This is a genomic window from Streptomyces sp. NPDC053755, from assembly GCF_040677675.1.
Lineage (GTDB): Bacteria > Actinomycetota > Actinomycetes > Streptomycetales > Streptomycetaceae > Streptomyces.
In genome coordinates this window covers 1-57,671 of sequence record NZ_JBFASK010000037.1, presented here as the reverse complement: position 1 = coordinate 57,671, position 57,671 = coordinate 1, and the positions used below count along the sequence as shown (strand labels likewise).

The window sequence follows — 57,671 nt, the reverse complement described above, 5'->3', positions numbered from 1 at the left end:
CGGGGCGCAAGGCCCGGGGCCGGGCGCCCGGCGGACAGGCGACCGGCGGGGCGGACGCCGGGAGCCCGGAGGCCGGCGGCCAGGGGTCCGGCAGCCGGGCGTCCGTCCTACAGAAGTGACCGCAGCCGCAGCAGGTCGCGGAAGCCGGCCTCCAGCCTGACCCGGCCCGAGGCCCAGGCCTTGGCGAAGTTCAGCTCGCCGGCCACCATCGCCACGAGGTCGTCGCCGGTCATCGCCAGGCGGATCTGCGCCTTGCCGGGCGGCGGGCCCTCCACCGTGTCCTGCACCTCGATCCGGCCGCCCTCCAGGCGGCCGGTGAAGGTCGTGTCGAGGTCCGTGATGTGGCAGCTCAGGGTGCGGTCGAGCGCGGCGGCGCCGCGGACCTCCCCGTCCGCTCGCGCGAGGTTGTCCGAAAGTCTGTCGAGCGCGCTGCGGCACTCCATGATCGTGGCCATCGTGATCGACGTTACCCCAGGGCTTCGCGATAGCGTCGGGGGATGAACGACGCGATGCCGGAGCCGCAGCCGGCGCCCCCGCCGCGGCCGGCGCCGCCCGCGCCCCGGTCGCTCACCGATCCCCCGCCGGCGACGGCCGAGGACCGGTGGCTCACCGAGCCCTCACCGGCGCCACCCGCGCCCCGGTCGCTCACCGAGCCCCCACCGGCGACGGCCGAGGACCGGCGAGGCGGGGCGGAGGCGGGCCCGGACGGCCGCGGCCCTGACGGCACCGGCCCCCACGCCACCAGCACCGCCGACCCCGACGCCGTCGGTCGCCTCGCGGACGCCGACTACGCACCCGCCGGGCCCGCGCCCCTCGGTGTCGAGCGCGCCGAGACCGGTCACCCCGGCGTGGACGCCCTTCTCGGCCGTCTCGCAGACGCCGACCACCTCCCGGCGGACGGACACCTGGAGGTGTACGAGGATGTACACCGGGGGTTGCGCGACGAGCTGACCTCGCTCGACGCCGTACGCCCCGGACCGAACCCCCCGTCCGACCCGAACGACCACAGGAGCTGAACCGAACGTGGCAGGAGTGGCACGCCGCCGACTCGACGCCGAGCTGGTACGCCGTAAGCTCGCGCGCTCGCGCGAGCACGCCGGCCAGCTGATCGCCGCGGGGCGGGTGACCGTCGGCAAGACCGTCGCGACCAAGTCCGCCACGCAGGTCGAGACGGCCGCGGCCATCGTCGTGGCCCAGGACGACGACGATCCCGACTACGTCTCCCGCGGCGGCCACAAGCTGGCCGGAGCCTTCGCCGTCTTCGTCCCCCAGGGGCTGAAGATCGAGGGACGGCGGGCCCTCGACGCCGGGGCGTCCACCGGCGGCTTCACCGACGTCCTGCTGAGGGCCGGCGCCGGGCACGTCGTCGCGGTCGACGTCGGCTACGGTCAGCTCGCCTGGTCGCTGCAGAGCGACGAGCGGGTCACCGTCAAGGACCGCACCAACGTCCGGGAGCTGACGCTCGACGCGATCGACGGACAGCCGGTCGACCTCGTCGTCGGAGACCTCTCGTTCATCCCGCTCGGCCTCGTCCTGCCCGCCCTGGCGGCCTGCACCGCCCCCGGCGCGGACCTCGTGCTCATGGTGAAGCCGCAGTTCGAGGTGGGCAAGGAGCGGCTCGGCACCGGCGGTGTGGTCCGCAGCCCCGAACTGCGGGCCGACGCCGTACGGAACGTGGCGCGGCGGGCCGGCGAGCTGGGGCTCGGAGTCCTCGGCGTCACGGCCAGCCCCCTGCCGGGGCCCTCGGGCAACGTCGAGTACTTTCTGTGGCTGCGGGCCGGGGCGCCCGCGCTCGATCCGGCGGATGTCGACCGCGCCGTGGCGGAGGGACCTCGTTGAACACAGGTACGCGTACCGTCTTCCTGCTCGCGCACACCGGCCGTCCGGCCGCCGTGCGCAGTGCCGAACTCGTCGTCCTGGGACTGCTGCGCAGCGGGATCGGCGTGCGCGTACTCCAGGCGGAGGCGGCCGATCTGACGCTGCCGCCGTCGGTCGAGATGGTGCCGGAGGCGCGCCCCGACGCGCTCGACGGCTGTGAGCTGCTCGTCGTCCTCGGCGGCGACGGGACGCTGCTGCGCGGAGCCGAGTTCTCCCGCGCCTCCGGCGTGCCCATGCTCGGCGTGAACCTGGGCCGGGTCGGCTTCCTTGCCGAGGCCGAGCGCGACGACCTGGACAAGGTCGTGGACCGGGTGGTCACGCGGGCGTACGAGGTCGAGGAGCGGATGACCCTCGACGTCGTCGTGTACGAGAACGGCGACGTGCTGCACCGGGACTGGGCGCTGAACGAGGCGGCCGTCCAGAAGGTGTCCCCGGAACGCATGATGGAGGTCGTGGTCGCCATCGACGGGCGCCCGGTGACCGGCTTCGGCTGCGACGGAGTGATCTGCGCGACTCCCACGGGCTCCACGGCGTACGCGTTCTCGGCGGGAGGACCGGTGATCTGGCCGGAGGTCGAGGCGCTGCTGATGGTGCCGATCGGTGCGCACGCCCTGTTCGCGAAGCCCCTGGTGACCACGCCGGAGTCGGTGCTCGCGGTGGAGGTCGAGCCGCACACCCCGAACGGCGTGCTGTGGTGCGACGGTCGCCGGACCGTCGAACTCCCGGCCGGAGCGCGGGTGGAGGTGCGGCGCGGAGCCGTGCCCGTGCGGCTGGCCCGGCTGCACCACGCGTCGTTCACCGACCGTCTCGTGGCGAAGTTCGCCCTGCCGGTCTCCGGCTGGCGCGGCGCGCCGCACTGAGGGCCGGCGCCCGGCGCGCCGGCCGGCCGCCCGCTCCGGGCGGCCCACTCCCACGGGTGACAGACGCCGCGGCGACCTGCGGGTTCGGGCTGTTCCGGCAGGGGTCGTCGCACAGCGGGGGCCGGACCTCGTAAGGTCTTCCCCGTGTTGGAGGAGATGCGGATACGGTCGCTCGGGGTCATCGACGACGCGGTGGTCGAGCTGTCACCCGGTTTCACCGCGGTGACCGGCGAGACCGGCGCGGGCAAGACGATGGTCGTGACCAGCCTGGGGCTGCTGCTCGGCGGGCGCGCCGACCCGGCCCTCGTGCGGATCGGCGCGGCGTCGGCCGTCGTCGAGGGGCGGATCAGTGTGGCTCCGGGCGCCAGCGCCGCCGTACGGGCCGAGGAGGCGGGCGCCGAGCTGGACGACGGCGTGCTGCTCGTCAGCCGGACGATCTCGGCCGAGGGCCGCTCACGGGCCCACCTGGGCGGGCGCTCGGTGCCCGTCGGACTGCTCGCCGAGCTCGCCGACGAACTCGTCGCGGTGCACGGCCAGACCGACCAGCAGGGCCTGCTCAAGCCGGCCCGGCAGCGCGGGGCCCTCGACCGGTACGCGGGCGACGCCGTCGCCGTCCCCCTGGCCGCGTACGGGGAGGCGTACCGGCGCCTGCGGGCCGTCGTCACCGAACTGGACGAGATCACCACCCGCGCCCGCGAGCGGGCGCAGGAGGCCGACCTGCTGCGCTTCGGGCTCGGTGAGATCGAGGCCGTCGAGCCGCTCCCCGGGGAGGACGTCGAACTCGCCGCCGAGGCGGAACGACTCGGCCACGCCGAGGCCCTCGCCTCCGCCGCCGCGCTGGCGCACGGCGCGCTGGTCGGTGACCCGGAGGACCCGGAATCCGTCGACGCGACCACCCTGGTCGCCGGGGCCGGGCGCGCGCTCGACGCCGTACGGTCGCACGACCCGGCGCTCGCGGCGCTGGCCGACCGGATCGGGGAGATCTCCATCCTGCTCGCCGACGTCGCCGGGGAGCTCGCGGGATACGCCGACGACCTGGACGCCGATCCGCGGCGGCTCGCCGTCGTGGAGGAGCGGCGCGCGGCGCTGACCCAGCTCACCCGGAAGTACGGCGAGGACGTCTCCGCCGTCCTCGCCTGGGCGCAGGAGAGCGCGGCGCGGCTCACCGAGCTGGAGGGCGACGACGACCGGATCGGCGAGCTGGAGACCGAACGGGACGCGCTGCGGGCCGAGCTGTCGGTCCTCGCGCAGGCGCTCACCGACGCCCGTACGGAGGCGGCCGCCCGGTTCGCCGACGCCGTCACCGCCGAACTGGCCTCCCTCGCCATGCCCCACGCCCGGGTGTCCTTCGACATCCGACAGACGGAGTCCGTCGACGAGGCTTCGGGTGTCGAGGTCGGCGGCCGGAGCGTGGCGTACGGCCCCTCCGGCGCCGACGAGGTCGAGCTGCTGCTCGCCCCGCACCCGGGAGCCCCGCCCCGGCCGATCGCCAAGGGCGCGTCCGGCGGTGAGCTGTCGCGAGTGATGCTCGCCGTCGAGGTGGTCTTCGCCGGTACGGACCCGGTGCCGACCTACCTCTTCGACGAGGTCGACGCGGGCGTCGGCGGCAAGGCGGCCGTGGAGATCGGCCGGCGGCTCGCCAAGCTCGCCAAGTCGGCGCAGGTGGTGGTCGTCACGCACCTTCCCCAGGTCGCGGCCTTCGCGGACCGCCAGCTGCTGGTCGAGAAGACCAGCGACGGGTCCGTGACCCGGTCCGGCGTCACCGTCCTGGAGGGCGAGGACCGCGTCCGCGAACTGTCGCGGATGCTGGCCGGCCAGGAGGACTCCGAGACGGCCCGCGCCCACGCGGAGGAACTCCTGGCCACGGCCCGCGCGGACGGCTGATGCCGCGTCCGGGGCGCGCCGCCCGGCCGCGGACTGCGGGTGGTCCGGCCGCGGACTGCGGGTGGCCCGGCCGCGCGGTGACCCCGGTCGGCCGGTGGCCCGGCCGCGGACTGCGGGTGGCCCGGCCGCGCGGTGACCCCGGTCGGCCGCTGCCCCCCTGCCGGGCGGCCCACGGGCCGGCCGCCTTCCCGGGCGGCTCACGGCCAGGCGGCTCCCGTCGGCGCGCGCCGGAGGCGGAGGTCTCCCCGACTCCCGGCTGTCGCCCGGCGTCCGGTGTCAGCCCGATGCGGGGGCGCGCTCACCCGTGTGGGTGATCCGGTTCGGCGTGTTGCGGCGCCGGACACCGGAACGACACGACAACGAAGCGTCTTCGGTGCCGGAACGTGCGTACGGACTGGCATCCTTGGGCGCGTGACACAGCTCCGTACGGTCCAAGTGCTGGGCGGCGGCAGCGCGGGCAGCAGCGCTCACGTCAGATCACTTGCCTCGGGGCTGGTGGCGAGGGGCGTGCGGGTGACCGTCTGCGCCCCGGCCGAACTCGATCGCGTCTACGACTTCATCGGTGCCGGCGCGCGCTTCGTCCCCGTCCCGCGCCGCAACGACCCCGCGACGGTCGCGGTCCTCCGCAACGCCTGCGTCGGCGCGGACGTCGTGCACGCCCACGGACTGCACGCCTCGGTCCGGGCGGTGCTGGCCCTGGCGGGCGGCGCCGGGCGGGCGGCGCCGTCGCTCGTGACGACCTGGCACACCCGCAACCACGTGGAGGGCGCGCGGGGCGGGCTGCTGCGGCTCCTGGAGCGAAGGACCGCGCGGACGGCGGCCGTCGTGCTCGGAACGTCCTCGGACCTGGTCGACCGGGCGCGGCGGCGAGGCGCGCGGGACGCGCGGCTGGCACCGGTGACCGTGCCCGCCTCGCGGGCGCCGGTCTGCCTGCACGACGGGAAGGCGCGGGCGGAGCTGGGCGCGGTGGACCGCCCCCTTCTGATGGCGGTGGGCGCGCTGGAGCCCGAGCGGGGGTACGGGATGCTGCTCGACGCGGCCCGCCGCTGGCGCGACCTGGACCCGCAGCCGCTGCTCGTGATCGCGGGGGAGGGACGCGAACGGGCGGCGCTGCAACGGCGGATCGAGGCCGAGCGCCTCGCGGTCCGGCTGATCGGCCGCCGGGACGACGTGGCGGAGCTGCTGGCCGCCGCCGACATCGCCGTCCTGCCGTCGCGATGGGAGGCCCGTTCCCCGCTGGCGCAGGAGGCCCTGCGGCTGGGGGTGCCGCTGGTGGCGACGGCGGTCGGCGGTGTCCCGGAACTCGTCGGAGACGCCGCCGAGTTGGTGCCCTGGGGGGACGCGGCGGCGCTCGCGGAGGCGGTGCGGGGGCTGCTGGAGGACACCGACCGCCGGATGGACCTGGCGGCGGCGGGCCGGGTGCAGGCGCGGACATGGCCGACGGAGGACGAGACGATCGCGCACGTCCTGAGCGTCTACGACGAGCTGGCGGGGCGACGCTAGGGCGTGTTTCGAAAGGAGCGCCGTCCGCCCGAAGGGCGGGCGGGACTTTCGAAACACGCCCTAGCCGCCATCGCGTCGCCCCACCGGTGTGAGCAGGGGACGGGAGCGGCCCCGGCGGCACGGCCCCCTACGCGGTGTGCCGCCGTGCCCGGAGGGCCAGTGACAGGGCCAGGACCGTCTGAGGGTCGTCGAGGTCCGTGCCGAGGAGTTCGGAGATGCGTGCCAGGCGGTTGTAGAGCGTCTGGCGGTTCAGATGCAGCTCCCGTGCCGTCTCCGCCTTGCGGCCCGCGTGGGCCAGGTACGTCTCCAGCGTCGGCAGCAGGGGTGGGCGGGAGGTACGGTCGTGGTCGCGCAGCGGACCGATCGCGCGGTCCACGAAGGCCGCCAGATCCGGGTGGTCCCGCAGGCGCCACAGCAGCAGGTCGATGTCCAGGCGCCGGGCGTCGTACCACGGGCGGTCACCGAGGCCCTGCGCCGCCGTCGCCGTCTCCGCCGCGTGGCGCAGGCTCGCCGATGCCGCCGCCCAGCCGCCCGCGATGCCGACCACGATCACCGGCGCGGGCGTTCCGGCCCGGGACCAGGCTCCGCCCGGGGCCGCCCCCGCGAGCCCCGCCCGCTCGACCCCCGCCCGCAGCGCCGCCGCGACCCGGTCCGCCACCGCCGTACGCTCCGACTCCGACCGCAGGCCCAGCAGCAGCGGCACCCGGCCCTCGACGGGACGCACGCCCAGCAGCACCGGAACGCCCACCGACGCCAGCTCCTCCAGCACCGCCCGGGCGAGCAGCGCCCAGTTCCCGGACGGGGAGAGTTCGGGAGCCAGGCGCATGACCACCGGCAGCAGCGGCCCGTCCCCCGGCTTGAAGCCGAGCACCCGCGCCTGCGCCGGCGCGTCCTCCGGCGTGATCCGGCCCTCCGCCAGGTCCGTCAGGAAGTCGCCCCGGCCCCGGGCGGCCAGCTCCTCCTCCTGGCGCGCCTGCATGAGGACGACCGCCAGCAGGCCCGCCGCCCGCTCCGCCGCCATCCGGTGGACGAGGGACAGGGGGCCGGAGACGGCGAGCAGGGCGAGCCGCGCGCGGACCGCGCCGGTGCCCGGCCCGCCGCCGCCCGGCACGTCCACCAGGACCGCCCCGGCGGGCGGGCCCGACTCCCGGGCCGCCCGCTGGCCGCGCAGCCCGTCCCAGACCTGGAGCGGGTCCGCGGGCGCCGACTCCGTCCCCGCCGCGTACAGCAGCTGGCCGTCCGCCGTCTCCAGGAAGACCGGGTTGGCGGTGAAGTCGGCCAGGATCCCCAGCACCTGCGGCACACCGCCTCCGCCGAGCAGCGCCTCCGTGCACCGCCGGTGCACCTCCTCCGCCTGCCGCAGGAGGGCGTAGTGCCCGTTGACGATCTCGGTGTGGATCTCCTCCGTGACCGCCACGAACGGCACCTCGCGGTGCAGCTGCACCAGGGGCAGGCCCGCCGCCCGGGCCGCCTCCACGATCGTGGCGGGCAGCCGCGAGAAGCGCGGCCCCAGCTCCACGACGAGCGCGGCGATGCCCCGGTCCGCGAGGCGGCGCACGAAGGCGCGTTGTTCCGCCGGGCGCGTACCGAGCCCGAGGCCCGTGGTGAGCAGCAGCTCACCGCCCTTGAGGAGCGACGCGATGTTCGGCACCTCGCCGGCGTGCACCCAGCGCACCGTGCGGTGCAGCCGGTCCCCGCCGGCGACGACCTCCGGGAGTCCGCCGCGCAGCCCGGGCAGTTCCAGCGCCCGCTGCACGGTGATCCCGCCCTGACTGTCCATGGGCCCGGACGCTACCCGCGTCCCCGTTCGCCTGACATCACCCGGCGGACACGGAGGCCGACAGTTCGTCCGGCAGGGCGACAACTCGTCGCCCCCGGAAGCCATTTGCACGACCCCCTGTCGATTGTGGCGTACGTCACCCCGGAGGATGCTCTCCCGCCATGGCAGAGAACTCCCCTCCAGGTCCCCCCGCTGTCCACCGGCTCAAGGCGAACTCGGTCGGGCTCGTCGGCGTCGTCTTCATGGCCGTCGCCACCGCCGCCCCGATCACCGCGATGACCGGCAACCTCCCCATCGCCGTCGGTTTCGGCAACGGCACCGGAGCCCCCGCCGGCTACCTCTTCGCGACGCTCGTCCTGACCGTCTTCTCGGTCGGCTACGTCGCCATGGCCAAGCGGATCACCGCCGCGGGCGCCTTCTACGGCTACATCTCCCACGGCCTCGGCCGGATCGCCGGCATGGCCTCGGGCATGCTCGCCGTCCTCGCCTACATCGTCTTCGAGGCGTCGATCGTCGGCGTCTTCGCCTACTTCACCCAGACCACCGTCGCCGATCAGCTCGGCGTGGACCTGCCCTGGATCGTCTACGCGGCGGCGATGCTCGCCGTCACCGCAGTCCTCGCGCACTTCGACATCAACCTCACCGCCAAGGCGCTCGGCGTGATGCTCGTCGCCGAGATCGCGGTGCTGTTCGCCGTCGCCACCGCCGTGCTGATCTCCGGCGGCGGCCCCGACGGCATACCCGTCGAGCCCGTCAACCCCAAGAACGCCTTCACCGGCGCCTCCGCGGGACTCGGTCTCTTCTTCGCCTTCTGGTCCTGGGTCGGCTTCGAGTCCACCGCCATGTACGGGGAGGAGTCCCGAGACCCCAAGAAGGTCATCCCGCGCGCCACCCTGGTCTCCGTCATCGGAGTCGGCCTCTTCTACATCTACGTCTCCTGGATGACGATCGCCGGCAACGGCCTCGCCGGCTCGGTGGCGCTGTCCTCCTCCGCCACACCCCTGGAGCTCTTCTTCGCCCCCACCCGGTCCTTCATCGGAGCATGGGCCGTCGACGCCTTCCAGTGGCTGCTGCTCACCGGCTCCTTCGCCTGCGGCATGGCCTTCCACCAGTGCGCCTCGCGCTATCTCTACGCCATCGGCCGGGAGGGCTTCCTCCACCCCGCCCTCGGCCGTACGCACGCCCGGCACGGGTCGCCCTACATCGCCTCGTACGTCCAGAGCGCCATCGCCGTCGTCCTCGTCGGCGCCTTCTGGCTCACCGGCCAGGACCCGTACATCCACCTCTACACCCTGCTCGCGATCCTCGGCACGATGGCGATCCTCATCGTCCAGACCCTCTGCTCCTTCGCCGTCATCGGCTACTTCCGCAAGAACCACCCCGAGGACCGGCACTGGTTCAGGACCTTCACCGCGCCGCTGCTCGGCGGCGTCGGGATGATCGCCGTCGTCGTGCTGCTGATCCTGAACATGGAGACGGCCGCGGGACTGGCCGCCGACTCCCTCTTCTTCGCCGCGATCCCGTGGATCGTCGGAGCGGTCTTCCTCGGCGGCCTCGGCCTCGGCCTCCACCTCAAGGCCAGGCGGCCCGAGCGCTACGAGATCATCGGCCGGATCGTCCTGGAGGACGCCACCGAACGCGCCGAGGAGCCCGAGCGGCCGGCCCCCGCCGCCGCGTCCACCAACTGATCCCTTCACCCACCAGCCCAGGAGAGCCCCATGGCACGCACCCACCTGATGCACCTCCTGAAGAACCTGGCAGCCGAACACGCCGACGCCCGACGGCTGGGAATCCCCGTGGCCGAGCTGCGCGGCGCGCGGCGCGAGTCGGGGGACCCCTCGGCTGGCGGCCGGGGAGGCTCCGACGCCGTCGGCAGGAGATCCCTCCTGAAGTACGCCGCCGCGGCCGGCCTCGCGGCCGGTACGGGCGTTTCCACCGCCGCCCACGCCGCCACCCGGCCCGCCGCCCCCGCCCCCACGCTCGCGAGCGGCGCCCGGATCGCCGTCGTCGGCGCCGGGATCTCCGGCCTCACCGCCGCACTCACCCTCCAGGACGCCGGCCTGGCCCCCACGCTCTACGAGGCGGACCCCGCCAGGGTCGGCGGCCGCATATGGACCCAGCGCGGCCACTGGGCCTACGGACAGACCTCGGAGATCGGCGGGGAGCTGATCGACACCAGCCACAAGAAGATCCTGGCGCTCTGCCGCCGCTTCGGCCTTCCCGTCGAGGACTTCCTGGGCGGCGGGCCCACCGGCGCCGAGGAGGTCCTCTGGTTCGGCGGCGCCTACTACCCCCGTCACCAGGCGGACGAGGACTTCAAGGCCGTCTACCAGTCCCTGCGCCGCGACCTCTCCGAGGCGGGGGAGGTCACGTGGAACAGGACCACTCCCACCGGCACGGCGCTCGACAACATGTCGATATACCAGTGGATCGAGTCCCGGGTCCCGGGCGGGCACTCCTCGCCGCTCGGCCGGTTCATCGACGTCGCCTACAACGTGGAGTACGGCGCCGACACCACCGAGCAGTCCTCGCTCGCCCTGGTGCTGCTCATGGGCTACCAGACCAATCCCGGCAACTTCAACATCTGGGGGCTGTCCAACGAGCGCTACCACATCACGGGCGGAAACGACCGGCTGCCGAACGCCGTCGCCGCCGCCCTCAGCCCCGGCACCCTGCGCCACGGCTGGGCCCTCACCGCCGTACGGGCCAACGCGGACGGCACCCAGACGCTGACCTTCACCGAGGCCGGCGCCGTCCGGACCGTCACCGCCGACCACACGGTCCTCTGCCTCCCGCTGCCGATCCTCAAGGGACTCGACCTGACGCGGGCCGGCTTCGACCCCCTGATGACGAACCTGCTGCGCGACGCGCGGATGGGGCACTGCACCAAGCTCAACATGCAGTTCGCCACCCGGCCCTGGCGCGGCCAGGGAGCATGGCCGGGCGTCTCGGCCGGCGACTGCTTCACCGACACGGCCGTGCAGCAGACCTGGGACACCACCAAGATCCAGGGCGGTACGGGCGGCATCCTCATCCAGTACGGCGGCGGCGGCCTCGCCCGGGCGCTCACCCCGGCGGGACCGTTCTCCACCGAGTCCGACCCGTACGTACGCGACCTGGTGGCCCGTCACCTCGCGGGCGTCGACGCCTTCTTCCCCGGCACCTCCGCGGCCTACACGGGCCGCGCCCAGCTCTCCGCATGGCATCGCGACCCCCACACGCTGGGCGCGTACTCCTGCTGGCCGGTCGGCTACCTGCACCGCTACGCCGGCTACGAGGGCACCGCCCAGGGCAATGTCCACATCGGCGGCGAGCACTGCAGCTACGACTTCCAGGGCTTCATGGAAGGCGGCGCCACCGAGGGGGAGCGGGCCGCCCGGGAGGTGATCGACGCCCTGAGGTGAGCGTCAGGCGGCCGCGGCCGGCGTGATGTTGTGGTTGAAGCGGAAGACGTTGTCGGGGTCGTACGCGGCCTTGACGGCGGCGAGCCGGCGGTAGTTCTCGGCGCCGAAGCCGGAGACGACCCGCTGATCGCCCTCGGCGCCGATGAAGTTGAGGTAGACCGCGTCGATCGACCACGGCCTCGCGTCGGCCCGTACGTCGCGCACCCAGGCGACGACCCGGTCGTCGTCCTCCGGCTTCTCCCAGGTCGCGAAGGGATGGACCGCCCAGGGCGCGGTCCGCCAGGGCAGCGGGTAGCCGGTGGGGCCCGCCGCCACCGCGCCGCCCATCGGGAACAGCACGTGCTGGGTGGCGGTGGGCATCGGGATCCTCGCCGCGCGGGAGCAGAAGGCGTCGACCGCCTCGTCGGGGAACTCGCCGAGGTACTCCGCCGACCAGTAGTTCCGCAGCCCTGGCGGGTCGTCGATCATGCACTGGAGATCCGCGTAGGGGATGTCCGTGACGAGCTCGACCTCGGGCCGCAGCGCGAGCAGGGGCGCGGCCAGTTCGTGGACCTCGTCGACCGGACCCGCGTACGTGATCAGCGCGGCGCAGACGAGCGTGCCCACCAGGTGCTCGGGGATGAAGGGTTCGGGTGGGGCGGGGAAGTAGATCATGCCGCCGCCGGCCTCGGCGGGAGCGGTCGCGAACACGTCGCGGAAGGCGCGGCCCACCTCGGGGGCGGCCTCCGGGCGGTAGAACAGCATGGCCATGCTCATGGCCGGAAGCGCGTGCAGCCGCAGGGTGAGGGAGGTGGCGACCCCGAAGTTCCCGCCGCCGCCGTGCAGGGCCCAGAACAGCTCCGGGTTCTCCCGTTCGCTCGCCACGACGTGCTTGCCCTCCGCCGTGACCAGCTCGGCGGCCACCAGGTTGTCGCAGGCCAGACCGAACTTCCGTTCCAGCCAGCCCGATCCGCCGCCCAGAGTGAACCCGCCGACGCCGGTGGTCGACGCCCGCCCGCCGGTGGTGGCGAGACCGAACGGCTGGGCCGCCCGGTCCAGATGGCTCATGGTCGCGCCGCCGCCGACCCGTACGGTCATCTCCTCGCGGTCCACGGTCGCCGCGTGCATCCGGCGCAGGTCGACGACCAGGCCGTCGTCGGCGACGGACGCCCCGGCGACGCTGTGCCCTCCGCCGCGCACCGCGATCGGCAGCTCCGTCGCGCGGCCGAAGAGGACGGCGTGGGAGACGTCCGACGGGTTCGCGCACTGGGCGATGACCGCCGGACGGCGGTCGATCATGGCGTTGTGGACCGTCCGGGCCTCGTCGTAGCCCGGATCGCCGGGGACGAGGACCTCACCGGCCAGATCCGCGCGGAGGGCGGTGAGGGCGGCTTCGGGAACGGTGTGCGGGGGAGCCATGGGAAGCCCCCCTTTCCGCGGGGGGACAGGACCATCTCATCGTAGGGCGGCGGGCGGCGGTCCGCCGCCCGGCCGCCCCCGGCCCGCGCGGCTCAGCCGCCGTACGCCCCGCTCGCCGTCAGCCGCAGCGCCGTGTCGATGAGCGGGACGTGGCTGAACGCCTGCGGGAAGTTCCCCACCTGGCGCTGGAGCCGCGGGTCCCACTCCTCCGCCAGCAGTCCCAGGTCGTTGCGGAGCGAGAGCAGCTTCTCGAACAGCCTGCGGGCCTCGTCCACCCGGCCGATCATCGCCAGGTCGTCGGCGAGCCAGAACGAGCAGGCGAGGAACGCGCCCTCGTCGCCCTCCAGGCCGTCGACGCCCGCCTCCTCGCCGGCGGTCGGGTAGCGCAGTACGAACCCGTCCTCCGTGGACAGCTCCCGCTGGATCGCCTCGATGGTGCCGATGACCCGCTTGTCGTCGGGCGGCAGGAAGCCCATCTGCGGGATCAGCAGCAGGGAGGCGTCCAGCTCCTTGGAGCCGTACGACTGCGTGAAGGTGTTGCGGTCCTTGTCGTAGCCCTTCTCGCAGACGTCCCGGTGGATGTCGTCGCGCAGCTCCCGCCAGCGCTCCAGGGGGCCGTCCGCGTCCCCGGACTCGATCAGCTTGATGGTGCGGTCGACCGCCACCCAGGCCATCACCTTGGAGTGCACGAAGTGGCGGCGCGGGCCGCGCACCTCCCAGATGCCCTCGTCCGGCTGGTCCCAGTGGGTCTCCAGGTAGCGGATGAGCTTCAGCTGGAGCAGGGAGGCGTAGTCGTTGCGCGAGAGTCCCGTCATGTGGGCCAGGTGCAGGGCCTCGGTGACCTCGCCGTACACGTCGAGCTGGAGCTGGTTGGCCGCGCCGTTGCCCACCCGGACCGGGCCCGAGTTCTCGTACCCGGGCAGCCAGTCCAGCTCGGCCTCGCCCAGCTCGCGCTCGCCCGCGATGCCGTACATGATCTGCAGGTTCTCCGGGTCGCCGGCGACCGCGCGCAGCAGCCAGTCCCGCCAGGCACGCGCCTCCTCGCGGTAGCCGGTGCGCAGCATCGACGACAGGGTGATCGCCGCGTCGCGGAGCCAGGTGTAGCGGTAGTCCCAGTTGCGGACGCCGCCGATCTCCTCCGGCAGGGAGGTGGTCGGCGCGGCGACGATCCCGCCGGTGGGCGCGTACGTCAGCGCCTTGAGCGTGATCAGCGAGCGGACCACCGCCTCGCGGTAGGGGCCGTGGTACGTGCAGTGCGCGACCCAGTCGCGCCAGAAGTCGGCCGTCGCCTCCAGCGAACCCTCCGGGTCCGGCAGGGCGGGCGGCTCCTTGTGCGAGGGCTGCCAGCTGATGGTGAACGTGATCCGGTCACCGGGCGTGACGGTGAAGTCGGAGTAGGTGGTGAGGTCCTTGCCGTGGGTCTCGATCTCGGTGTCCAGCCACACGGAATCGGGCCCGGCGACGGCGACCGTACGGTCCCCGACCTTGTGCACCCACGGCACCACCCGGCCGTAGCTGAACCGCATCCGCAGCGCCGAGTGCATGGGCACCCGTCCGGAGACGCCCTCGACGACCCGGATCAGCTGGGGCGCGCCGTCACGCGGAGGCATGAAATCGGTCACCCGGACCGTGCCGCGCGGCGTGTCCCACTCCGATTCCAGGATCAGCGAGTCGCCGACGTAGCGGCGCCGGTCGGCCGGCGGCGGCGTGGCGCCGTCCGGTACGGCGGGTGCCACCCGCCAGAAACCGTGCTCCTCCGTACCGAGAAGCCCGGCGAAGACGGCATGCGAGTCGAAGCGTGGAAGGCAGAGCCAGTCGACGCTGCCGTCCCGGCAGACCAGTGCGGCGGTCTGCATGTCTCCGATGAGTGCGTAATCCTCGATGCGCCCGGCCACGTGCTATCTCCAGTCGAACGGCCACGTCCGCCCCGCGGGGCGCTTGCTACAGATGGTGCCAGCAGTCAAGGGATGGTTGACGAGCTCCACGCTTCCGGTTGACTGGCGGGGTACTGCCGATGGCCGGTTCGGCTCGGCAGGGAGTGTCCGAGCAGGATACGACGCACCCTAAGCAGGCGCGGCAACGCCCTTGTAACGGCGTTGCGCCGAACGGGTGAGGCTGTCGTGACCTGTGGTGTAGCCGTCCGTATGCGCCCGACTGCCCCGTGTGGCCGGAAGCGGTCTCCCTTCGTCGCTGATACCCTGGTACCCCGTGGACCGGTGGGAAACGGCGAAAGCCGAGGCCCCCGAAACCGCAGCGACGGCACCCCCCGATTCTTCCGGAGGGGAAGCCGGTACGCACCTCCAGAACGCGACCACGGGAGCCCCCTCTTGGCGATGCCGCCCAAAACCACGACGACCAAGCACATCTTCGTCACCGGGGGTGTCGCCTCCTCCCTCGGCAAGGGCCTGACCGCCTCCAGCCTGGGTGCGCTCCTCAAGGCGCGGGGCCTGCGGGTCACGATGCAGAAGCTCGACCCGTACCTGAACGTCGACCCCGGCACGATGAACCCGTTCCAGCACGGCGAGGTGTTCGTCACCAACGACGGCGCCGAGACCGACCTGGACATCGGCCACTACGAGCGCTTCCTCGACGTCGACCTCGACGGCTCCGCCAACGTCACCACGGGCCAGGTCTACTCCCAGGTCATCGCCAAGGAGCGGCGCGGCGAGTACCTCGGCGACACCGTCCAGGTCATCCCGCACATCACCAACGAGATCAAGTCCCGGATCCGCCGCATGGCGACCGACGACGTGGACGTCGTCATCACCGAGGTCGGCGGCACCGTCGGCGACATCGAGTCGCTGCCCTTTCTGGAGACCGTCCGTCAGGTCCGCCACGAGGTCGGCCGCGACAACGTCTTCGTCGTGCACATCTCGCTGCTGCCCTACATCGGCCCCTCGGGCGAGCTGAAGACCAAGCCGACCCAGCACTCGGTCGCCGCCCTGCGCAACATCGGCATCCAGCCCGACGCGATCGTGCTGCGCGCCGACCGCGACGTCCCCACCGCCATCAAGCGCAAGATCTCGCTGATGTGCGACGTGGACGAGGCCGCCGTCGTCGCCGCCATCGACGCCAAGTCGATCTACGACATCCCCAAGGTGCTGCACACCGAGGGCCTGGACGCCTACGTCGTCCGCAAGCTCGACCTGCCCTTCCGCGACGTGGACTGGTCCACCTGGGACGACCTGCTCGACCGCGTCCACAACCCCGACCACGAGGTCACCGTCGCGCTCGTCGGCAAGTACATCGACCTGCCCGACGCGTACCTCTCGGTCACCGAGGCCATGCGGGCCGGCGGCTTCGCCAACAAGGCGCGCGTCAAGGTCAAGTGGGTCACCTCCGACGACTGCAAGACGCCCGCCGACGCGCAGAAGCAGCTCGGCGACGTCGACGCCATCCTCATCCCCGGCGGCTTCGGCGACCGCGGCGTGAGCGGCAAGGTCGGCGCGATCCGCTACGCCCGCGAGAACAAGGTGCCGCTGCTCGGCATCTGCCTCGGCCTGCAGTGCATCGTGATCGAGGCCGCCCGGAACCTGGCAGACATCCCCGAGGCCAACTCGACCGAGTTCGACCCCGCGACCGCGCACCCCGTCGTCTCGACGATGGAGGAGCAGCTCGCGTACGTCGAGGGCGCGGGCGACCTGGGCGGAACGATGCGCCTGGGCCTCTACCCGGCGAAGCTGGCCGAGGGCTCCATCGTGCGCGAGGTCTACGCCGACCAGCCGTACGTCGAGGAGCGCCACCGCCACCGCTACGAGGTGAACAACGCCTACCGCGCGGAGCTGGAGAAGAAGGCCGGCCTGGTCTTCTCGGGCACCTCGCCGGACAACAAGCTGGTCGAGTACGTCGAGTACCCGCGTGAGGTCCACCCCTACCTGGTCGCCACCCAGGCCCACCCGGAGCTGCGCTCGCGCCCGACGCGTCCGCACCCGCTCTTCGCCGGCCTCGTCAAGGCCGCCGTGGAGCGCAAGACGGGCAAGTAGGCGCCAGCGGCTAACGTTGCCGGGGTACGGGGTCCTCAGGGATTCCGTACCCCGGTTTTTCGTGTGTGGGAGGACGCAGATGGAGTTGCAGGACACCCCGGAGGAGTGGCAGGTCGTCGCCACGACGACCCCCTTCCAGGGCAACAAGACGAGTGTCCGCACGGACGACGTGGTCATGCCGGGCGGCACGGTCGCGCGCCGCGACTACCAGGTCCACCCCGGCTCGGTGGCGGTCGTGGCCCTCGACGAGCGGGACCGGGTGCTGGTGCTGAAGCAGTACCGGCACCCCGTGCGGATGAAGCTGTGGGAGATCCCGGCCGGGCTCCTGGACGTGCCGGGCGAGAACCCGCTGCACGCGGCGGAGCGCGAGCTGTACGAGGAGGCGCACGTCAAGGCCGAGGACTGGCGGGTCCTGACCGACGTCTACACGACGCCGGGCGGCTGCGACGAGGCGGTACGGATCTTCCTGGCCAGGGACCTCTCGGCGGCCGAGGGCGAGCGCTTCGAGGTCGCCGAGGAGGAGGCCGACATGGAGCTGGCCCGCGTCCCCCTGGACGACCTGGTCCGCGGCGCCCTCGCGGGGGAGCTGCACAACAACTGCCTCGTGGTGGGCGTCCTCTCGCTGGCGGCCGCGCGCGCGGTGGAGGGCGGCGTCGACACCCTGCGCCCGGCGACCTCGCCGTGGCCGGCCCGTCCGTTCGAGGCGTAGGGCGCAGCCCTCGGGCCACCGGGGTGCCGGGCATCCCCGGCACCCCGGTGGCCAGGCGCGGTCGGCCTGGCGGTGCGGGCCCTTGGTCCGGCGGTCCGGCCCAGCGGTCCGGCGCCTGCGGCCGTGCGGTTCCGGTCCGAGGTCTTCGGTCCGGCGCCGTCGGCAGGGTGGTTCCTGTCCGGAGTCTCGGTCCGGTGCGGTCGGCCGTGCGGTTCCGGTCCGACGATCTGCTGATCCGATCGGGGGACGTGTCCGCCGCGCTCCGCCGGGTAGGGACCATGCCCTGAACTACGCTCGGCATCGCCCGCGCGGAGATCCCCGCGGGATCGGCTCGTGCGCAGGTGGACGGGAGCGTGGCCCGTGACGGATCAGGCGGTGACAGCGGGCGGGGTGCGGCGATTCTTCGGGCGGCAGCGGGAGTTGAAGGCCCTGGGCGCGGACATCGAACGGACCGGGCTCGACACCCTCGCCGGCCGCAAGGCCCCCCGCGCGCGCGTCCTGCTGATCGCCGGGCGGCCGGGCTCCGGACGCACCGCCCTCGCGGAGGAGCTGGTGGCCGCGCTGGGCGAGCGGTACCCCGACGGGGTGTACCGCGCCCGGCTCACCGAGCCCGGCGGCGACCCCGTCCCCACCGCCCGGGCGGCCCGGGGCCTGCTCCAGGATCTCGGTGTCGACGAACCCCCCGGCGCCGCCGAGGACGAGCTGACCGGACTGGTCCGCGACGCTCTCGCGGACCGGCGGACCGTCCTGGTCCTCGACGACGCGGTCGACGCCGAACAGGTCGACCCGCTGATCCCCGACAACCCCGAGGCCCTGGTCGTCGCCGTCGCCAGGGGCCCCCTCACCGGCATCCCGGACGTCCGCCCCTGCACGCTCGGCGGCATCGACCCCAAGTCGGCCATCGAGATGCTCACCACCTACACCGGCTCGGTGCGCGTCACCGTCGACCCGCAGGCCGCCGAGACGCTCGCCGAGGAGTGCGGAGGCCAGCCCGCCGCCCTGGTCCTCGCCGGCGGCTGGCTCGCCGCCCGGCCCAAGGCGTCCGTCGCCGATCTCGCCAAGCGGCTGCGCGCGCTCCCGGGCGACCCGCTGACCCGTGCCTTCCGCCTCGTCCACGAGTCCCTGCCGGCGCCGGCCGCGCGGACCCTGCGGCTCCTCTGCCTCGCCCCGCTCGGCCGCGCCGACGCCCACACCGCCTCCGCCCTGGCCGGCTGCTCCGTCTCCGCGGCCGCCACGACGCTCACCGACTTCGTGGCCCTCGGGCTGGTCAGGGAGGGCGACGGAGGGCAGTACGAGGTGCCCGCGCACCTCGTGCCCCTGCTCCGCGCCGAGCTGGAGGAGCGCGACAGGACCGCCGAGGTGCAGCTCGCCCGGGCCCGGATGCTGGAGCGGACCGTACGGCTCCTCCAGTCCTGCCGCGCCGTCACCGAACCCGAGGGGTCCGCCGCCCGCAGGAACCTCGCCGGCCTGCCCCGAGCCCTGCGCTTCCCCAACGTCCCCGCCGCGGCCGAGTGGCTGGAGAGCCGCAGGCCCGTCCTGCTCGCCTCCGCCCGGCTCGCGGTCGCCGACGGGGACCTCGACACCCTGGCCCGCCGTCTGGTCGCCGCCCTGGTCCGGGCGCTCGCCGCCCACCGGGGGGCCGAGGCGGCGGCCCCGGACCTCTACGGGCTGCACCGGCTGGTCCTCGACGTGGCCGAGCGCCGGGGACTGCACCGGGAGCGGGCCGCCGCCCTGCTGAACCTGGCCGATCTGGACGCCAGGACCGGCCGGACCCGGGAGGCGCTAGCCCGCTACCGGGCCGCGCTGGACGCCGGGCGGGCCGCGAACGACCCGTACGCCATCGGCCGCGCGATGGAATCCGTAGGCGGCTCCTACCAGGAGCTGGGGGACTGGCAGCGGGCCGGCGACTGGTACGGCCGCGCGCTCGCCCAGCGCCTCGCCCGGGACGAGCGGGCCGACCAGGCCCGGCTCTACGCACGGCTCGGCGCGGTGCACACCTACGCGGGCCGCTACGGCGAGGCCCTGCGGAACTGGCGCGCCGCCGCCGCGGGCTACCGCCGCCAGGCCGATCTCCCCGGCTACGCGCGGGCGTTGAGCGAGGCGGCGCGGGTCCAGGAGTACGCCGGGCGTCCGCAGGATTCGCTGCGGACGTGCGAGGAGGCCGTGGAGTGGGCCCGCCGTGCCCAGGACGTGCGGCTCCAGGCGGCCCTGCAGCTGCGGCTGGCCGACACCCTGGACCGGCTCGGGGATCCCGCCGCCGCCCGTCTGCACCGCTCGGCTGCCGAAAGACTCCTTGGAACCGACAGCTCCGCCTACGAAATCCGCAGTGCTCCTCTCGAAGATTGATGCTTTGCAAGGCTAGACAGCGGGAACTCCTTCATTAGACTGGGTGAGCCGCGTTCGATCGCGGTCTGTCCCGGTGCGCCATGGTGCAGCCGGGTATGTATCGCAGTGCCCCCAGTTATCCCCTCCCCTGATTCAAGGACCGTGATCGACGATGAAGGTCGGCATCCCCCGCGAGGTCAAGAACAACGAGTTCCGCGTGGCCATCACCCCTGCCGGTGTCCACGAGCTCGTCCGCAACGGCCACCAGGTCTTCGTCGAGCAGAACGCCGGAGTCGGCTCCTCGATCACGGACGAGGAGTACATCTCGGCCGGCGCGCAGATCCTGCCCACCGCCGACGAGGTCTGGGAGACCGCCGACCTCCTGCTGAAGGTCAAGGAGCCCATTGCGGAGGAGTACCACCGCCTCCGCAAGGACCAGACCCTCTTCACCTACCTGCACCTCGCCGCGTCCCGCGAGTGCACGGACGCCCTGCTGGAGTCCGGCACCACCGCCATCGCGTACGAGACCGTCGAGACCGCGAACCGCGCGCTGCCGCTGCTCGCCCCGATGTCCGAGGTCGCGGGCCGCCTGGCCCCGCAGGTCGGCGCCTACCACCTGATGCGCTCGGTCGGCGGCCGCGGCGTGCTCCCCGGCGGCGTCCCCGGCACCCACGCCGGCGAGGCGGTCGTCATCGGCGGCGGCGTCTCCGGCTGGAACGCCACCCAGATCGCCGTCGGCATGGGCTTCCACGTGACCCTGCTCGACCGTGACATCAACAAGCTCCGCGAGGCCGACAAGATCTTCGGCACCAAGGTGAAGACGATCGTCTCCAACGCCTTCGAGCTGGAGAAGGCCGTCGTCGAGGCCGACCTCGTCATCGGCGCCGTCCTCATCCCGGGCGCCAAGGCCCCGAAGCTGGTCACCAACGAGCTCGTCGCCAAGATGAAGCCCGGAAGTGTCCTTGTCGACATCGCGATCGACCAGGGCGGCTGCTTCGAGGACTCCCGCCCGACCACCCACGCGGAGCCGACCTTCCAGGTCCACGACTCGGTCTTCTACTGCGTCGCCAACATGCCCGGCGCGGTCCCGAACACCTCCACGTACGCGCTCACCAACGCCACGCTTCCCTACATCGTGTCGCTCGCGAACAACGGCTGGGTCGAGGCGCTGCGCCGCGACGCCGCGCTGGGTCTGGGCCTCAACACCCATGACGGCAAGGTCGTTTACAAGGAGGTCGCCGAGGCGCACGGCCTCCCGCACGTCGAGCTGAGCAGCCTCCTGGGCTGACGCTCACCGGCCGCCTGTCAAGGGTCGCCGTCAACCTCATGCATCCGGCCGGACCTTGTGCACCAAGGTCCGGCCGGATGTGTGTCCGGCCACGTCGAAGGGCCGGTTCAACTCGCCTCGAACGTAACCCTTTAACCGTTTCGCACACCCCCGAAACGTGCGGATGCGTGGCTGCGCGCCCTTGACAGAGGGGTGTTCGGTTGCCGACACATCGGGCCGGGTCCGGCGGATTGTGTTGCTGCGGAGCGGTGACACGCCATAGAGTCGCCAACCGTCGGCATGGTGCCACGCTGACCTATCGATAAATGTTCCTGGTCACTTCCAAGGAGGTAAGACGACTTGTGAATGAGTCGACATTTACTCCCGGGGGTGGGCAGCCAGGAAACCCTGTCGGCTCCGTCGCTGTGCGAACCTTCGCGACACATCAGCCCATGACGACAGCCCACACGATGAAGATGATGGACGGCCTACACGTGAACGCCACGGCCGGCAACGAGAGTGGCCGAGAGTCCACCCACTTCGCCGCCTACGACGAGGTGCCCGAGGGGCACTTCTACGACCCTGACGCCGAGTACGAGCCCGACCCGGAGTACGCGGCCACCCTCGCACCCGACGCTGCCCGGCAGCGCCGCGAGCGGATCGGCCCCACCGGACGGCCCCTGCCGTACTTCCCGATCCCGGGCCCTCTGACCGATCACGGGCCCGCGAAGATCATCGCGATGTGCAACCAGAAGGGCGGCGTCGGCAAGACCACGTCGACCATCAACCTGGGTGCCGCGCTCGCGGAGTACGGGCGACGGGTGCTGCTCGTCGACTTCGACCCGCAGGGAGCCCTGTCGGTCGGTCTCGGCGTGAACCCGATGGAGCTCGACCTCACCGTCTACAACCTGCTCATGGAGCGGGGCATGTCGGCGGACGAGGTGCTGCTCAAGACCGCCGTTCCCAACATGGACCTGCTGCCGAGCAACATCGACCTCTCGGCCGCCGAGGTGCAGTTGGTCAGCGAGGTCGCGCGCGAGTCCACGCTCCAGCGCGCCCTGAAGCCGCTGCTGAACGACTACGACTACATCGTGATCGACTGTCAGCCCTCGCTCGGTCTGCTGACCGTGAACGCGCTGACGGCGGCTCACAAGGTCATCGTGCCGCTGGAATGCGAGTTCTTCGCCCTGCGCGGCGTGGCCCTGCTGACCGAGACGATCGAGAAGGTCCAGGAGCGGCTCAACCCCGAGCTGGAGCTCGACGGCATCCTCGCCACGATGTACGACTCCCGGACCGTGCACAGCCGTGAGGTCCTCGCGCGCGTCGTCGAGGCCTTCGACGACCACGTGTACCACACGGTGATCGGCCGGACCGTGCGCTTCCCGGAGACCACGGTCGCCGGTGAGCCGATCACGACGTACGCCTCGAACTCCGTGGGCGCCGCCGCCTACCGACAGCTCGCCAGGGAGGTGCTCGCCCGGTGTCACGCCGAGTGAGTCTGCCCGGCGCCGACGAACTGTTCCGTACCACCGGGGGGATGGCGCTCCAGGCGTCGTCGCCTCGCAGGGGCGAGGCCCGCGTGCCGGCTCCGGCGGGCGAGAGCGGCCCGGAGGCGGCCGAGGGCTCGGCATCGGCGGAGCACTCGGCGGCGGGGTCGGAGACGGCCGAGCCCCGGGCCCGGACGGCCGAGCCCGCGGACTCCGGGCCACAGGCGAAGCCGGCGGCGCCGGTCGCCCCGGCGGCCCGCCGACGGGGCCGGTCCCCGAACCGGCGGCCCAGTGGGCGTGAGCGGCACGACGAGAAGATCACGGTCTACGTCTCCGCCGAGGAACTGATGGACCTGGAGCACGCCCGCCTCGTCCTGCGCGGCGAGCACGGACTCGCCGTGGACCGGGGCCGGATCGTCCGTGAGGCGGTCGCGGTGGTCCTGGCGGACCTGGAGTCCCGGGGCGACGCGAGCATCCTCGTGCGCCGCCTGCGCGGCCGCTGAGGGGTACCCTGCGGCCTGCCGCACCCCTGCTCCTCCCTGGACCCCGATGCCCCCGCCCCCCGCCGAATCGTCCCGCCCGCCCCGCCGCACCCTCGGCCGGGGGCCCGGAGCGGCCCCCAGCGGTCCGGAACCGTCCCTCCCCGCCGACCCGCCCCGCGGCGGGCACGCCCCCGGGGAGGAGGCGCCGGACCCGGGCGGGTCCGGCGGGGAGGCCCTCTCCGGCGTCGGCCGGGAGACCACGCCCGCCCACGCGGAGGCTCCGGCCCCGGAGACCGCCCCACCGGCGGACACGGGGCACGCCCAGGCCGCCGGGCCGACCGCTGACGCGCCGGGGCCCGCCCCCGCCGCCCAGACGTCCGAGGCGCCCGTGGCCGGGGTGCCCACCCCTGAAGGGCCTGTGGCCGAGGCGCCCGCCTCCGAGGGGACCTGCGCCTCCACGCCCGAGAGGTCCCGGGCGGTCTTCCCCGAGGGGACCCCCGGGGCCTTCCCCGAGGGGACCCGCGGGGTCTCGGCGCCCGAGAGGCCGGGTGTCGGCGAGTCCGAGGGGTCCGGCGCCTCCTCGCCCGAGGGGGCCTGCCCCTCCTCGCCCCAGGCGCCCGCTGGCGCCCTGCCCGAGGACGGGCGGTTCACCGTGCGGCTCGAGAACTTCGAGGGGCCGTTCGACCTTCTCCTCCAGCTCATCTCCAAGCACAAGCTCGACGTCACCGAGGTCGCGCTCTCCAAGGTCACCGACGAGTTCATGGCGCACATCCGGGCCATGGGCGCCGACTGGGACCTCGACCAGACCACCGAGTTCCTCGTCGTCGCCGCCACCCTCCTCGACCTCAAGGCCGCCCGGCTGCTGCCCGCCGCCGAGGTGGAGGACGAGGCCGACCTCGCACTCCTGGAGGCGCGGGACCTGCTCTTCGCGCGGCTCCTCCAGTACCGCGCGTACAAGCGCATCGCCGAGATCCTCGCCGAGCGGTGGGAGGCCGAGGGCCGCCGGTACCCCCGCACCGTCGGCCTGGAGCCCCACCACGCGGCCCTGCTGCCCGAGGTCGTCATCAGCCTCGGCCCCGAGGGCTTCGCCAGGCTCGCCGTCAAGGCCATGCAGCCCAAGGCCAAGCCGCAGGTCTACGTCGACCACATCCACGCCCCGCTCGTCAACGTCCGCGACCAGGCCCGGATCGTCGTCGCGCTCCTCAGGGAGCGGGGCACCGCCAGCTTCCGGGAACTCGCCGCCGGAGCCCCCGACACCCTCACCGTCGTCGCCCGCTTCCTCGCCCTCCTGGAGCTCTACCGGGACCGCTCCGTCGGCCTCGACCAGGACGACGCCCTCGGCGAGCTCACCGTGTCCTGGACCGGAGGCGACGGGGAGACCCGCGTCACCGACGAGTTCGACCAGGAATCCGATCACGAAACGGAGGCCCGCGCGTGAGCGACCTCAAGCCCTCCCTCGAAGCCGTCCTCATGGTCGTCGACGAGCCCGCCACCGAGGACCACCTCGCCAAGGTCCTCGACGTGTCCCGCCGGGAGGTCGGCGACGCCCTGCGCGAACTCGCCGGCGAGTACACCGCCCAGGGCCGCGGCTTCGAGCTGCGTCCGGTCGCCGGCGGCTGGCGTTTCTACACTCGTGCGGAGTACGCCCACGCCGTCGAGGCGTTCGTCCTGGACGGCCAGCAGGCCCGGCTCACCCAGGCGGCCCTGGAGACCCTCGCCGTCGTCGCGTACCGCCAGCCGGTCAGCCGCTCGCGGGTCTCCGCGGTCCGCGGAGTGAACTGTGACGGGGTCATGCGGACCCTGCTCCAGCGGGGTCTGGTGGAGGAGGCGGGCGCGGAACCCGAAACAGGTGCGATCCTGTACAGGACGACGAACCACTTCCTGGAGCGGATGGGCCTGCGCGGCCTGGACGAACTGCCGGAGCTCGCGCCCTTCCTCCCCGAGGCGGACGCGATCGAGGCGGAGACGCTCGAGGGGGTTGTGTCGTTCGACCCGGACGCAGACGACAAGACGACGGAAGATTGATGCGAAGCAGCAGCGGCAGGAACAGCAGCGGAAACAACGGCGGGAGCCGTGGTGGCAACAGCGGCGGCCGCGGCGGCAGCAGCAGTGGCGGCCGCGGCGGCGCGGGCGGTGGCGGCGGCTACCGAGGCTCCGGTGGCGGCAGCAGCAGTGGCGGCGGCTACCGAGGCTCCGGTGGCGGTGGCGGCGGTGGCCGCGACGACCGGCAGGGCGGCGGCGGCCGGCCGCGCAACCCGCGCCCCGAGGAGCGCCGCTACGACGTGGGCGGCACGTCCGAGGCCCCGAAGAAGGGCCGCGGTGCCGCGGCCCGCGGTGGCGCCAAGGGCGGCCCGAAGGCCCCGCAGGGCGGCACGCCGCCCCGTCGTGGCCCGCACGGACAGCGGCAGGCCCCGGCCCGCTCGCGCGAGCTCGACGCCAAGATCGAGCAGCGCAACCGCGACCGGTACGCCGACCGGCCGGAGATCAAGACGCCCAAGACCTTCCCCGGCGCCGAGCAGGAGGGCGAGCGGCTCCAGAAGGTGCTCGCCCGGGCCGGCATGGGCTCGCGCCGCGCGTGCGAGGAGCTGATCGAGCAGGCCCGCGTCGAGGTCAACGGCGAGATCGTCCTGGAGCAGGGCAAGCGCGTCGACCCGGAGAGGGACGAGATCAAGGTCGACGGGCTGACCGTCGCCACCCAGTCGTACCTCTTCTTCGCGCTGAACAAGCCCGCCGGTGTCGTCTCCACCATGGAGGACCCCGACGGCCGCCAGTGCCTCGGCGACTACGTCACCAACCGCGAGACCCGGCTCTTCCACGTCGGACGGCTCGACACCGAGACCGAGGGCATCATCCTGCTCACCAACCACGGCGAGCTGGCCCACCGCCTCACGCACCCGAAGTACGGCGTGAAGAAGACCTACCTGGCCGCCATCACCGGTCCGCTGCCCCGCGAGGTCGGCAAGCGGCTCAAGGACGGCATCCAGCTGGAGGACGGCTACGCCCGCGCCGACCACTTCCGCGTGGTCGAGCAGACCGGCAAGAACTACCTGGTCGAGGTCACCCTCCACGAGGGCCGCAAGCACATCGTGCGCCGCATGCTCGCCGAGGCCGGTTTCCCGGTCGAGAGGCTGGTCCGCACCGCCTTCGGCCCGATCGGCCTCGGAGACCAGAAGTCCGGCTGGCTGCGCCGGCTGACCAACACCGAGGTCGGCATGCTGATGAAGGAAGTCGGCATGTAGGACCCGTCGCCCCGACGACGTGAGCAGAAGCCCGTGACCGCCCGGCGGCCGCGGGCTTCTCGCATGCGCCGTTCGCACTTGTGGCCGAAGCCGCCCGCCCTTTATAGTCAGGATGACTCTTAAAGGAGGCGGGCGTGAGCCTCGCAAGCATCGTCGAACCCCTGCAGCAGCCGCTCTTCACCGTCCTGGACACCCCGGTCAGCTGGACCGAGGTCCTCGGGTTCGGCAGCGGAGCCCTCTGCGTCTGGCTGGTCGCCCGGCAGCACCTCGCCAACTGGCCCATCGGCATCGCCAACAACCTCTTCTTCGTCCTCCTCTTCACGCAGGCCGGCCTCTACGCCGACGCCGGTCTCCAGATCGTCTTCATCACCCTCGCCGTCTACGGCTGGTGGACCTGGACCCACGGGGGTGGTCCAGGCTCCGACGCCCTCCCGGTGCGCCGCACCACACGCACCGAGTGGACGTGGCTGATCACGGCGGGGGTGGTGGGGACCGTCGCCCTCACCCTGCTGCTCGACCGGGCCACCGACTCGACCGTCCCCTTCTGGGACGCCCTGACCACCGCGCTCTCCCTGACGGCGACCTACGGCCAGTGCCGCAAGCGGCTGGAGTCCTGGTGGCTCTGGATCGCCGCGGACGTGATCTACGTACCGCTGTACGCGTACAAGGAGCTGTACCTGACCTCCCTGCTCTACGCCGGCTTCATGACGCTCTGCGTCCTCGGACTGCGCCGCTGGAGCCGCGACCTCGCCGCCCGGCGCCCGCTCCCGGTGGGGGCGGCCGCATGAAGCGCTACGGCCATGGCCTGGTCCTCGGCAAGTTCTATCCGCCGCACGCCGGCCACCACCACCTGGTCCGCACCGCGCGCGACCGCTGCGAACGCCTCACCGTCCTCGTCTGCGCCTCCTCCGTGGAGACCCTGACGCTGGAGGACCGGGTCGCCTGGATGCGCGAGATCCACCCCGACGTCCTCGTCGTCGGAGCCGTCGACGACATCCCCGTCGACCTCCGTGACCCCGACGTGTGGGCCGCCCACATGGCCGTCTTCCGCGCCGCCGTGCCCGAGCCCGTCGACGCCGTCTTCACCTCCGAGCCCTACGGGGAGGAGCTGGGCCGCCGCTTCGGCGCCGACGCCGTGTGCGTCGACCCCGACCGCACGCTCTTCCCGGTGTCCGGCACCGCCGTCCGCAAGGACCCCGCCGGCTGCTGGGACTTCCTGGAGGCGCCCGTGCGGGCCGCGCTCACCCGGCGGGTCGTCGTCCTCGGCGCGGAGTCCACCGGCACCACCACCATGGCCCTCGCCCTCGCCGACCACTACCGGCGGCGCGGCGGGGTCTGGTCCCGCACCCGGTACGTACCGGAGTACGGCCGCGAGTACAGCGAACTCAAGCTCGCCGAACTGCGCGCCGAACGCCCCGACGCGCAATGGCCGGACGTCGCCTTCCGGTCCAGCGACTTCCCCGTCATCGCCCAGCGCCAGGCCGAGCTGGAGGAGGAGGCCGCGCGGGCCGGGTCCCCCGTGCTCATCTGCGACACCGACGCCTTCGCCACCACCATCTGGCACGAGCGGTACATGGGCACCACCAGCTCCGACACGGGTGAGATCGCCGCCCACGGCCGCCAGCACCTCTGGCTCCTCACCGACCACCACGGCGTCGACTTCGAGGACGACGGGCTGCGCGACGGGGAGCACCTGCGGCCCTGGATGACCGCCCGCTTCGTCACCCAGCTCGCCCACAGCGGCCGCCGCACCGCCGTCCTCACCGGCCCGCACGAGGAGCGGCTCGCCACCGCCGTCGCCGCCGTGGACGCGCTGCTCGCCGAAGGCTGGCACCTCGCCGACCCCCTCCCGGAGCGCCGATGAACCGCGCCCAGGCCCCCGACGGCTACGACCCGCACGGCTTCGAGCCGTTCGCCGTCACCGCCGACCTCGCCGTCCTCACCCTCCGCGAGGAGCGCCTCCACGTCCTGCTCGTGGAACGCGGCGAGGAGCCGTACGCCGGCGCCTGGGCCCTGCCCGGCGGCTTCGTCCTGCCCCGCGAGTCCTCCGAACAGGCCGCGCGCCGGGAACTCGCCGAGGAGACCGGTCTGCGCCCCGACGCCGTCGCCGGGCTGCACCTCGAACAGCTGCGCACCTACAGCGATCCCGACCGCGACCCCAGGATGCGGGTCGTATCGGTCGCGTACACCGCGCTCGTCCCCGATCCGCCGGAGCCGCGCGGCGGCGGTGACGCGGCGCGGGCGCGCTGGACGCCCTACGGGGCGCACGGGCCGCTCGCCTTCGACCACGACCGCATCCTCGCCGACGCCCGCGAGCGGATCGGCGCCAAGCTGGAGTACACCTGCCTCGCCACCGCCTTCTGCCCGCCCGAATTCACCCTCGGCGAGCTGCGGCAGGTGTACGAGACGGTCTGGGGCGTCGAACTCGACCGCCCCAACTTCCGGCGCAAGGTCCTCGCCACCCCCGGCTTCGTCCGGGCCGTGGAGGGACCACCGCGCCTCACCGGCGGACGGGGGAAACCGGCCGCTCTCTACCGGGCGGGGGAGGCCACGGCCCTCCACCCGCCGCTGCTGCGACCGGAAGGACGATCCACATGACGGCGTACAGGACGAAGCAGGCGGCCACCGGGGCGCTGATCGGGCTGGCGCTCGGGGACGCGCTGGGATTCCCGACGGAGTTCAGCGACGTGCCGTCGATCCTGGCGAAGTGGGGCCCCTGGCGGCGGATGGACCTGCCGGTGAGCGGCGGCACGGCCTACATCACGGACGACACGCAGATGACGCTCGCCCTCGCACGGGGCATCCGCGCGTGCCAGGCGCGGGGGGTCGTCGTCCCCGAGAGGTTCGCCGCGCTGGTGCGCCGGGAGTTCGTCGACTGGTACCACTCGCCGGAGAACAACCGCGCGCCGGGGAACACGTGCCTCAGCGCCTGTGAGCTGCTGGACGGCGACCGCGCCTGGCAGGACGCCGCCCAGATCCACTCCAAGGGCTGCGGTGCCAACATGCGCGTCGCGCCCCTCGGGCTCGTGCCCGGGCTCAGCGACGAGCAGCGCTCCGGCGCGGCCCAGCTCCAGTCGGCCCTCACCCACGGCCACCCCACGGCCCTCGCCGCCTCCGACCTGACCGCCCGTGCCGTGTACCTGCTGGCCCAGGGCGTCGACCCGACCGGCCTCGTGGGGCACCTGCGCTCGTACGCGTACGACAACCGTTCCGTGTACCGCGAGAGCTGGCTCGGTGACCTGTGGACCCGCTCCCAGGACCCCTCGGCCCGGCACTTCATCGAGCGCGGCTGGGACGAGTGCCTGGCGGTCCTGGAGAAGCTGGACGCCGTCCAGCGCACGGCGGACCCGGAGCTCGACCCCTGCGCGTACACCGGCGACGGCTGGATCGCCGAAGAGGCGCTGGCCACCGGGCTGCTGTGCTTCCTCCTCTTCCCCGGCGACCCGCTCACCGCCCTGCGACGGGCCGCCTGCACGCGGGGGGACTCCGACTCCCTCGCCTGCCTGGCGGGTGCCTTCGCGGGCGCGCACCTGGGCGCCGGGGCCTGGCCGGACGTCTGGACGGACCGGATCGAACACCGCTCCGAACTCCTGGCCCTCGGATCCCTCTGGGACGCTTGATCCATGACCGCCGCCCAGGACCCCGCCGCGCAGGACCCCGTCGTCCTCGACCCCACGGCCGCCCTCGACCCCGCCGTCGACCTCTGCGCCGTCGTGGCGGAGCAGCCCGACCCCCTGATCTTCGCCACCGTCTCCGGCGCCCATCTCTACGGCTTCCCCTCCCGCGACTCCGACGTCGACCTGCGCGGAGCGCACCTGCTGCCGGTGGCCGGGCTCATCGGGCTGCGCGAGCCGGAGGAGACCCGCAGCCGGATGTGGGACCGCGACGGGGTCGAGATGGACCTCGTCACGCACGACCTGCGGAAGTTCGTCCGGCTGATGCTGCGGCGCAACGGCTACGTCCTGGAGCAGCTCCTCTCGCCGCTGATCGCCCACACCACCGACGTTCACGCCGAACTGAGCGCGCTCGCACCGCGGGTGCTCACCTCCCACCACGCGCACCACTACCGCGGCTTCGCGGGGACGCAGTGGCGGCTGTTCGAGAAGACGGGGGAGCTGAAGCCGCTCCTCTACACCGTCCGGGCCCTGCTCACCGGCATCCACCTGATGCGGGCGGGGGAGGTGCAGGCCCACCTGCCCACGCTCCTCGCGGAGGTGCCCGAGGCCCCCGGCTACGTACCGGACCTGATCGCGGCGAAGGAGGAGGCCGAGCACGGGCCGGCCGAGGTGGACGCGGAGCGCGTGCGCGCAGACGTCGGGACGCTCCACGCCGTCCTGGACGAGGCGCAGGGCGCGTCAGGTCTCCCCGACGCCGCCGGCGGGCACGACGACCTCCACGACCTCGTGGTCCGCGTCCGGCTGGAGCACGGAGAGGGCTGAGGACCGGCGCGCGCGCCTCAGGAAGTCCTCCACGCGCGCGTGGTCCGGGGCCGCGGGGAGCGGGCTCGTGGTGGAGGCGCGGTCGGCCTCCTCCGTCAGGCGCGCCATCCAGGACTCCACCCCGGACCAGGACACCTCGCCGCGCTTCACCGCGAGCAGCCGCTCCCGCTCGTCGCCCACGTGGATCGTCAGCTCACCGGTGCGCAGCAGGTCCCGGCAGCTCATCAGCAGCCGCAGCAGGTGCATCGCGTGCTTCCAGCGCGGCGCCCCGTACCGGCGGACGTCGGCGTCGAGCTTCCTGCGCTGGCCGCCCGCGTACCGGACGAAGGTCTGGTGCGCCTGACGGGACAGGAACGCCTCCCGCAGCGACACCAGCTCGCGGCCGGTGGCGTCGATGTGCTCGACCACGGGGGAGTGCAGGCACTCCAGGACGTTGGGGTTGGCGCGCAACGCCAGCTCGCAGAAGCGTTCCAGCTCCCAGCTGAACTGCTCCTCGCCCGGCCCCTCCACGTGCGCCGGGGGCTTCTCGAAGCACCAGAAGAGCGGGGTCGGAGCGAGGAAGACGCCCCGACGGTCGGTGTCGCTCCCCTCGGTGGCCAGACCGAAGGCGCGCGACCCCATGACACAGGAGTAGATCGTGTGGTCGCGCACCAGTTCTGCCGGAGTCATGCGCGACAGGCTACGCCAGCGTGATCTCGTCCCCGGACACCGTGATCCGCTCGGCCGGGAGCGGCCGCGTCGCTGGCCCGCGGGCCACCGATCCGTCGGCGATCCGGAACTTCGAGCCGTGGCACGGACAGTCGATCGTGCCGCCCTCGACCTTGTTCACCAGGCAGCTCTGGTGGGTGCAGATCGCCGAGAAGGCCTTGAACTCGCCCGCCGCCGGCTGGGTGACGACGACCTTCCGCTCCTTGAAGACGGTGCCGCCACCGACCGGGATGTCGGAGGTGCGCGCGAGCGCGTCGCCGGCCGGCGCGGACGGCGCCGTGTCCGTCGCCGAGGCCGTCGGGCTCGCCGTCGCGGTGCCGCCCTCGTCCCCGTCCGAGCCGCAGCCGGTGGCCAGGGCGGCGACCGAACCGGCGCCGGCGAGGAGCACCGTACGGCGGGGCGTGACGTCTGGAGCTTCTGGATTCATGCCGTCCAGCTTGGCCACGGCCCTGTCCGGCATACGGCAACACGCCTGGACCCGCCCGTCCGGCTCCCCCGCACGGCCGTCCCGGCACCCGGACCCCCGCCTCCCCGAGTGGCGACGCGGCCGGGCCGGAGCGACAGTGACCCTGTCTCGGAGGACGGTCGGCACCGCCCGGCCCCCGGGCGCATCACTAGGCTGATCGGAGCACTGATCGCATTTCGAAGGAGCACGACGTGGCGGTACGAGCGGTCCGAGGCGCCGTCCAGCTGGAACGGGACGACGCCGGACACATGCACGAGCAGGTCGAGGAGCTGCTCACCGCCGTCCTGGAGCGCAACGGGCTCACCGCAGACGACCTGATCAGCATCTGGTTCACGGCCACCCCCGATCTGCACAGCGACTTCCCGGCCGCCGCGGCCCGCCGCGTCGGCATCGTCGACGTGCCGCTGATCTGCGCCCAGGAGCTGGACGTCGAGGGCGCCATGCCGAGGGTCGTACGGCTCCTCGCGCACGTCGAGTCCGACCGTCCCAAGCCGGACATCGCCCACGTCTACCTCGGCGCCGCCGCCGCCCTGCGCAAGGACATCGCCCAGTGAGGACCGCGCTCGTCATCGGAACCGGCCTGATCGGCACCTCGGCCGCCCTCGCCCTGGCCGGGCGGGGAGTCGCCGTCCACCTCCGCGACCACGACCCGGCACGCGCCCGCACGGCCGCCGCCCTCGGCGCCGGTACGGACGAGGAGCCCGAGGGACCCGTCGACCTCGCGATCATCGCCGTACCGCCCGCGCACGTGGCGGCCACCCTCGCCTTCGCCATCGGGGACGGCCTCGCCCGCGGCTACCTCGACGTGGCGAGCGTGAAGGGCGGCCCGAAGCGGGAGCTGGCGGAGCTGGGCGTCGACCTCACCGCGTACATCGGCACCCACCCGATGTCCGGCAAGGAGCGCTCCGGACCCCTGGCCGCGACGGCCGACCTCTTCGAGGGGCGCCCCTGGGTGCTCACCCCGACCCGGGACACCGACACCGAGGTGCTGAACCTGGCCCTGGAACTGGTCGCGCTGTGCCGCGCCGTCCCGGTGGTCATGGACGCCGACGCGCACGACCGGGCCGTCGCGCTCGTCTCCCACACCCCGCAGCTGGTGTCGTCGATGGTCGCGGCGCGGCTGGAGGAGGCGGACGAGACGGCGGTACGCCTGTGCGGCCAGGGCATCCGCGACGTCACCCGGATCGCCGCCTCCGACCCGCGCATGTGGGTCGAGATCCTCTCCGCGAACCCCGGACCGGTCGCCGACGTCCTCGCGGGCGTCGCGGCGGACCTGGAGGAGACGGTCCAGGCGCTCCGCTCGCTGCAGTCCGCGGACGAGGCCGAGCGCCGCGGCGGCGCCTCGGGCGTCGAGGACGTCCTGCGCCGCGGCAACGCCGGCCGCGCCCGCGTCCCGGGCAAGCACGGCGCCGCCCCGGCCCAGTACGACACCGTCGCCGTCCTCATCAGCGACCAGCCGGGTGAGCTCGCCCGCATCTTCGCCGACGCGGGCCGCGCGGGCGTCAACATCGAGGACGTCCGCATCGAGCACGCCACCGGGCAGCAGGCGGGCCTGGTCCAGCTGATGGTGGAGCCCTCCGCCGCACCGGTCCTGGGGGCCGCGCTGCGGGAACGGGGCTGGGCGTTGCGGGCGGGTTGACGCGGGTCGTCCCCTCGGCCGGGCGGGCGGGGTGACGCGGTCGTCCCGCCCGCTGGGCCGAATGGGTGCGCGGGAATCGGTAACCTTGGGGTGGCCCCCCGCATCCGATGGGCCTCACCGCGTACCCAGGAAGGTGTTCCCCACCGTGGAAACCGTGATCGTCGCCATCGACGGGCCCTCCGGCACGGGCAAGTCGAGCACCTCGAAGGCGGTTGCCGCCAAGCTGGGGCTGAGCTACCTGGACACCGGTGCCCAGTACCGCGCCATCACCTGGTGGATGATCAGCAACGGCGTGGACGTCGACGACGCCGACGCCGTGGCGAACGCCGCCGCCAAGCCCGTCATCGTCTCCGGTACGGACCCGGCCCGTCCGACGATCACCGTCGACGGAGCCGACGCGGCCGGGCCCATCCGTACCGAGGAGGTCACCTCCAAGGTCAGCGCGGTCAGCGCCGTCCCCGAGGTGCGGTCCCTGATCACCGAGCTGCAGCGGTCCATCGCCAAGAGCGCGGACGGCGGCATCGTCGTCGAGGGACGGGACATCGGTACGACCGTCCTCCCGGACGCCGACCTCAAGATCTTCCTCACCGCGTCCCCCGAGGCACGCGCCGCCCGCCGTTCCGGCGAGCTCAAGGGAGCCGACGTGGCCGCCACCCGGCAGGCACTGATCAAGCGGGACGCGGCCGACTCCAGCCGCAAGACCTCCCCGCTGGCCAAGGCCGACGACGCCGTCGAGGTCGACACCACGGAACTCACCCTCGACCAGGTCATCGAATGCGTCGTCACCCTCGTCGAGGAGAAGAGGGCGGCCGCGAAGTGACCCTGCCCTCCGAGAGGGGCGCCGCCGTGGGGCGCGGCATCGGCATCGGGCTGATGTACGGCCTGTGGAGACCGCGCGTCCTCGGCGCCTGGCGGGTACCGGCCTCCGGACCCGTCATCTTCGCCGTCAACCACGCCCACAACATCGACGGCCCCATGCTCATGGGCACCGCCCCCCGGCCGGTGCACTTCCTCATCAAGCAGGAGGCCTTCGTCGGCCCCCTCGGCCCCTTCCTGGAAGGGATCGGGCAGGTCAAGGTGGACCGGACCAGTGCCGACCGGAACGCCATAGCCAACGCCCTCGCGGTCCTGGAGCAGGGCGGCGTCCTCGGGATCTTCCCCGAGGGCACGAGGGGCGAGGGCGACTTCGCCTCGCTGCGCGCGGGCCTGGCCTACTTCGCCGTCCGCAGCGGCGCGCCGATCGTGCCCGTGGCCGTCCTGGGAAGTTCCGACCGCCCCGGACGGTTGATCAAGGCACTGCCGCCGCTGCGCAGCCGCGTCGACGTCGTCTTCGGCGACGCCTTCGCGGCGGGCGACCCCGGCGGCCGTCGAACCCGCAAGGCGCTCGACGACGCCACCCTCCGTATTCAGGAGCGGCTCACCGCCCACCTGAAAAACGCCAGGCGCCTCACCGGGCGCTGAGCGAGACTCTGAGTAGTGGGCCCCGAGGCTCGGGCACCCCACCGACCACGAATGATCAAGGAACGGACTTCATGAACGACCAGCACGACCACGGGGCACTTGGCGACGCCGAGTACGCGGAGTTCATGGAGCTCGCCTCGGAAGAGGGATTCGACGTCGAGGAGGTCGAAGGCGCGATCGAGGAGGCCGGGCACGGCCCGCTCCCCGTACTCGCCGTCGTCGGCCGGCCCAACGTCGGCAAGTCGACCCTGGTGAACCGGATCATCGGCCGCCGCGAGGCCGTCGTCGAGGACAAGCCCGGCGTCACCCGCGACCGCGTCACCTACGAGGCCGAGTGGGCCGGCCGCCGCTTCAAGGTCGTCGACACCGGCGGCTGGGAGCAGGACGTCCTCGGCATCGACGCCTCCGTCGCCGCCCAGGCGGAGTACGCCATCGAGGCCGCCGACGCCTGCGTCTTCGTCGTGGACGCCACCGTCGGCGCCACCGACACCGACGAGGCCGTCGTCAAGCTGCTGCGCCGCGCCGGCAAGCCCGTCGTGCTCTGCGCCAACAAGGTCGACGGCCCGTCCGGCGAGGCCGACGCCACCGCCCTGTGGTCGCTCGGCCTGGGCGAGCCCCACCCCGTCTCCTCCCTGCACGGCCGCGGCACCGGCGACATGCTCGACGCCGTCCTGGAGGCGCTGCCCGAGGCCCCCGAGCAGACCTTCGGCAACGCCGTCGGCGGCCCGCGCCGCATCGCGCTCATCGGCCGTCCGAACGTCGGCAAGTCCTCGCTGCTCAACAAGGTCGCCGGCGAGGACCGCGTCGTCGTCAACGAGCTGGCCGGCACCACCCGCGACCCGGTCGACGAGCTGATCGAGCTCGGCGGCATCACGTGGAAGTTCGTGGACACCGCCGGTATCCGCAAGAAGGTCCACCTCCAGGAGGGCGCCGACTACTACGCCTCCCTGCGGACCGCGGCCGCCATCGAGAAGGCCGAGGTCGCCGTCGTCCTGATCGACACCACGGACAACATCTCCGTCCAGGACCAGCGCATCATCACCATGGCGGTCGAGTCCGGCCGCGCGCTCGTCATCGCCTACAACAAGTGGGACGAGCTGGACGAGGAGCGGCGCTACTACCTGGAGCGCGAGATCGAGACCGAGATGCAGCAGGTCTCCTGGGCGCCCCGGGTCAACGTCTCCGCCAAGACCGGCCGCCACATGGACCGGCTGGTCCCGGCGATCGAGACCGCGCTCGCCGGCTGGGAGACCCGTGTGCCCACCGGCCGCCTGAACGCCTTCCTCGGCGAGCTGGTCGCCGCCCACCCGCACCCGATCCGCGGCGGCAAGCAGCCCCGCATCCTCTTCGGTACGCAGGCGGGCACCAAGCCGCCCCGGTTCGTGCTCTTCGCCTCCGGCTTCCTGGAGCACGGCTACCGCCGCTTCGTGGAGCGCCGCCTCCGTGAGGAGTTCGGCTTCGAGGGGACCCCGATCCACATCTCGGTGCGTGTGCGCGAGAAGCGCGGCCGCAAGAAGTAGTCGTACGCGAGAAGTCGTCGTACGGACGACATGGCTGAGGGCCGGGGCGCGTCGCCCCGGCCCTCAGCCGTACCGCCGGGTCCTACAGACCCCTGCGGGGACCCGGCGGGAGAGCCGCCGGGAGGTGGTGGTGCTGCGCCGACCATGCCGCCGGCTGCGTCGCGTGCCGGTGGCCGTAGTTCCCGTGCAGTCCTGTGCCCACCTGCGTGCCGAAGGCCCGGAAGCCCAGATCCTCCTCGCCGCTGCGGTCACCCGGCAGGGCGCGGAACGACCGGCGGTACTCCGAGTACAGGGCGTCGTAGATCGGCGTCGCCGACTCGCCCGACATCACGTCCTGCGCGGGACGCATCGAGGGGATCTGACTCGGAAAGGGATGACGGAGTGGGTCGTATGTGTGCACGTACGTGCCAACGACCCCGTCGTCCGTCGGATGCGGGCGGCCCTCGTAAAGAGGCGCCCGCCGGGGGCGGGGAACCGTAGGTACCCCGGGGCCGTGCCCCGCCTGTCCTAAGGCGGGACGCCCGTGCTCCCTCACGTGCCGGCCAGCGGCATCGCGGCGGCGACCAGGCGGCCGTTGGCCGCGGCCTTCTCCAGCGCGTCGCGCAGCAGGTCCTCGCGCGGCTGCTGGCCGATCGAGCCCACCGGCGCCGCGAAGACCAGGACCGTGTGCGACTTGTTCGCCGCCGCGCGCCAGCCCTCCGTGACCTGCAGCGGCTGGTGAGCCTGCCACCAGGCCGCCTGGCCGCCGCCGCCCGTTCCGGGCTGGAGCACGGAGTGCAGCTGTCCCATGGCGACCAGCACCGACCAGCCCGGCAGCGTGCCCGGCTTGCGGTTCACGTCGGAGACCGGGGCGAAGCCCTGCTCGATCAGCAGCGGCAGGAACTCGTCGCTCAGCCCGTCCGAGCCCGGACGCGCGACGGGCGCGGTCGGCTCGACGACCAGCGCCGGGTGCAGCTCGCCCTCGATCAGCACGAGACCGCTGGTGACCCCGAGAACGGCCTGCTCCGGGTGCGCGGCGGTGAGCGCGTCCGCCGCGTCCGTCGCGGCGATGGAGCGTACGGCGCCCTGCAGCTGCTCCTCGGCGACCTGGACGACCTGGGACGGGATGCAGCTGGCGTGGGCGAACGCCAGGACGGCGGTCTCCTCGCCGACGAACAGCACGGTGCTCGTGCGCTCCTGCTCGGAGTCGCCCGGCGTGCGGCAGGAGGTGCAGTCGTAGCTGCCCGGGGCGTTGTCGCCGGCGAGCAGCCGGTCGGCTTCTTCGTCGCCGATCTCGGCGCGTACGTCCTCGCTGACGTCGAGCATGCGCGGCACGGGGGGCTCCCTGGACTCGGTACGTGCGACACCGGGCGGTTCCCGGCTCGTCTCATGAAGAGTTCAACGGGAGAGGCTCGGCCGGGGTCACGCGTCGCGGGGCGCCAAGTTGCGCGTCGGCCGGTGCCTCCGACCGGGTGGGGGGCGCGCCTCGTACCGCGCGGCACGGCCACCGGAAGGGGTCGAGCTGCCTAGCCTGCAGCGATGTCGAAAATCGTATGGTGGACAGCGGGTGTGTGCTCCGCCGCCCTGCTGGCGCTGGTCCCGGCACCGGCCCGGGCGGACGGTCCTTCGCCGGGCCCCTGGGCGCCTCCGGGGGCTTCTGGGGCGCCGGGCGCGCCGGGGAAGCCGGGTGTTCCGGGAGTTCCAGGGATGCCGGGACTGCCGGGTCTGCCCGGGGTCCCTGCGGTCCCGGGTGTCCCGGGCGTCCCGGCGGTGCCGTGGGCTCCTGGCTTCCCGTGGGCCCCTGACACCTCATGGGCCCCCGGCGTTCCGTGGAATGACGGCCCGTGGGACGCCGGCGACCCGTGGGATCCCGAGAGCTCCGGGGAGTCCGACGGCCCTTGGCTCCCGGACGGTCCCGAGGGTCCCGGTGAGACGGAGCAGCCCGGCACACCGCCGGGGTCCGGCGCCCCGCCGGCGTCGGGGCCTCCGCCGGGATCGGGCGCCCCGCCCGGACAGACCGCCGCGTGCGCCAAGGACCAGTGGCCCTGGGGCTGCGTCGCCGAGTGCGAGAGCGGCGGCCGCTGGAACACCAACACGGGCAACGGCTTCTACGGCGGCCTTCAGTTCCGGCAGTCGACCTGGGCGGAGTTCGGCGGCCTGCGCCACGCCCCGCGTGCCGACCTGGCGACCCGTCAGCAACAGATCGCCGTGGCGGAAGAGGTCCTGCGCACCCAGGGATGGAGCGCCTGGCCGGTCTGCTCGAAGCGGTACGGACTGAGCGGGCGGGCTCACGTGGTCAAGCCGGGGGACACCCTCAGTTCGATCGCCCGGCGCTACGGGATCCGGGGCGGCTGGCAGGCGCTCTACGAGGCGAACCGCGCCCTGATCGGCGCGGACCCGAACCGGATCGTCACCGGGACGATGCTGAGGATCTCCCCGCTGTAGGACGACGCAGGCCGCCGGTGCCGGTGCCGGTGCCGGTGCCGGGGACGGCGAAGCCACCGGCGCCGTGGGGGCGGGTGGCGTCGACCGGGAGACCGGGGGAGGCCGCCCCTCCCCCCGAGCCGTGCGCCGGCCTCCCGTCACACGCCCTGGAACGGTCGTCCGTTGGCCGGTCGCGTCCGCCGTGGGCCGGAGGCTGTTGGGCGTCCGCCAGGCTCGGCCCGCCTCTGGCGCCTGCGCTGTGGCCCGGACGTCGAGGTCACGCGGAGCCCTGGCCGCCCGCCTCCCGTCCGCCATGCCGGACGGACCGACGCCCCGTCAGGTATCCGACAGCCGTGCTCCCCGCTCCCGTGGGCGGGGCGGCCGGGCGGCCTCCCGTACACACGGCCATCGTGCCGCGCCACCGCCCCCTGGCGCCCAGCCCACCGACCGTGAACGGCGGGGGCGGCCACGCAGTACAGTCGCCCCGACCGACCATCTGACCGGGGGGAACCGGCAGCGCGATGCGTATCTCCTTTCTGCTCCACAACGGCTACCACATCGGCGGCACGATCCGGACGACGTTCACGCTCGCCCAGGTGCTGGCCGAACGTCACGAGGTGGAGATCGTCTCCGTGTTCCGCCACCGCGACGAGCCGATCCTCGGCGTCCCGGCCGGCGTGACCCTGCGTCACCTGGTCGACCTGCGCAAGAACAGCCCCGGATACGACGGCGGGCACCCCGACTTCTCCCGGCCCGCCCGCGTCTTCCCGCGCGGCGACGGCCGGTGGAAGCAGTACAGCGCGCTCACCGACGCCCGGATCGGCGCACACCTGCGTACCGTCGAGGCCGACGTCGTGGTCGCCACGCGCCCTGGGCTCAACGTCCAGCTCGCCCGCCAGGCCCGGCGCGGCCCCGTCCTGGTCGGCCAGGAGCACCTGATCCTGGACGGTCACAGCTACCGGCTGCGCCGGGACATCGGGCACCACTACGCCCTCCTGGACGCCGTCACCACGGTCACCGAGGCCGACGCCCGCTCGTACCGCGCGCTCGCGCTGCAGGACGTACGGATCGACGCGGTGCCCAACAGCGTCCCCGCGCCGAGCGTTCCGCCGGCCGACCCCGCCGCGAAGATCGTCGTCGCGGCGGGCCGGCTGACCCCGGTCAAGCGGTACGACGTGCTCATCGACGCCTTCGCCGCGGTGGCCGCGGCCCGCCCCGACTGGAAGCTGCGGATCTACGGCACCGGGGACGCCTCCGACAACCTGAGGAAGACGCTCGCCGGCCGGATCGAGCGGCGCGGCCTCGGCGAGAACGTCTTCCTCATGGGAACGGCCCACCCGATGGAGCCGGAGTGGGCCAAGGGTTCGCTCGCCGCCGTCACCTCCCGGCGGGAGTCCTTCGGTATGACCATCGTCGAGGCGATGCGGTGTGGACTGCCGGTCGTCTCCACCGACTGCCCGCACGGCCCCCGGGAGATCATCGAGGACGGGGTGGACGGCCGTCTCGTACCGGTCGACGACGTCTCCGCGATCGCCCGGGCCCTGCTCGAACTCATCGAGGACGACGAACTGCGCGCGAAGACGGCGCGGGCCGCCCTGGCGGCGTCCGAGCGCTTCGACCCGGTCCGTATCGCCGCCCGGCACGAGGAGATCTGGACCGCGCTCCTCGCCCGGGGGGCGCGTGCCCGCGCACACGGGCGAGGCAAGGACGCCCTGCACCGCGCGGTCGGAGCGGCGGTCGACGCCGTCTACACCGCGAAGGCGAAGGCCGGAGCACTGGTCCGCCGGTTCCGCTGAGCCGGTTCTCCGCTGAGCCGGAGGCGCCGAGCCGGAGCCGACGCCCCGGCCCGGCGGCGGGCGGGACCTTCCGCCGCAGGCGCCCTCCACCGGGCCGCAGGGGTGAGGGGGCCGGAGCCGGGAGCGAGAACCTTGCGGACCGTACCTGTCCGCGACGGCTGGCAGACTCGGCCCCATGTTGGAGACCTCCGCACGACTCCTGCGTCTGCTCTCACTGCTGCAGGCCCACCGTGAATGGTCCGGTGCCGATCTCGCCGACCGGCTCGGCGTCACCCCGCGGACCGTGCGCCGGGACGTGGACCGGCTGCGCGAGCTCGGCTATCCCGTCAACGCCAGCCCGGGTACCGGGGGCGGGTACCAGCTCGGCGCGGGCGCCGAGCTGCCCCCGCTGCTCCTGGACGACGAGGAGGCCGTCGCCGTCGCCGTCGGACTGCGCACGGCCGCAGGCCAGGGCATCGAGGGCATCGGCGAGAGCTCCGTACGCGCCCTCGCCAAGCTGGAGCAGGTCCTGCCGGGCCGGCTGCGACACCGCGTCAGCGCGCTGAACGCCTTCACCGTGCCGATGCTCCGCACCCCGGCGACCCAGGTCGACCCGGCGGTCCTCACCGAGCTCGTGGCCGCCTGCCGGGACGGCGAGCGGCTCCGCTTCGAATACCGCGACCACGGCGGCGCCCCGACCCGTCGTACCGTCGAGCCCCACCGTCTGGTGTGCACCGAGCGGCGCTGGTACCTGGTCGCCTGGGACGTGGACCGGGCCGGCTGGCGTACGTTCCGGGCCGACCGGATCGACCCCAGGCCGCCCCACGGTCCGCGCTTCCCGCCCCGCGAACCGCCGGCGGAGGATCTCGCCGCCTATGTCTCTAAGGGCGTGTCCAGCGCCGCCTACGCCCTCGAGGCCACGTTCCGCCTCCATGTCCCGCTCGCCGAGGCGGCCACGGTCGTCGGGCCCATGGACGGCGTCCTGGAGGCGGACGGGGAGCACGCCTGCCTGCTTCGCACCGGCGCCCCGAACATGGACTATCTGCTGATGCACGTGGCCCTGATGGGTCTGGAGTTCGAGGTGGTCGAGCCGCCCGGCCTCGATCACCGGATGCGGACGATCAGGGACCGGATCGACCGCGCCCTGGAGCGATCCACCGCCCCCGGTGAGGGCTGATCCGGGCGCCGGAGAGAGGGCGAATGGGGCGCGGACCGCGGGTAATGCGGCCGGGCGATGTGCCCCCCGTCAATTCCGCCGGGGCGTGCACGGAACGGAATTGCCGTGTCTCTGTGCGACCTTCCATATGAGTCGCGGAATTGCTGGAGAAACGGCCGGAAACCGCCGGATCGAGTGATGATCCCGTGTCCAAACATATGTCGAGAACCTGTGACACAAGCGTGACCGGTGAGGTACATGGGGTTGTTCGGGCCTCTCGAACGCTCTGCGCTTCCGTCACCGTCCGGCGCCGCCTAACGTGAGCACATGACACCGAAGCCGACCTCTCCCGTACCTTCCGAAGACGGCTCCGCGGAGTCCTATGTGGGGCTCGACGCGGAGCGCGCCGAGCAGCTCGCCAGAGCCCGCGGCTGGGGCGTGGTGCGCTCCCTTCCGCCCGGTTCGATCATCACGATGGAGTACCTGGAAGGGCGCATCAACTTCGAGGTGGACCACGGCGCCGTGATCCGCTGCTGGCTCGGCTGACACCTTCCGGGCCGCACCGGCCGCCGCGTGCACCTGCCCGCCGACCGACAGAGGGAAGGGCCCCGGCCGAAGCCGGGGCCCTTCCGCGTGCGGTCGTGCGGTCGGCGGAGTCGCGGGCGTGCGGGGTTCTCAGCCGCCCGTGAGCGGCCGCGAGTGCCCCGGACGACGGCTGCCGGCCGGGGTGACCGGCGTGCGCTCCGAGCGCACGGCGTGCGGCCGGGAGGCGGCCAGCGGCGGAGCGAGCCGCCCCTCCCCGCGCCCGGCCGGAGCCCGGCCGGTCCGGGACCCGATGACCTCCCGTACCGGCTCCTCGGCCGCCGCGGGACGCCGCGGATACGGCGCCGGACGCGGCCCTCCGGTCGCGACGGGCAGCGAGGGCACCAGGCGGCGACGGGCCCGCAGCTGCTCGCGCACCCGGTCCCGCAGGCCGAGGACGAACGCCTCGGCCCGGCCGATCAACGGCTCGCACCAGGGCAGCGCGAGCAGGATGAGCAGGCCGGCGGCCCAGCCGAGCAGCACGTCGCTGAGCCAGTGCGTACCGAGGTAGACGGTGGTCAGGCCCACGCCCAGGGCCACCACGGCCGAGAGGGCCGACAGATAGCGTCTGGCCCGGGGAGTCGTCGCCAGATAGGCGAGGATTCCCCAGGTCACGACCGCGTTGGCGGTGTGTCCGGACGGAAATATATCGCCGCCCGCGAACAGCTCGGCCGAGCCGATCTGCGTCGCGTAGTGGGGACCGAGACGGCCGAGTCCGAGCTTGACCGCCCCGACCGTGACGTTCAGCAGCAGCAGTGCCGCGCCGAGGGTGAGCAGCGGCCGCAGCGTGTGCTGGCGCCAGGAGCGCCAGCCCAGCCAGGCCGCCACCATCACGGCCGTGGGGCCGCGCTGACCGAGGACCACGTAGTAGTCGAGGAAGGCGTGCAGCTCCGGCCATTGCTGGTAGGGACGGAAGAGCATGATCTTCCAGTCGAGGGTCACCAGCCCGGTCGACAGCAGTACGGCCACCACGATGGCGAGATAGAACGCCGACGTCCCGCCGAAGAGGGCGAGACGCGTGCGGGTCATCCGCGGGACCTCTATCTTCGGCGGTTCCGGCTCCCGGTCCAGCCGGGCAAAGATGTCGGTACGCACCCAATCGACGTTACAGGGAGTGAGTAGCGAGCCTGGTCGATCCGGTCTCTTCGTGATGACGATGTGATGTGGAGTTGGTCTCAACCGGGGGTTTTTCCCCGGCCCCGGTCTGAGAATCCGATGACCTTCGGCCCTAATGCGCGAAGCGACTTTCCGGAAGTCTGTTTGTACGCCGGGATAATGCCTCACACGCTCGTCCGCGCGGAATTCCATGCGACACGCGGCGCGGACGGAGTGGCGTACGCCACACCGCCCGGCCCGACGGGGTGAGAGCTGCACCACGCGCTCGGGCCGCGAACTCGCGTACGCTGACGGCTCACTCGCCCGTCGATGCCGGGCCGCCCCGAGGCCACGCGCCCGGCAGGCGACCGCCGAACGCGAGAGATTCCATGGGAGGTACGGACATGCAGCGGACGATCACGGCCGGAGCACGACTCCGGGCCGCGGGCGGCGGTGCCAACCGCTGGGTCGTCCTCCTCGTCCTCTGCGTCAGCCTGCTGCTGGTCGCCCTGGACGCCACGGTGCTCCACGTCGCCGTCCCCTCCCTCACGGAGGACCTGCGACCCAGCTCCACCGCGCTCCTCTGGATCGTCGACGCCTACCCCTTGATCTGCGCCTCGCTGCTGATCCTCTTCGGCACGCTCGGTGACCGGGTGGGGCGGCGCCGGGTGCTCCTGCTCGGTTACGCGCTGTTCGGAGTCGCCTCCGCGGTCGCCGCCCTGGCCACCGCTCCCGAGGTGCTCATCGGCGCCCGCGCCCTCCTCGGAGTCGGCGGCGCCATGATCATGCCGGCCACCCTGTCGATCCTCCGGGCGGTCTTCCCCGACCGGCGGGAGCGCGCCACCGCCATCGGCATCTGGACGGCGGTCGCCGCGGTCGGCGCCGCCACCGGTCCGGTGCTCGGCGGCTTCCTGGTCGAGCACTTCTGGTGGGGCTCGGTCTTCCTGATCAACATCCCGCTCATGGCGCTGATCCTCCCCGCAGGGCGCTGGCTGCTCCCCGAGTCCAAGGGGAGCGGCGACGGTCCCTGGGACGTCCTCGGGGCGCTGATGGCGGCGGCCGGAGTCCTCGGCGCGGTCCTCGGAGTCAAGCGGATCGGCGCGGGGGAGCCCCTGCTCTCCTTCGCCACGGCGGGGCCGCTGCTCCTCGGGGCGGCGCTCCTGATCCTCTTCGTACGACGGCAGCGGCGGCGCACGCACCCGCTGATCGACATGCGGCTGTTCTCCCGCGCCGCGTTCACCACCTCCGTGGGCTGCATCGTGCTCGCCATGCTGGCCCTGGTCGGCCTGGAGCTGATCGCCGTCCAGTACCTCCAGCTGGTCCTCGGCCTGAGCCCGCTGGAGACCGGGCTGCGGCTGCTGCCCCTCACCTTCGCCGCCATGGCGGCCGGTGCCACCGGCTCGTACACGCTGCGCCGGATCGGGCCGCGTCACATGGTCGGCTGGGGCTTCGTGCTCACCGCCGCGGCCGTCCTGCTGCTCGTCCTGATGGGCCAGAACGACCGGCCGCTCCTGCTCACCGTGGGTTTCGTGCTGCTCGGCTTCGGGCTGCAGACGACGCTCTTCTCGGCCTACGAGTCGATGCTGAGCGAGGCCCCGCCGGAGAGCGCGGGCGGGGCGGCGGCCATCGGGGAGACCTCCTACCAGCTCGGCGCGGGCATGGGCATCGCGCTGCTGGGCAGCGTGATGAACGCGTCGTACGCCCCCGGTCTCGCCTCCGTGCCGGGCGTCCCGGAGGCAGCGAGCCGGGCCGCGGCGAACTCGCTCGGCGAGGCCTACCAGACCGCCGACCAGCTCGGCGGCGCGGCCGGGTCGGCGCTGTACCACGCGGCTCGGCACGCCTTCGTGAACGGGCTGCACGTGACGCTCTTCGTCAGCGCGGGGCTGCTGCTGCTCGGCGCCCTGATGGCATTGCGGCTGCCCCGGGTCATGGAGTGCCCGGCGGACGCGGAGGAGGCGGCGGCCACCCTCCCGGTGCTCGCCGACGCCTGCGACGCCGTACGGGTGCCGGCCACGCGCGGACCGCTGCCCAGCGAGCCCCTCGGGCGGGGACGACACCCTGCCGGTGAGGCCGCGGGCCGCGAGCGGTTCGTCCCCGAACACGCCGAGCGGGCCGGGTCCGGACACGCAGCGCGCTGACCGGAGCGGACGTACCGGGGCGCGGACCGAGGCCGACCCGGAGAGGTGCTCACCGGGCGAGGGCGTACCGGGCCCGCTCGTGCCGCGGCGCCGGCCGAGGCCGACCCGGAGAGGTGCTCACCGGGCGAGGCGCTCACCGGTCGCACCGGATCCGGCCGCCGGGAGCACCTCGCTCAGCTCTGGTTGAAGAAACCGTCCTGCGCACGCCCGGCGGAGTCCCCGCTGACGATCTGCGTGTCGGCGGGGGTCAGCAGGAAGACCCGGGTCGCCACGCGCTCGATGGATCCGCGCAGGCCGAAGGCGAGACCCGCGGCGAAGTCCACCACCCGCTTGGCGTCGGAGGGCTCCATGGCGGTGAGGTTCACGATGACCGGAACCCCGTCGCGGAACAGCTCACCGATGCCCCGGGCGTCCCGGAAGCCGTCCGGGGAGACGGTCGCGATCCGGCGGCCCTGCTCATGCGCCGAGTCGGACGCCACCCGCACCCGCGGGTCCGTCACCCAGGCGTCGCCGTTCTCGGCACCCTCGGCGTACTCGTCGTCGTAGTAACGCTCGTCGTTGTCCTCGACGAGTCCCAGCCAGGCACTCGCCTTGCGCACCGATCCCATGGACGCCTCCTTTCAGCGCGGTCACTTGTGGTTCCGCATTCCCTATCGTGGTCCATCATGCGGATCGCGCGCCAAGTGGATAGTCGCCGCGCAGGGGATTCGTGACGGTACTGGTGCAGAACGTGAGGCCCGGTTGCTGGCGAATCGTCAGGAAACTTGCGGTATGCGGGGCCTGACGGAGGATTGCACGGGCTGCGCAACTTAAAATATGAAAGTCGGGCCGGAAGGGTGACGTGGCGGGCGTACGGGTGAACGGTCCGGCTCGATACGATGCCTGGCGCACGCGCGCAGGACACCTGCGCACGACTCACGGGGGAGTCTCTTGTTCGGAATCGTCAGGCCATGCACCCACCGTCTCACCGACGGCCTCAAGACGGAGTGGATGGCCCATCTCTGCGGCCTCTGCCTGGCCCTTCGGGCCGACCACGGCCAGTTCGCGCGGGTGGTGACCAACTACGACGGCCTCATCGTCTCGGTCCTGACGGAGGCTCAGACGGGGGCGCGGACCGGCGCGGTGCCCGGCGGTCGGCGCACGGCGGGGCCCTGCCCCCTGCGCCAGATGAAGCGGGCCCCCGTCGCCCACGGTGAGGGGGCCCGACTCGCCGCCACGGTGTCCCTGGTGCTCGCCTCGGCGAAGGTCCGCGACCACGTCGCGGACCGCGACGGGCTGTTGGCCCGCCGCCCGGTCGCCGCCGCGGCCCGCCGCGTCGCGAGGTCATGGGACCTCGCGGGCGCCCGCACCGGCCGTGAGATCGGCTTCGACACGGACGTCCTGGTGGACGCGGTGGACCGGCAGGGCGGCATCGAGTCCCTGGCCGGCCCCGGCACGTCGCTCCTGGTCGTGACCGAACCGACCGAGACGGCCACCGCGGCCGCCTTCGCCCACACCGCCGCCCTGGCCGGCCGGCCGGGGAACGCGGCGCCGCTGGCCGAGGCCGGTCGGCTCTTCGGACGCCTCGCCCACCTCCTGGACGCCGTGGAGGACAAGGAGACCGACGCCGCGTCGGGTGCCTGGAACCCGCTCACCGCCACGGGCACCTCCCTGGCGGAGGCCCGGCGCCTCGCGGACGACGCGCTGCACGGGATACGCCTGGCGCTGCGGGACACGGAGTTCGTCGACGGCACGCTGGCGCACATGCTCCTGGCGCACGAACTGCGCAACTCGGTGGACCGCGCGTTCGGGACGACGACCTGCGCTCACGGCACTCCGGGCCCGGGGCAGGGCAATCCGTACGGGAACGGCGGCGCGCAGGGCGGCGGGAACCCGTACGGGAACGGGGGCGGGAACCCGTACGGGAACGGAGGCGGGAACCCGTACGGCGGGAATCCTTACGGAGGCGGGGCCGGGGGCCCGGGCGGCCCGGGGGGATACGGCGGGCCGCCGCCGCAGTTCGGCGGGGGCGGCGGGCCGCAGCGCCCGAAGCCGCGCGGCTTCCTCGCCGGCTGCGCCGCCTTCACCTGGCTGTTCTGCACCTGCCAGCTCTGCTGCGCGAAGGAGTACGAGGGCCCGTGGTCCCGGAAGAAGCGCAAGGGCTGCTGCCGCAACGAGGACGGCTGCGACTGCGCCTGCGAGGGCTGTGACTGCTGCGGGTGCGACTGCTGACACCCCGTCGTCGTCCGCGCGGCCGAGCGGAGCCGGGCCGGGACGGGCCGAGTTCCGGTCGGGACGATCCGGGACGGTCGCCTTCCGGCCGAGCCGAGCCGGATCCGCTCGGGCCCGGCCCGGCCGCGGTCTTCCGTACGGGGTACTCCGGCGCGACGCCACGGCCGGCTCGCCGGGTTGTCCGGCCCGTGTGGAAGGGTGGAACCCATGAGCACGGACCCCCAAGCGGACTGGCGTCACTGGCACGAGCAGCGCGTCGCCGCGGTCGCGTCGTCGTACGGACCGCTCTCCCTCGCGGGCACGTACTGGCTCTCCGACTATCCGGACGGGCGAATTCCGGCCGTTCCGGGGCTGTGGCGGGCGGACGGCGACGAGGTGACCCTCACAGCGGGTGCCGAGGACGCCGTCACCGTCGACGGCAAGCCGCTGATCGGCACCGTCCGGCTCACCGCGGACCACTCCCCGGTCCACGAGTCCCGCGCCGAGTCCGCGGGGCGGCGGCTGGTCCTTCTGCGCCGCGAAGGGGACTGGGCGGTACGGGACTTCGACCCGGAGTCGCACACCCGCCGGTCCTTCCGGGGCATCGAGGCGACACCCTACGACGAGCGCTGGGTGGTACCCGGCACGTTCCGCGCGTACGAGCGGGCCCGCAGCGTCCGGGTGGAGAACGCGGACGGCAGGGAGCGCGGGCTCCACCTCGCCGGCGACCTCGCCTTCGAGCTCCACGGCGCCGAGCACGTCCTCCAGGTCGCGGTCGAGGACGACGGCACCCTCTGGGCGGTCTTCGCGGACGCCACCAGCGGCCGGGACAGCTACCGCTTCCGTTTCCTGCGCCCCGCCGCCCCGGCCGAGGACGGCTCGGTGACGGTGGACTTCAACCGGGCGCTGCTGCCGCCGTGCGCCTTCGTCGACCACTTCATCTGCCCCTTCCCGCCGCCGGGCAACACCCTCGACACGGCGGTCCCGGCGGGGGAGAGGCGCGTGAGCGGGGCCTGAGGAGGACAGCTTCGGCCGGGCGGGCGGGACGTCCCGTTCGGTGTGCGGTCTTGTGCGTCCGTCATGCGGGGGTCACTATCGCAGCGGTGCATGTCAGGAACACGCCATACATCCGCACCGCGCCCGTCACCCACGGGCCGCTCCGCCTTACCGGAAGGAGCTCAGTGAAGAGACCGGCAAGACTCAAGCACACCGGCCGCGTACTCGCCGTCGCGGCGGCCTTCGTGGCCACCACCGCCCTCGCTCTGCCGGGCGCCCAGGCATCGCCCGCCCCCGCGCCCGCCGGTGCCACCCAGCTCGCCCGCGCCGACGCCGCCGTCCTCAAGGCCGACGTCGGAGGCACCGCCTGGTACGTGGACCGGGCCTCCGGCCGCGTCGTCGTCACCGCCGACTCCACCGTCTCCGACGCCGGCATCGCCAGAATCCGGCAGGCCGCCGGAGCCGACGCCGACGCTCTCTCCATCCGGCGCACCCCGGGCGTGTTCACGCCCCTGCTCGGAGCGGGTGACGCGATCTACGGCAACGGCTACCGCTGCTCGCTCGGCTTCAACGTCCGCAGCGGCTCGACGTACTACTTCCTCACCGCCGGCCACTGCGGCAACGTCGTGAAGACCTGGTACGCCGACTCCGCCCAGTCGACGCTGATCGGGGCCACCACCGGCTCCAGTTTCCCCGGCAACGACTACGCCCTGGTCCGCTACGACAACACCTCCCTCGCCCACCCCGGCGGGTTCACCGCGGCCGACGCCTACGTCGGAGAGCCCGTCAAGCGCTCCGGCTCCACCACCGGCACCCGCAGCGGCACCGTCACCGGCCTGAACGCCACCGTGCGCTACTCCGGAGGCGGCACCGTGCGCGGCATGATCCAGACCAACGTCTGCGCCGAACCGGGAGACTCCGGGGGCGCCCTGTACGACGGCACCAAGGCGCTCGGCATCACCTCGGGCGGCAGCGGCAACTGCTCCAGCGGTGGCACGACGTTCTACCAGCCGGTGCCCGAAGCCCTCGCCAAGTACAAGGTCAGCCTGTACTGAGGCACCGCACCGAGACGGTCTCCCCGCACGGTAGTTGAGCGTCGTACGGCCGAAAGGCGCCCTTGCGGCGCCGGCCCGGACGGGCCGAGACTCCCCCACAGCGCCGGCCCCCCGGGTCGCGCCTCACGGGTCCGGCACCCCACTGCGGACCCCCGATTCCCCTCTGGAGGAACGAGAAGTGAGGATCAAGCGCACCACCCCCCTCAAGGCCACCGCGAGACGAACCCGCCTCCTCGCCGTCACCACCGGGCTCGTCGCCGCGGCGGCACTCGCCGTCCCCACCGCGAGCGCCGACACCGCCCGGACGTTCAGCGCCACCCAGCTCTCCGCCGCGGGCGACGCGGTCCTGGCCGCCGACGTCGCGGGCACCGCCTGGCACGTCGACCAGGCCACCAGGACGCTCGTCGTCACCGCCGACTCCACCGTCTCCGCGGCGGAGATAGCCAAGATCAAGCGCCAGGCGGGGGCCAACGCCGGCGCGATACGCGTCGAGCGCACCCCGGGCACGTTCAACAAGCTGATCTCCGGCGGCGACGCGATCTACGCCACCAGCTGGCGCTGCTCGCTCGGCTTCAACGTCCGCGACAGCGCGGGCAACTACTACTTCCTGACCGCCGGTCACTGCACCGACGGCGCCGGAACCTGGTACTCCAACTCCGGACGCACCACCGTCCTCGGCTCCACCTCGGGCTCCAGCTTCCCGAACAACGACTACGGCATCGTCCGCTACACCAACAGCTCCGTCACGAAGTCCGGCACGGTCGGCAACGTGGACATCACCAGCGCCGCCAACGCCACCGTCGGCATGTCCGTGACCCGCCGCGGCTCCACCACCGGCACCCACAGCGGCTCGGTCACCGGCCTCAACGCCACCGTCAACTACGGCGGCGGGGACATCGTCTACGGCATGATCCGCACCAACGTCTGCGCCGAACCGGGCGACTCCGGCGGCCCGCTCTACTCCGGCGGCCGCGCGATCGGCCTCACCTCCGGCGGCAGCGGCAACTGCTCCTCGGGCGGCACGACGTTCTTCCAGCCGGTCACGGAGGCGCTGAACGCGTACGGGGTCAGCGTCTACTAGGCGAAGGCCGCGATCCGCACCGGGACGGGAACTGGCGTGGCCCGAACGGGCTGACGTAAGTCTCAAGTTCCCCTCCCCCCGGACGACGAAATGGCCCCACCGGGCACACACCCGGTGGGGCCACTCATTTCATGCCGATTGTCAGCTCGGCCGACTGCTAGGCACCGTCACTCCGCTCGGAGCGTTGACGACGGTTCTCGGCGAAGGTCTCGTCGAGGAGGCCCCGCAGTCTCGATTCGTCGGCGGCGTCCCAGTACTTCACCGAGCGCCAGCGCTCCGAGTCGTAGTCGTCGTGCCACTGCCATGGGCTGACCAGGGCCCACAGGGCGTTCCAGGAGATCCTGACCTGCTGGCGGAGCAGCAGCACATTGTCGTCGGCGGCGGACTCCAGGAAGGACACCGAGTGCCGGAGCGTTCCGGTCAGGTGCAGCACAGCGGCTCCGACGGATCGCGCCAGCTGGCGCTCGTCGGATCCCTTCTCCGCACCTGCGAGCCGTGACGTCCGCGCATGCAGGAACGCTTCCACGTTGTCGACATCGCGAAGCGCGATGTCCCTTCCGTAAACCAGAGCCGCACCCGCATCCTGTGCCTTCGCCACGGCCTTCACCTCCTTTGTCCCTTGCTGTGGTCCCCTGCCCTGTGGCAGGGGATCCGGTCAGTCTCTCTCCCAGATCGGTTCGTCGTAATCGATGTCGATCTCCCCGAACTCGTCGGTCCGCCATACTCTGCGCACGTGCTGCCAGGGAATGCCTCCGTCGAAGGCGATCTCTCGCTCGTGCGGATTCGGACTCCTGTCACCGAGCGTCGCGTTGACGTCGATGGCGTTCGGCACGTCCCGGTCGATCTCGTAGAGGTACCTGGGGTTGGTACCCACCGAGGGGAAGGTGACTGCCGTCTGCCAGTTCTCGGAGGTTCCCACGTAGCGGCTGTGATTACGCGTCTGATCCGCGTAGTCGTACAGCGACACGTCCGAGTTCGGGTCCTGCGGCTGGAAGCCACCCGCCGCCTGGATCTCGTCGGGGGAGCGTGCGTCGCCCCGGTACACCGAGTCGCAGTTGTGGACCAGGACCGCGGTGGTGTCCGCCACCACGTAATACGTGTGGACATCGGACACGGTGAGGTTGTGGACCGTGGCGAGCGAAGCGGTCCAGCGCTCGACCGAGGCGACCTGGACGTAGCCTCCCGCACTGGTCCGGAGCCACTGTCCGGCCTCCAGGTCGGTGGCCTTGATCCAGGCACGCAGGGCCGGTACCCACACGGGGTGGCCGTCGGTCGCAGTGACCTGGGCCGTCTTCGAGCCTGCCGTACCGTCGGTGTCGACCGTGATTCTGACCAGGTGCTTAAGGCCCTGTCCCTTGATCTCGGCGGTCACCGTCTCGGGGCGGGTCTCCCCAGTCTCCGGGTCGGTCGAGACGACCTTGTCACCGGCCCCGACCTGCTCGATCGCCTTGGTGGAACCGTCGGCCATCAGTACCTTCGTGCCGGGCACGAAGCTGTTGCAGGTCTCACCGTTCCCGGTCCTGCCCGAGCCACCGCTGCCGCTGCTGCCGCCCTTGTTCCTGGACGAACCGCCGCTGCTGCCTCCGGGCTTGCCGGCGCTGGACTTGCCGCTGCCTCCACCCTTGCTCTTGCCGCCGGTAACCGATGAGGACTTCGGCGCGGCCTTGGCCTGGGACCGCTTCTGGACCGGGTTACCGGTCTTCTTCTTCGCAGCAGCCGCGGCGTCGGCCTTTCTCTTGGCCTGTTCGGCTGCCTTCTTCTTGGCTCTCTGCGCGGCCTCCTTCTTGGCCTTCTCGATGGCGGCCTTCTTGGCTCGCAAGGCTGCGGCCTCGGCGGCCTTGGCCGCCTTGAGGACGGCCTCCGCAGCCTTCTTGGCGGCCTTGAAGGCCTGGATGGCGTCGATGGTGCGGTTGACGGCCTTGAGGACTGACGGGATCTTGCCGAGCTTGGTCCACGGGATGGCCCCGATGATCAGGCTGCCGCATGACCACATGTCGCCACCGAAGCAGGCCATGGCGTCGTTGATGCCGATGAAGTCCTTGAGCGTCTCCCAGGCCACGGCGAGGATCACCGAGGTCAGGGACTTGCCCATGGTGGACTGCGCCTGCGCGACCTGCGCAGCGGACAGACCCGCGCCCGCGAGCGCGGCCGCTTTCTCCGAGGCGGTCAGGACGATCGACAGACCCGTCGGGTCCGCGTGAGTGACCGGGTTGTTGTGCGCGTAGGCGTACCCGTTCGACTGGAGGAGGTCGTTCAGGTCGAGCACCGGGTCAGCGGACAGGAACCTGCCCACGGCAGGGTCGTAGAGACGCGCGCCCAGCGGCTGGTAGCCGGAGGCGTCGTCCCGCGTCTTGCCCAGGAACCCGGTGTGTGCCTGCAGGTTGGCGGCTGTCTTGCCCCGCTCGTTGCCAAACGGGTCCTGCTTGCGGATTCGGACGGCCTGGGAGCCGTACAGCGCGACCTCGGCGTAGGTCGAGCCCTGCTGGTCGCCGGTGACGGCGACGAGGGTTTCCGCGCCGGTGCCGTAGGCGTAGCGCATGACCGCGCCGCCGGCGACGGCGTAGGTGCGCTGGCTGTTGACCAGGACGCCGCCCTGCTGGACGGTCACCTCCGCCTCGTCGAGGTACAGCGTGGCCTGCTTGCCCTTGATCTTCAGCAGACGATCACCGTCGGGGCCGTAGATGTGACGGGTGTCGTTCTGCGGCGACCACAGCTGGGCGGCGGAAGCACCGTCGCAGGTGGCCAGGACGATCGCGGTACCGCTGGCGGAGTTGCCGTCCTTGACCGCCACGCAGAGGCCCGACGCGATGTGCGTCAGCTGCCCGGCCGTGTTCCGCTTCAGCTCCTGAGCGGTCGAACCGTCACACCTTTGGATCTGCAGCGCCGATCCAGAGGTGTTGGCGGCCGGCTGGAGGCACCAAGTGTCGTAGACCGAGAGCGTGCCCTTGCTTGGGTCGGTCTGCGGCGCCGCGCTGGTTCCCGGGGTCGGGGTGAACTTCCAGTTCTGCGGCCCCGTGGTGTTGCAGCTGTAGAGCTGGATTGGCTGACCGGACACGCCCTGCCCGGACTTCAGGTCGATGCACTTGTCCGCCAGGCCCACGTACGGAGTCTTGCCGCCCGTGCCCTGACCGGTGATCCGGTCCACCTTGCCGTCGTGCGTCCAGGTCAGCGACTGCTTGTCGCCGTTCTCGATCGACGTCACGGACTTGGTCTCGCCGGTGAGCTCGTACAGACGCTCCGCCTCCGCCTTGACCTGCGCACCCGAAGGAGCGCTGTAGGTCTTGGAGACCTTGGTCAAGGTGCGGGGCTGGGTCTTGGCCGCGCCCACACCATAGGTATAGGTGGCGGTGGCGTCCTTGGCCGTCGTGCCGGTGAGGTCCTTCTCGGTCAGCTTCGTACGGTTGCCGAGCAGGTCGTACTCGTACTCGTGCCAGTAGCCGGAGCTGTCCGTCCCGGCCGCCACGTTCAGCGAGCCGTCACCGTTCTTCGGCGCGGTGCACGCCGCCTGGTCCTTCGAGGTCCATGCCGTCTTCAGCTGACCCAGCGGATCGTAGGTGAAGCACTGACGCTCCTCGATCCCGGTGGCGTGCTCACGGATGCCCGTGACGTTGCCCGACGGGTCGTAGGTGTACGAGCGGTTCGAGACCAGGTTGCCCGAGACCACTGAGTTGTCCGCGCCCTCACCCGACTTCTCGCGGTAGACGAGCTGCTCCTTCAGCTCACCACTGGACTCGTCGAACGAGTTCTGCGTCCAGACCCGGTACGGCTGAGCGCCCAGGGTGGAGCGCACGACCTGGCCGTAGGGGGAGTAGACGGTCTCCGAGCCGTACCAGTCCTTGCCGGACAGGGTGAGCGGCATGCCCTCGCTGTTGTAGCGCACGACCAGCTTCTCGGCATCGAACCGGCCGACCGCCGGCACCGTCGCCTCGTCGAGGAGACCGGTGTCCGAGTACTTGTAGTCGTAGGTGTACGAGGTCTGCAGTCCCCAGGTCGAAGCCAGCGAGGATGGCAGGGTCAGCGTGTTCGAGGTTGGGGCGTAGTCCTTGGTGTAGCCGTTGATCTTCTTCGTGTACGCCAGGCCGTCGGTGTAGCGGGTGGCGGTGGCGGGCATGCCCTTGCCGCCGGGGACGGTGTCGTAGGTGAAGTCGGCCAGCAGCGTGCCGTTCGCGTCGTTCAGGCGCTGCTGCTTCGGCCGGGACAGCTCGTCGTAGCTGTTCCAGATCTTGACGCCACGCGCATTCGTGCTGGTCAGCACTCGGTCACGGTCGTCGTACGTCGTCCGCAGGGTGCCGGTGTCGGGGTCGGTCGCGCTCTCCTGGCGACCGCGCCGGTCGTAGGTCCACGACCACGGGTGAGTCGGGTCGGCCGAGTTGGTCGCCTTCACCAGCATGCCGCGCGGGTCGTACTGGTAGCTCATCGACGTGAAGCCGCCAGGAGCCGCCGGGTTGAACGTGTCGACCCGAGAGGTCCTGCCGAGGGCGTCGGTGTAGACCCGGTAGGACGAGGTGCCCTGCGGGTTGACGACCTTCGACCAGTCCTGACCGTACTCGTACTTAGTGGCCCGGTCCTCGTATGCCTTGGAGGAGGCTTCCTTGGTGACCGGGTCGACGTACTTCATGTACGGCGTTTCCTGCACCACGCGGCCGAGGCCGTCGTAGGCGTAGCGGGTGATGTTGGGGATTGCGGTGTCGGCGAGCGGGGTGAAGAGTTCGCCGGGCTTGGCGTCCTCGGTGAGGTAGGCGTTGTTGGTCTGGTAGACCTCGCCGGCGCTGTTGTACAGCGTGTCGGTGATGAGGTGCCCCGTACCGCCGGTGGCCTCTTCCTGGGTCTGCCTCTCACGGCCGAGGCCGTCATAGAGGGTGACCGAGGTCTCGATCTTGTCCTCGTGCCCCCGTGCGTACGTGGTGACGTACGGAGGCTTGCGGATTTCGCGCTCGGCGTCTTCCGGGTCCACCTCCGGCTTGGGGATGGTGTACTCGGCGCGAAAGTCCGGGACCGCTCCCGCAGCGGGGGTGCGGCCCGGTGCCCAGGACTCAGAGAGACGGCCCAGCGGGTCGTACTTTGCCTCGCCGACGTGACCGTTCGTGTCAGTGGTCTTCAGCGTCACCGCACGGCCGGGCTCGATTTCCTGGATCTGGTTGTGCCCCAATGCGTTGGTCTGGGTGATCTTGAAGACCTGGCCCGTGGGCGGATCGAAGGTGACAGTGGCGAACTTCCCGTCGGGATCCGTCTGCCGGATCACTCGACCGATGGCGTCGAACGTGCTCGTTCCCGCGCTCTGGAAGGCCGTACCGGTGCCGTTCAGGGACCAGGACTCGGTGGCCAGACCACGGGAGGATGCGGCGAGCGCCGTGCCGTACGCCGTGCCGTCGTAGGACGTCCGGCTGGCACCGCTGAGGGTCGTCAGGTCGGCCCAGTCGGCGGCTGTGCAGAGCGTCGGGGAGACCAGGACTTGCTTGGACAAACCGATCAGGTGCTTGTCGGTCTGGTTCAGGTACTCCGTCTTGGTGCAGGACTCGTCGCCGGTCTTGCCGGTGTCACCAAGGGACTCGACGAGTGTGGGCAGGCCGTGGGTCGGCTCGTAGGTCGTCTTGGTGCGGACCTCGCGCTGGGTACGAGGGTCGTCGGTGTTGGTGCCGGAGGACTTGGTGTAGGCGATTTCCTCGGGTTCGGTGACGCGCCAGGCCTTGAGGTCGGTGAGGCCGTCCTCGCGGTCGCGCTTGCCGAGCTCGGTGGCCACGGGGATGGTGACGGAGCGGGTCAGCCAATCGGTGTCGGCCTTGTCCGCGCTGGAGTAGGACAACTCTTCGGCGATGCGGCCGGCGAACGGCTCGCGGTCGTAGACGGTCGAGCCGTCGGAGGTCTTGATGACGTTGCCGTGGACGTCCTTGACCGGGACGCTGTCGCCCATGCCTCGGTAGAAGCGGGTGACCGCCTTGGTCCGGGGGCTGTCCAGGCCGGGGGTGTTCTCGCCCGTGGAGCCCTCGCCGCTGTCCACGTCCGACGGCTTGGGGCCGGTGAGGACGGTGGTCTGCTCGAAGCCCGCGAACTGGGAGTAGGTGCGCGTGGACTTCTTGGTGAACTCGGCCTCGGCGAGCTTCCAGCCGGCGTTCTTGTACTCGTAGAACGTCTTGGTGCCGTAGGAGCCGGCGACGTTCGGGAGCTCCTCGATCGACTCGACCACGTACTTGTGGAACCAGTCGATGTCCTCGACCTCGGGGTCGGGGTTCCAGTACGTGGGGTAGCACAGGCGGGTGTTGGCCTTGAGAGCGGCCGTGTCAGTCTTCGCCGGAAGGCCCACACCGGTGGCGCACTGGCCCTCGGCCGGCTTGTAGGTGACGACGGTCTCGCCGCCGTACTCGTTGATCACACGGTCGATCCGCAGACGGGAGAAGCCCGGACGAGGATCGCTCGTGCCGCGCATGACGCGGTTGGGCATGTCCTCGGCGTTGGACTCGAAACGCACCGAGTTCAGCGTGACGCTCGCGTCGGTGGAGCCGTTACGGGCATAACCGGTGCGGGAGATCGACTCCAGCCACAGGGCGGTGTTCACGCCGGTCTTCAGAGCCGCGAAGTTCTGGTTGAGCTTGTACTCGTCGACGACCTGACGCGCGGTGGTGTCGGTGCGGCGCTGGGCGGAGGTGGTGATCTTGTCCAGGCGCTTGCGGGACCAGAACGTCGGTCCGGCGTTCCAGCACTTCTGCTTGTACGTGGTCGTGACGGCCGCGCAGCGCAGGTCGGCCGGGGTGTCGTACCAGATGCGGTACT

47 protein-coding genes and 1 pseudogene (1 of these 48 running past the window's edge) are annotated in these 57,671 nt (G+C 72.5%); 36 read left to right on the top strand and 12 right to left on the bottom strand.

Going from position 1 to position 57,671, the window contains the following annotated elements; all coding sequences use genetic code 11:
* Positions 1 to 119: the final stretch of an ABC transporter ATP-binding protein gene (locus AB0K65_RS27520; RefSeq protein WP_365721101.1), read on the top strand. 787 nt of this gene lie to the left of the window's left edge; 119 of the gene's 906 nt are visible here — the last part of the coding sequence; its start codon lies off the left edge, out of view; its stop codon occupies positions 117 to 119.
* Here AB0K65_RS27520 and AB0K65_RS27515 read toward each other — a convergent pair.
* The gene (locus tag AB0K65_RS27515; RefSeq protein ID WP_365721093.1) at positions 108 to 455 is read right to left on the bottom strand and encodes an SCP2 sterol-binding domain-containing protein; all 348 of its coding nucleotides are present in this window, start codon (positions 453 to 455) and stop codon (positions 108 to 110) included. The genes AB0K65_RS27520 and AB0K65_RS27515 overlap by 12 nt on opposite strands.
* A gap of 333 nt (positions 456 to 788) precedes the next feature.
* Here AB0K65_RS27515 and AB0K65_RS27510 point away from each other — a divergent pair.
* The 5 genes and pseudogenes from AB0K65_RS27510 to AB0K65_RS27490 form a co-directional block, all read left to right on the top strand.
* A pseudogene (locus tag AB0K65_RS27510) lies at positions 789 to 1,016 on the top strand (hypothetical protein); the annotation flags it as partial.
* 7 nt (positions 1,017 to 1,023) lie between these two features.
* Entirely contained in the window at positions 1,024 to 1,839 is an 816-nt protein-coding gene (locus AB0K65_RS27505; protein WP_365721091.1) for a TlyA family RNA methyltransferase, read from the top strand.
* Positions 1,836 to 2,738, top strand: a complete 903-nt coding sequence (locus tag AB0K65_RS27500) for an NAD kinase (RefSeq protein ID WP_365721089.1) — start codon at positions 1,836 to 1,838, stop codon at positions 2,736 to 2,738. Before AB0K65_RS27505 ends, AB0K65_RS27500 begins: the two co-directional genes overlap by 4 nt.
* A 156-nt stretch (positions 2,739 to 2,894) precedes the next feature.
* A complete protein-coding gene (gene recN, locus AB0K65_RS27495; protein ID WP_365721100.1) occupies positions 2,895 to 4,622 on the top strand; it encodes a DNA repair protein RecN in 1,728 nt (575 codons plus the stop codon).
* Positions 4,623 to 5,033: 411 nt separating this feature from the next.
* Positions 5,034 to 6,125 (top strand): glycosyltransferase family 4 protein, encoded by a 1,092-nt coding sequence (locus AB0K65_RS27490; RefSeq protein WP_365721087.1) that lies wholly within the window; start codon positions 5,034 to 5,036, stop codon positions 6,123 to 6,125.
* A gap of 127 nt (positions 6,126 to 6,252) precedes the next feature.
* Here the strand turns inward: AB0K65_RS27490 and AB0K65_RS27485 are convergent, their stop codons facing one another.
* Positions 6,253 to 7,905, bottom strand: a complete 1,653-nt coding sequence (locus AB0K65_RS27485) for a PucR family transcriptional regulator (RefSeq protein ID WP_365721085.1) — start codon at positions 7,903 to 7,905, stop codon at positions 6,253 to 6,255.
* A gap of 161 nt (positions 7,906 to 8,066) precedes the next feature.
* Between AB0K65_RS27485 and AB0K65_RS27480 the strand changes: the two genes are divergently transcribed.
* Both AB0K65_RS27480 and AB0K65_RS27475 read left to right on the top strand, forming a co-directional pair.
* Positions 8,067 to 9,593, top strand: a complete 1,527-nt coding sequence (locus AB0K65_RS27480; protein ID WP_365721083.1) for an APC family permease — start codon at positions 8,067 to 8,069, stop codon at positions 9,591 to 9,593.
* 30 nt (positions 9,594 to 9,623) lie between these two features.
* The gene (locus tag AB0K65_RS27475) at positions 9,624 to 11,309 is read left to right on the top strand and encodes an NAD(P)/FAD-dependent oxidoreductase (RefSeq protein ID WP_365721081.1); all 1,686 of its coding nucleotides are present in this window, start codon (positions 9,624 to 9,626) and stop codon (positions 11,307 to 11,309) included.
* Between the two features lie 3 nt (positions 11,310 to 11,312).
* Here AB0K65_RS27475 and AB0K65_RS27470 read toward each other — a convergent pair whose 3' ends face one another.
* Together AB0K65_RS27470 and AB0K65_RS27465 are read right to left on the bottom strand one after the other, a co-directional pair.
* Positions 11,313 to 12,707: an FAD-binding oxidoreductase gene (locus AB0K65_RS27470; protein WP_365721079.1), complete on the bottom strand. Its 1,395-nt coding sequence runs from the start codon at positions 12,705 to 12,707 to the stop codon at positions 11,313 to 11,315.
* A gap of 92 nt (positions 12,708 to 12,799) precedes the next feature.
* Positions 12,800 to 14,602: a glycoside hydrolase family 15 protein gene (locus AB0K65_RS27465; protein ID WP_365721077.1), complete on the bottom strand. Its 1,803-nt coding sequence runs from the start codon at positions 14,600 to 14,602 to the stop codon at positions 12,800 to 12,802.
* A gap of 438 nt (positions 14,603 to 15,040) precedes the next feature.
* Between AB0K65_RS27465 and AB0K65_RS27460 the strand changes: the two genes are divergently transcribed.
* From AB0K65_RS27460 to AB0K65_RS27395, 14 genes are all read left to right on the top strand, one after another.
* Positions 15,041 to 16,690 (top strand): CTP synthase, encoded by a 1,650-nt coding sequence (locus AB0K65_RS27460; protein ID WP_365721075.1) that lies wholly within the window; start codon positions 15,041 to 15,043, stop codon positions 16,688 to 16,690.
* 79 nt (positions 16,691 to 16,769) lie between these two features.
* Entirely contained in the window at positions 16,770 to 17,399 is a 630-nt protein-coding gene (locus AB0K65_RS27455; protein ID WP_365721073.1) for an NUDIX hydrolase, read from the top strand.
* Between the two features lie 360 nt (positions 17,400 to 17,759).
* Complete coding sequence (locus AB0K65_RS27450) at positions 17,760 to 19,745, top strand: tetratricopeptide repeat protein (RefSeq protein ID WP_365721071.1); 1,986 nt, start codon at positions 17,760 to 17,762, stop codon at positions 19,743 to 19,745.
* Positions 19,746 to 19,896: 151 nt separating this feature from the next.
* Positions 19,897 to 21,012, top strand: coding sequence for an alanine dehydrogenase (ald, locus tag AB0K65_RS27445; protein ID WP_365721069.1), 1,116 nt, complete (start codon positions 19,897 to 19,899; stop codon positions 21,010 to 21,012).
* A 431-nt stretch (positions 21,013 to 21,443) separates the two neighbouring features.
* Positions 21,444 to 22,487 (top strand): ParA family protein, encoded by a 1,044-nt coding sequence (locus AB0K65_RS27440; RefSeq protein ID WP_365721067.1) that lies wholly within the window; start codon positions 21,444 to 21,446, stop codon positions 22,485 to 22,487.
* Positions 22,484 to 22,981, top strand: coding sequence for a hypothetical protein (locus AB0K65_RS27435; RefSeq protein WP_365721099.1), 498 nt, complete (start codon positions 22,484 to 22,486; stop codon positions 22,979 to 22,981). The genes AB0K65_RS27440 and AB0K65_RS27435 overlap by 4 nt, the downstream gene beginning before the upstream one ends.
* A gap of 46 nt (positions 22,982 to 23,027) precedes the next feature.
* Positions 23,028 to 24,398 (top strand): segregation/condensation protein A, encoded by a 1,371-nt coding sequence (locus AB0K65_RS27430; RefSeq protein WP_365721065.1) that lies wholly within the window; start codon positions 23,028 to 23,030, stop codon positions 24,396 to 24,398.
* Positions 24,395 to 24,985, top strand: coding sequence for an SMC-Scp complex subunit ScpB (scpB, locus tag AB0K65_RS27425; RefSeq protein WP_365721063.1), 591 nt, complete (start codon positions 24,395 to 24,397; stop codon positions 24,983 to 24,985). Before AB0K65_RS27430 ends, scpB begins: the two co-directional genes overlap by 4 nt.
* On the top strand, positions 24,985 to 26,199 hold the full coding sequence (locus AB0K65_RS27420) for a pseudouridine synthase (RefSeq protein WP_365721061.1): 1,215 nt from the start codon (positions 24,985 to 24,987) through the stop codon (positions 26,197 to 26,199). The genes scpB and AB0K65_RS27420 overlap by 1 nt, the downstream gene beginning before the upstream one ends.
* Positions 26,200 to 26,333: 134 nt before the next feature.
* Positions 26,334 to 26,987 carry a nicotinamide riboside transporter PnuC gene (pnuC, locus tag AB0K65_RS27415; RefSeq protein ID WP_365721059.1) on the top strand — a complete coding sequence of 218 codons (654 nt, stop codon included), beginning with the start codon at positions 26,334 to 26,336 and terminating at the stop codon, positions 26,985 to 26,987.
* Positions 26,984 to 28,063, top strand: coding sequence for an AAA family ATPase (locus AB0K65_RS27410; RefSeq protein ID WP_365721057.1), 1,080 nt, complete (start codon positions 26,984 to 26,986; stop codon positions 28,061 to 28,063). The genes pnuC and AB0K65_RS27410 overlap by 4 nt, the downstream gene beginning before the upstream one ends.
* Positions 28,060 to 28,797 carry an NUDIX domain-containing protein gene (locus AB0K65_RS27405; RefSeq protein ID WP_365721055.1) on the top strand — a complete coding sequence of 246 codons (738 nt, stop codon included), beginning with the start codon at positions 28,060 to 28,062 and terminating at the stop codon, positions 28,795 to 28,797. Before AB0K65_RS27410 ends, AB0K65_RS27405 begins: the two co-directional genes overlap by 4 nt.
* Positions 28,794 to 29,819: an ADP-ribosylglycohydrolase family protein gene (locus AB0K65_RS27400; protein WP_365721053.1), complete on the top strand. Its 1,026-nt coding sequence runs from the start codon at positions 28,794 to 28,796 to the stop codon at positions 29,817 to 29,819. Before AB0K65_RS27405 ends, AB0K65_RS27400 begins: the two co-directional genes overlap by 4 nt.
* Positions 29,820 to 29,822: 3 nt before the next feature.
* On the top strand, positions 29,823 to 30,638 hold the full coding sequence (locus tag AB0K65_RS27395; protein WP_365721051.1) for a nucleotidyltransferase domain-containing protein: 816 nt from the start codon (positions 29,823 to 29,825) through the stop codon (positions 30,636 to 30,638).
* Here the strand turns inward: AB0K65_RS27395 and AB0K65_RS27390 are convergent.
* Together AB0K65_RS27390 and AB0K65_RS27385 are read right to left on the bottom strand one after the other, a co-directional pair.
* On the bottom strand, positions 30,555 to 31,307 hold the full coding sequence (locus AB0K65_RS27390; protein ID WP_365721049.1) for a nucleotidyltransferase domain-containing protein: 753 nt from the start codon (positions 31,305 to 31,307) through the stop codon (positions 30,555 to 30,557). The two genes, AB0K65_RS27395 and AB0K65_RS27390, sit on opposite strands and share 84 nt — an antisense overlap.
* A gap of 10 nt (positions 31,308 to 31,317) precedes the next feature.
* Positions 31,318 to 31,773, bottom strand: a complete 456-nt coding sequence (locus AB0K65_RS27385) for a Rieske (2Fe-2S) protein (RefSeq protein WP_365721047.1) — start codon at positions 31,771 to 31,773, stop codon at positions 31,318 to 31,320.
* 230 nt (positions 31,774 to 32,003) lie between these two features.
* On the opposite strand from AB0K65_RS27385, the gene aroH reads away from it, so the two are divergent.
* From aroH to der, 5 genes are all read left to right on the top strand, one after another.
* The gene (gene aroH / locus AB0K65_RS27380) at positions 32,004 to 32,366 is read left to right on the top strand and encodes a chorismate mutase (protein ID WP_365721045.1); all 363 of its coding nucleotides are present in this window, start codon (positions 32,004 to 32,006) and stop codon (positions 32,364 to 32,366) included.
* A complete protein-coding gene (locus tag AB0K65_RS27375; protein ID WP_365721043.1) occupies positions 32,363 to 33,451 on the top strand; it encodes a prephenate dehydrogenase in 1,089 nt (362 codons plus the stop codon). The genes aroH and AB0K65_RS27375 overlap by 4 nt, the downstream gene beginning before the upstream one ends.
* A 133-nt stretch (positions 33,452 to 33,584) precedes the next feature.
* Positions 33,585 to 34,271, top strand: a complete 687-nt coding sequence (gene cmk / locus AB0K65_RS27370; RefSeq protein WP_365721041.1) for a (d)CMP kinase — start codon at positions 33,585 to 33,587, stop codon at positions 34,269 to 34,271.
* Positions 34,226 to 34,912, top strand: coding sequence for a lysophospholipid acyltransferase family protein (locus AB0K65_RS27365; protein WP_365721039.1), 687 nt, complete (start codon positions 34,226 to 34,228; stop codon positions 34,910 to 34,912). The genes cmk and AB0K65_RS27365 overlap by 46 nt, the downstream gene beginning before the upstream one ends.
* 71 nt (positions 34,913 to 34,983) lie before the next feature.
* Positions 34,984 to 36,432, top strand: coding sequence for a ribosome biogenesis GTPase Der (gene der / locus AB0K65_RS27360; protein WP_365721037.1), 1,449 nt, complete (start codon positions 34,984 to 34,986; stop codon positions 36,430 to 36,432).
* Between the two features lie 82 nt (positions 36,433 to 36,514).
* Here der and AB0K65_RS27355 read toward each other — a convergent pair whose 3' ends face one another.
* Complete coding sequence (locus AB0K65_RS27355) at positions 36,515 to 36,832, bottom strand: hypothetical protein (RefSeq protein ID WP_365721035.1); 318 nt, start codon at positions 36,830 to 36,832, stop codon at positions 36,515 to 36,517.
* A 131-nt stretch (positions 36,833 to 36,963) separates the two neighbouring features.
* On the bottom strand, positions 36,964 to 37,746 hold the full coding sequence (locus AB0K65_RS27350; RefSeq protein WP_365721033.1) for a hypothetical protein: 783 nt from the start codon (positions 37,744 to 37,746) through the stop codon (positions 36,964 to 36,966).
* Between the two features lie 372 nt (positions 37,747 to 38,118).
* Between AB0K65_RS27350 and AB0K65_RS27345 the strand changes: the two genes are divergently transcribed.
* The 4 genes from AB0K65_RS27345 (at position 38,119) to AB0K65_RS27330 (ending at position 42,312) form a co-directional block, all read left to right on the top strand.
* Entirely contained in the window at positions 38,119 to 38,856 is a 738-nt protein-coding gene (locus tag AB0K65_RS27345; RefSeq protein ID WP_365721031.1) for a transglycosylase family protein, read from the top strand.
* Positions 38,857 to 39,356: 500 nt separating this feature from the next.
* Positions 39,357 to 40,631: a glycosyltransferase gene (locus AB0K65_RS27340; protein ID WP_365721029.1), complete on the top strand. Its 1,275-nt coding sequence runs from the start codon at positions 39,357 to 39,359 to the stop codon at positions 40,629 to 40,631.
* Between the two features lie 175 nt (positions 40,632 to 40,806).
* Positions 40,807 to 41,787 (top strand): YafY family protein, encoded by a 981-nt coding sequence (locus tag AB0K65_RS27335; RefSeq protein ID WP_365721027.1) that lies wholly within the window; start codon positions 40,807 to 40,809, stop codon positions 41,785 to 41,787.
* A gap of 306 nt (positions 41,788 to 42,093) precedes the next feature.
* Positions 42,094 to 42,312, top strand: coding sequence for an I78 family peptidase inhibitor (locus tag AB0K65_RS27330; protein WP_365721025.1), 219 nt, complete (start codon positions 42,094 to 42,096; stop codon positions 42,310 to 42,312).
* A 129-nt stretch (positions 42,313 to 42,441) separates the two neighbouring features.
* On the opposite strand, the gene AB0K65_RS27325 is transcribed toward AB0K65_RS27330, so the two are convergent.
* A complete protein-coding gene (locus AB0K65_RS27325) occupies positions 42,442 to 43,443 on the bottom strand; it encodes a phosphatase PAP2 family protein (RefSeq protein ID WP_365721023.1) in 1,002 nt (333 codons plus the stop codon).
* 404 nt (positions 43,444 to 43,847) lie between these two features.
* On the opposite strand from AB0K65_RS27325, the gene AB0K65_RS27320 reads away from it, so the two are divergent.
* Positions 43,848 to 45,581, top strand: coding sequence for an MFS transporter (locus tag AB0K65_RS27320; RefSeq protein ID WP_365721021.1), 1,734 nt, complete (start codon positions 43,848 to 43,850; stop codon positions 45,579 to 45,581).
* Between the two features lie 173 nt (positions 45,582 to 45,754).
* Here the strand turns inward: AB0K65_RS27320 and AB0K65_RS27315 are convergent, their stop codons facing one another.
* The gene (locus AB0K65_RS27315) at positions 45,755 to 46,189 is read right to left on the bottom strand and encodes a cell division protein SepF (protein ID WP_365721019.1); all 435 of its coding nucleotides are present in this window, start codon (positions 46,187 to 46,189) and stop codon (positions 45,755 to 45,757) included.
* A gap of 322 nt (positions 46,190 to 46,511) precedes the next feature.
* Between AB0K65_RS27315 and AB0K65_RS27310 the strand changes: the two genes are divergently transcribed.
* The 4 genes from AB0K65_RS27310 to AB0K65_RS27295 all read left to right on the top strand — a co-directional run bounded on the left by AB0K65_RS27310 (position 46,512) and on the right by AB0K65_RS27295 (position 50,903).
* Positions 46,512 to 47,792: a DUF5685 family protein gene (locus tag AB0K65_RS27310; RefSeq protein WP_365721017.1), complete on the top strand. Its 1,281-nt coding sequence runs from the start codon at positions 46,512 to 46,514 to the stop codon at positions 47,790 to 47,792.
* 207 nt (positions 47,793 to 47,999) lie between these two features.
* Entirely contained in the window at positions 48,000 to 48,788 is a 789-nt protein-coding gene (locus AB0K65_RS27305) for a DUF1684 domain-containing protein (RefSeq protein ID WP_365721015.1), read from the top strand.
* Between the two features lie 164 nt (positions 48,789 to 48,952).
* On the top strand, positions 48,953 to 49,822 hold the full coding sequence (locus AB0K65_RS27300; RefSeq protein ID WP_365721013.1) for a S1 family peptidase: 870 nt from the start codon (positions 48,953 to 48,955) through the stop codon (positions 49,820 to 49,822).
* A 178-nt stretch (positions 49,823 to 50,000) separates the two neighbouring features.
* Positions 50,001 to 50,903: a S1 family peptidase gene (locus AB0K65_RS27295; protein WP_365721011.1), complete on the top strand. Its 903-nt coding sequence runs from the start codon at positions 50,001 to 50,003 to the stop codon at positions 50,901 to 50,903.
* Between the two features lie 157 nt (positions 50,904 to 51,060).
* Here AB0K65_RS27295 and AB0K65_RS27290 read toward each other — a convergent pair whose 3' ends face one another.
* On the bottom strand, positions 51,061 to 51,501 hold the full coding sequence (locus AB0K65_RS27290; protein WP_365721009.1) for a hypothetical protein: 441 nt from the start codon (positions 51,499 to 51,501) through the stop codon (positions 51,061 to 51,063).
* A gap of 57 nt (positions 51,502 to 51,558) precedes the next feature.
* On the bottom strand, positions 51,559 to 57,671 hold a 6,113-nt coding region (locus AB0K65_RS27285), incomplete at its 5' end, for a ricin-type beta-trefoil lectin domain protein (protein WP_365721007.1).

Coding starts and splice junctions, on each gene's coding strand:
- AB0K65_RS27395 (WP_365721051.1), top strand. CDS start 29,823: ATGACCGCCGCCCAGGACCCCGCCGCGCAGGACCCCGTCGTCCTCGAC.
- AB0K65_RS27365 (WP_365721039.1), top strand. CDS start 34,226: ATGCGTCGTCACCCTCGTCGAGGAGAAGAGGGCGGCCGCGAAGTGACC.
- AB0K65_RS27340 (WP_365721029.1), top strand. CDS start 39,357: ATGCGTATCTCCTTTCTGCTCCACAACGGCTACCACATCGGCGGCACG.
- AB0K65_RS27485 (WP_365721085.1), bottom strand. CDS start 7,905: ATGGACAGTCAGGGCGGGATCACCGTGCAGCGGGCGCTGGAACTGCCC.
- recN (WP_365721100.1), top strand. CDS start 2,895: ATGCGGATACGGTCGCTCGGGGTCATCGACGACGCGGTGGTCGAGCTG.
- AB0K65_RS27420 (WP_365721061.1), top strand. CDS start 24,985: ATGCGAAGCAGCAGCGGCAGGAACAGCAGCGGAAACAACGGCGGGAGC.
- AB0K65_RS27405 (WP_365721055.1), top strand. CDS start 28,060: ATGAACCGCGCCCAGGCCCCCGACGGCTACGACCCGCACGGCTTCGAG.
- AB0K65_RS27470 (WP_365721079.1), bottom strand. CDS start 12,707: ATGGCTCCCCCGCACACCGTTCCCGAAGCCGCCCTCACCGCCCTCCGC.
- AB0K65_RS27440 (WP_365721067.1), top strand. CDS start 21,444: ATGACGACAGCCCACACGATGAAGATGATGGACGGCCTACACGTGAAC.
- AB0K65_RS27515 (WP_365721093.1), bottom strand. CDS start 455: ATGGCCACGATCATGGAGTGCCGCAGCGCGCTCGACAGACTTTCGGAC.
- AB0K65_RS27305 (WP_365721015.1), top strand. CDS start 48,000: ATGAGCACGGACCCCCAAGCGGACTGGCGTCACTGGCACGAGCAGCGC.
- AB0K65_RS27320 (WP_365721021.1), top strand. CDS start 43,848: ATGCAGCGGACGATCACGGCCGGAGCACGACTCCGGGCCGCGGGCGGC.
- der (WP_365721037.1), top strand. CDS start 34,984: ATGAACGACCAGCACGACCACGGGGCACTTGGCGACGCCGAGTACGCG.
- AB0K65_RS27390 (WP_365721049.1), bottom strand. CDS start 31,307: ATGACTCCGGCAGAACTGGTGCGCGACCACACGATCTACTCCTGTGTC.
- AB0K65_RS27335 (WP_365721027.1), top strand. CDS start 40,807: ATGTTGGAGACCTCCGCACGACTCCTGCGTCTGCTCTCACTGCTGCAG.
- AB0K65_RS27460 (WP_365721075.1), top strand. CDS start 15,041: ATGCCGCCCAAAACCACGACGACCAAGCACATCTTCGTCACCGGGGGT.
- AB0K65_RS27345 (WP_365721031.1), top strand. CDS start 38,119: ATGCCGGGACTGCCGGGTCTGCCCGGGGTCCCTGCGGTCCCGGGTGTC.
- AB0K65_RS27475 (WP_365721081.1), top strand. CDS start 9,624: ATGGCACGCACCCACCTGATGCACCTCCTGAAGAACCTGGCAGCCGAA.
- AB0K65_RS27430 (WP_365721065.1), top strand. CDS start 23,028: ATGCCCCCGCCCCCCGCCGAATCGTCCCGCCCGCCCCGCCGCACCCTC.
- AB0K65_RS27410 (WP_365721057.1), top strand. CDS start 26,984: ATGAAGCGCTACGGCCATGGCCTGGTCCTCGGCAAGTTCTATCCGCCG.
- AB0K65_RS27330 (WP_365721025.1), top strand. CDS start 42,094: ATGACACCGAAGCCGACCTCTCCCGTACCTTCCGAAGACGGCTCCGCG.
- AB0K65_RS27385 (WP_365721047.1), bottom strand. CDS start 31,773: ATGAATCCAGAAGCTCCAGACGTCACGCCCCGCCGTACGGTGCTCCTC.
- AB0K65_RS27400 (WP_365721053.1), top strand. CDS start 28,794: ATGACGGCGTACAGGACGAAGCAGGCGGCCACCGGGGCGCTGATCGGG.
- AB0K65_RS27480 (WP_365721083.1), top strand. CDS start 8,067: ATGGCAGAGAACTCCCCTCCAGGTCCCCCCGCTGTCCACCGGCTCAAG.
- AB0K65_RS27315 (WP_365721019.1), bottom strand. CDS start 46,189: ATGGGATCGGTGCGCAAGGCGAGTGCCTGGCTGGGACTCGTCGAGGAC.
- AB0K65_RS27455 (WP_365721073.1), top strand. CDS start 16,770: ATGGAGTTGCAGGACACCCCGGAGGAGTGGCAGGTCGTCGCCACGACG.
- ald (WP_365721069.1), top strand. CDS start 19,897: ATGAAGGTCGGCATCCCCCGCGAGGTCAAGAACAACGAGTTCCGCGTG.